General features: G+C 39.4%; 58 protein-coding genes (1 of these 58 running past the window's edge). 12 read left to right on the top strand and 46 right to left on the bottom strand.

Features of this window, described 5'->3' with window-relative positions; genetic code table 11:
- The 6 genes from CSV76_RS00290 to CSV76_RS00265 form a co-directional block, all read right to left on the bottom strand.
- A protein-coding gene (locus CSV76_RS00290; RefSeq protein WP_085428519.1) for an NAD(P)H-dependent flavin oxidoreductase crosses the window boundary here: on the bottom strand, positions 1-859 show its 5' portion. The gene continues 101 nt to the left of window position 1, outside the view; only the first 859 of its 960 coding nucleotides appear in the window; its start codon is at positions 857-859; its stop codon lies off the left edge, out of view.
- An 81-nt stretch (positions 860-940) separates the two neighbouring features.
- Positions 941-2,353, bottom strand: coding sequence for a dihydrolipoyl dehydrogenase (lpdA, locus tag CSV76_RS00285; protein ID WP_099624454.1), 1,413 nt, complete (start codon positions 2,351-2,353; stop codon positions 941-943).
- 5 nt (positions 2,354-2,358) lie between these two features.
- Complete coding sequence (locus CSV76_RS00280) at positions 2,359-3,735, bottom strand: dihydrolipoamide acetyltransferase family protein (protein ID WP_099624453.1); 1,377 nt, start codon at positions 3,733-3,735, stop codon at positions 2,359-2,361.
- A 34-nt stretch (positions 3,736-3,769) separates the two neighbouring features.
- Positions 3,770-4,747, bottom strand: a complete 978-nt coding sequence (locus CSV76_RS00275; protein ID WP_085428516.1) for an alpha-ketoacid dehydrogenase subunit beta — start codon at positions 4,745-4,747, stop codon at positions 3,770-3,772.
- A 3-nt stretch (positions 4,748-4,750) separates the two neighbouring features.
- The gene (pdhA, locus tag CSV76_RS00270; RefSeq protein ID WP_085428515.1) at positions 4,751-5,866 is read right to left on the bottom strand and encodes a pyruvate dehydrogenase (acetyl-transferring) E1 component subunit alpha; all 1,116 of its coding nucleotides are present in this window, start codon (positions 5,864-5,866) and stop codon (positions 4,751-4,753) included.
- Between the two features lie 373 nt (positions 5,867-6,239).
- Entirely contained in the window at positions 6,240-6,869 is a 630-nt protein-coding gene (locus tag CSV76_RS00265; RefSeq protein ID WP_085428514.1) for a YkyA family protein, read from the bottom strand.
- A 180-nt stretch (positions 6,870-7,049) separates the two neighbouring features.
- On the opposite strand from CSV76_RS00265, the gene def reads away from it, so the two are divergent.
- The 3 genes from def (at position 7,050) to rnjA (ending at position 9,727) form a co-directional block, all read left to right on the top strand.
- A complete protein-coding gene (def, locus tag CSV76_RS00260) occupies positions 7,050-7,607 on the top strand; it encodes a peptide deformylase (protein WP_085428513.1) in 558 nt (185 codons plus the stop codon).
- 239 nt (positions 7,608-7,846) lie between these two features.
- Positions 7,847-8,056: a DNA-dependent RNA polymerase subunit epsilon gene (locus CSV76_RS00255; protein WP_085428512.1), complete on the top strand. Its 210-nt coding sequence runs from the start codon at positions 7,847-7,849 to the stop codon at positions 8,054-8,056.
- A gap of 3 nt (positions 8,057-8,059) precedes the next feature.
- Positions 8,060-9,727 (top strand): ribonuclease J1, encoded by a 1,668-nt coding sequence (gene rnjA, locus CSV76_RS00250; RefSeq protein ID WP_085428511.1) that lies wholly within the window; start codon positions 8,060-8,062, stop codon positions 9,725-9,727.
- A gap of 164 nt (positions 9,728-9,891) precedes the next feature.
- On the opposite strand, the gene CSV76_RS00245 is transcribed toward rnjA, so the two are convergent.
- Genes CSV76_RS00245 through CSV76_RS00225 form a run of 5 tightly spaced genes read right to left on the bottom strand, consistent with a single transcriptional unit; the run spans position 9,892 to position 14,360 of the window.
- A complete protein-coding gene (locus CSV76_RS00245) occupies positions 9,892-10,551 on the bottom strand; it encodes a potassium channel family protein (RefSeq protein ID WP_085428510.1) in 660 nt (219 codons plus the stop codon).
- 36 nt (positions 10,552-10,587) lie between these two features.
- Positions 10,588-11,661, bottom strand: coding sequence for an ABC transporter substrate-binding protein (locus tag CSV76_RS00240; RefSeq protein ID WP_085428509.1), 1,074 nt, complete (start codon positions 11,659-11,661; stop codon positions 10,588-10,590).
- Complete coding sequence (locus CSV76_RS00235) at positions 11,658-12,455, bottom strand: ABC transporter permease (protein WP_099624452.1); 798 nt, start codon at positions 12,453-12,455, stop codon at positions 11,658-11,660. Before CSV76_RS00235 ends, CSV76_RS00240 begins: the two co-directional genes overlap by 4 nt.
- On the bottom strand, positions 12,452-13,264 hold the full coding sequence (locus tag CSV76_RS00230) for an ABC transporter permease (protein WP_085428507.1): 813 nt from the start codon (positions 13,262-13,264) through the stop codon (positions 12,452-12,454). The genes CSV76_RS00235 and CSV76_RS00230 overlap by 4 nt, the downstream gene beginning before the upstream one ends.
- Complete coding sequence (locus tag CSV76_RS00225) at positions 13,254-14,360, bottom strand: ABC transporter ATP-binding protein (protein ID WP_085428506.1); 1,107 nt, start codon at positions 14,358-14,360, stop codon at positions 13,254-13,256. Before CSV76_RS00225 ends, CSV76_RS00230 begins: the two co-directional genes overlap by 11 nt.
- 200 nt (positions 14,361-14,560) lie before the next feature.
- Between CSV76_RS00225 and CSV76_RS00220 the strand changes: the two genes are divergently transcribed.
- The 4 genes from CSV76_RS00220 (at position 14,561) to CSV76_RS00205 (ending at position 17,447) form a co-directional block, all read left to right on the top strand.
- Positions 14,561-14,863 carry a hypothetical protein gene (locus tag CSV76_RS00220; protein WP_085428505.1) on the top strand — a complete coding sequence of 101 codons (303 nt, stop codon included), beginning with the start codon at positions 14,561-14,563 and terminating at the stop codon, positions 14,861-14,863.
- A gap of 166 nt (positions 14,864-15,029) precedes the next feature.
- Positions 15,030-15,572, top strand: a complete 543-nt coding sequence (locus CSV76_RS00215; protein WP_085428504.1) for a peroxiredoxin — start codon at positions 15,030-15,032, stop codon at positions 15,570-15,572.
- A gap of 90 nt (positions 15,573-15,662) precedes the next feature.
- On the top strand, positions 15,663-16,118 hold the full coding sequence (locus CSV76_RS00210; protein WP_099624451.1) for a TlpA family protein disulfide reductase: 456 nt from the start codon (positions 15,663-15,665) through the stop codon (positions 16,116-16,118).
- 138 nt (positions 16,119-16,256) lie between these two features.
- Positions 16,257-17,447, top strand: a complete 1,191-nt coding sequence (locus tag CSV76_RS00205; protein WP_085429100.1) for an MFS transporter — start codon at positions 16,257-16,259, stop codon at positions 17,445-17,447.
- 152 nt (positions 17,448-17,599) lie between these two features.
- Here the strand turns inward: CSV76_RS00205 and CSV76_RS00200 are convergent, their stop codons facing one another.
- The 6 genes from CSV76_RS00200 to CSV76_RS00175 all read right to left on the bottom strand — a co-directional run bounded on the left by CSV76_RS00200 (position 17,600) and on the right by CSV76_RS00175 (position 22,235).
- Positions 17,600-18,487 carry a transcriptional regulator CcpC gene (locus tag CSV76_RS00200; RefSeq protein WP_085428502.1) on the bottom strand — a complete coding sequence of 296 codons (888 nt, stop codon included), beginning with the start codon at positions 18,485-18,487 and terminating at the stop codon, positions 17,600-17,602.
- Positions 18,474-19,913, bottom strand: a complete 1,440-nt coding sequence (locus CSV76_RS00195; protein ID WP_199170390.1) for an MDR family MFS transporter — start codon at positions 19,911-19,913, stop codon at positions 18,474-18,476. The genes CSV76_RS00200 and CSV76_RS00195 overlap by 14 nt, the downstream gene beginning before the upstream one ends.
- Positions 19,914-20,053: 140 nt before the next feature.
- Positions 20,054-20,491 (bottom strand): cyclic-di-AMP-binding protein CbpB, encoded by a 438-nt coding sequence (cbpB, locus tag CSV76_RS00190; protein WP_085428500.1) that lies wholly within the window; start codon positions 20,489-20,491, stop codon positions 20,054-20,056.
- 136 nt (positions 20,492-20,627) lie between these two features.
- Entirely contained in the window at positions 20,628-20,834 is a 207-nt protein-coding gene (locus CSV76_RS00185) for a hypothetical protein (protein ID WP_158232719.1), read from the bottom strand.
- 202 nt (positions 20,835-21,036) lie between these two features.
- On the bottom strand, positions 21,037-21,906 hold the full coding sequence (locus CSV76_RS00180; RefSeq protein ID WP_099624449.1) for an NAD(P)-dependent oxidoreductase: 870 nt from the start codon (positions 21,904-21,906) through the stop codon (positions 21,037-21,039).
- A gap of 185 nt (positions 21,907-22,091) precedes the next feature.
- On the bottom strand, positions 22,092-22,235 hold the full coding sequence (locus tag CSV76_RS00175) for an aspartyl-phosphate phosphatase Spo0E family protein (protein WP_099624595.1): 144 nt from the start codon (positions 22,233-22,235) through the stop codon (positions 22,092-22,094).
- A 252-nt stretch (positions 22,236-22,487) separates the two neighbouring features.
- Here CSV76_RS00175 and CSV76_RS00170 point away from each other — a divergent pair, with 252 nt between their 5' ends.
- On the top strand, positions 22,488-22,676 hold the full coding sequence (locus CSV76_RS00170) for a YkvS family protein (RefSeq protein WP_085428496.1): 189 nt from the start codon (positions 22,488-22,490) through the stop codon (positions 22,674-22,676).
- A gap of 59 nt (positions 22,677-22,735) precedes the next feature.
- The gene (locus CSV76_RS00165; RefSeq protein WP_099624448.1) at positions 22,736-23,383 is read left to right on the top strand and encodes a hypothetical protein; all 648 of its coding nucleotides are present in this window, start codon (positions 22,736-22,738) and stop codon (positions 23,381-23,383) included.
- Positions 23,384-23,456: 73 nt separating this feature from the next.
- On the opposite strand, the gene CSV76_RS00160 is transcribed toward CSV76_RS00165, so the two are convergent.
- Positions 23,457-24,836, bottom strand: a complete 1,380-nt coding sequence (locus CSV76_RS00160; protein WP_233204382.1) for an ATP-binding protein — start codon at positions 24,834-24,836, stop codon at positions 23,457-23,459.
- A 183-nt stretch (positions 24,837-25,019) separates the two neighbouring features.
- Between CSV76_RS00160 and CSV76_RS00155 the strand changes: the two genes are divergently transcribed.
- The gene (locus CSV76_RS00155) at positions 25,020-26,774 is read left to right on the top strand and encodes a B12-binding domain-containing radical SAM protein (protein ID WP_099624446.1); all 1,755 of its coding nucleotides are present in this window, start codon (positions 25,020-25,022) and stop codon (positions 26,772-26,774) included.
- 724 nt (positions 26,775-27,498) lie between these two features.
- On the opposite strand, the gene CSV76_RS00145 is transcribed toward CSV76_RS00155, so the two are convergent.
- The 28 genes from CSV76_RS00145 to CSV76_RS00015 all read right to left on the bottom strand — a co-directional run bounded on the left by CSV76_RS00145 (position 27,499) and on the right by CSV76_RS00015 (position 55,378).
- Complete coding sequence (locus tag CSV76_RS00145) at positions 27,499-28,848, bottom strand: TrkH family potassium uptake protein (protein ID WP_085428492.1); 1,350 nt, start codon at positions 28,846-28,848, stop codon at positions 27,499-27,501.
- Positions 28,849-29,011: 163 nt separating this feature from the next.
- Entirely contained in the window at positions 29,012-29,776 is a 765-nt protein-coding gene (locus CSV76_RS00140) for a TerC family protein (protein ID WP_085428491.1), read from the bottom strand.
- 396 nt (positions 29,777-30,172) lie between these two features.
- Entirely contained in the window at positions 30,173-33,349 is a 3,177-nt protein-coding gene (locus tag CSV76_RS00135) for an efflux RND transporter permease subunit (protein ID WP_099624444.1), read from the bottom strand.
- Positions 33,350-33,541: 192 nt separating this feature from the next.
- Positions 33,542-35,119, bottom strand: a complete 1,578-nt coding sequence (locus tag CSV76_RS00130) for a peptide chain release factor 3 (protein WP_099624443.1) — start codon at positions 35,117-35,119, stop codon at positions 33,542-33,544.
- 114 nt (positions 35,120-35,233) lie between these two features.
- Positions 35,234-36,724, bottom strand: a complete 1,491-nt coding sequence (locus CSV76_RS00125) for a UDP-N-acetylmuramoyl-L-alanyl-D-glutamate--2,6-diaminopimelate ligase (RefSeq protein ID WP_085428488.1) — start codon at positions 36,722-36,724, stop codon at positions 35,234-35,236.
- A gap of 413 nt (positions 36,725-37,137) precedes the next feature.
- Positions 37,138-38,526 (bottom strand): aldehyde dehydrogenase, encoded by a 1,389-nt coding sequence (locus tag CSV76_RS00120; RefSeq protein WP_369823257.1) that lies wholly within the window; start codon positions 38,524-38,526, stop codon positions 37,138-37,140.
- 101 nt (positions 38,527-38,627) lie between these two features.
- On the bottom strand, positions 38,628-40,730 hold the full coding sequence (locus CSV76_RS00115) for a heavy metal translocating P-type ATPase (RefSeq protein WP_099624442.1): 2,103 nt from the start codon (positions 40,728-40,730) through the stop codon (positions 38,628-38,630).
- 191 nt (positions 40,731-40,921) lie between these two features.
- Positions 40,922-41,815, bottom strand: a complete 894-nt coding sequence (locus CSV76_RS00110) for an RluA family pseudouridine synthase (RefSeq protein ID WP_085428486.1) — start codon at positions 41,813-41,815, stop codon at positions 40,922-40,924.
- A gap of 435 nt (positions 41,816-42,250) precedes the next feature.
- Positions 42,251-42,799, bottom strand: coding sequence for a GNAT family N-acetyltransferase (locus CSV76_RS00105; RefSeq protein WP_099624441.1), 549 nt, complete (start codon positions 42,797-42,799; stop codon positions 42,251-42,253).
- A complete protein-coding gene (locus CSV76_RS00100; protein ID WP_099624440.1) occupies positions 42,786-42,974 on the bottom strand; it encodes a hypothetical protein in 189 nt (62 codons plus the stop codon). The genes CSV76_RS00105 and CSV76_RS00100 overlap by 14 nt, the downstream gene beginning before the upstream one ends.
- 653 nt (positions 42,975-43,627) lie before the next feature.
- Entirely contained in the window at positions 43,628-45,955 is a 2,328-nt protein-coding gene (locus CSV76_RS00095) for a phage tail tape measure protein (protein WP_099624439.1), read from the bottom strand.
- Entirely contained in the window at positions 45,942-46,280 is a 339-nt protein-coding gene (locus CSV76_RS00090) for a hypothetical protein (RefSeq protein ID WP_099624438.1), read from the bottom strand. The genes CSV76_RS00095 and CSV76_RS00090 overlap by 14 nt, the downstream gene beginning before the upstream one ends.
- Before the next feature lie 4 nt (positions 46,281-46,284).
- On the bottom strand, positions 46,285-46,446 hold the full coding sequence (locus CSV76_RS17175; protein WP_158232718.1) for a hypothetical protein: 162 nt from the start codon (positions 46,444-46,446) through the stop codon (positions 46,285-46,287).
- A gap of 73 nt (positions 46,447-46,519) precedes the next feature.
- On the bottom strand, positions 46,520-47,095 hold the full coding sequence (locus CSV76_RS00085; protein WP_158232717.1) for a hypothetical protein: 576 nt from the start codon (positions 47,093-47,095) through the stop codon (positions 46,520-46,522).
- An 11-nt stretch (positions 47,096-47,106) separates the two neighbouring features.
- Entirely contained in the window at positions 47,107-47,400 is a 294-nt protein-coding gene (locus CSV76_RS00080; RefSeq protein ID WP_099624436.1) for a hypothetical protein, read from the bottom strand.
- 2 nt (positions 47,401-47,402) lie between these two features.
- On the bottom strand, positions 47,403-48,125 hold the full coding sequence (locus tag CSV76_RS00075) for a head maturation protease, ClpP-related (protein WP_099624435.1): 723 nt from the start codon (positions 48,123-48,125) through the stop codon (positions 47,403-47,405).
- Positions 48,126-48,147: 22 nt separating this feature from the next.
- Complete coding sequence (locus tag CSV76_RS00070) at positions 48,148-48,474, bottom strand: P27 family phage terminase small subunit (protein ID WP_233204374.1); 327 nt, start codon at positions 48,472-48,474, stop codon at positions 48,148-48,150.
- A 145-nt stretch (positions 48,475-48,619) separates the two neighbouring features.
- A complete protein-coding gene (locus CSV76_RS00065; protein WP_099624433.1) occupies positions 48,620-48,970 on the bottom strand; it encodes an HNH endonuclease in 351 nt (116 codons plus the stop codon).
- 47 nt (positions 48,971-49,017) lie between these two features.
- On the bottom strand, positions 49,018-49,710 hold the full coding sequence (locus tag CSV76_RS00060; protein ID WP_099624432.1) for a hypothetical protein: 693 nt from the start codon (positions 49,708-49,710) through the stop codon (positions 49,018-49,020).
- Positions 49,711-49,725: 15 nt separating this feature from the next.
- Complete coding sequence (locus CSV76_RS00055) at positions 49,726-50,094, bottom strand: sigma factor-like helix-turn-helix DNA-binding protein (protein ID WP_099624431.1); 369 nt, start codon at positions 50,092-50,094, stop codon at positions 49,726-49,728.
- Positions 50,054-50,377: a BAR domain-containing protein gene (locus tag CSV76_RS00050; RefSeq protein WP_143560338.1), complete on the bottom strand. Its 324-nt coding sequence runs from the start codon at positions 50,375-50,377 to the stop codon at positions 50,054-50,056. The genes CSV76_RS00055 and CSV76_RS00050 overlap by 41 nt, the downstream gene beginning before the upstream one ends.
- A gap of 41 nt (positions 50,378-50,418) precedes the next feature.
- Positions 50,419-50,655 carry a hypothetical protein gene (locus CSV76_RS00045; protein WP_099624429.1) on the bottom strand — a complete coding sequence of 79 codons (237 nt, stop codon included), beginning with the start codon at positions 50,653-50,655 and terminating at the stop codon, positions 50,419-50,421.
- Between the two features lie 24 nt (positions 50,656-50,679).
- Complete coding sequence (locus CSV76_RS00040) at positions 50,680-50,988, bottom strand: hypothetical protein (RefSeq protein WP_099624428.1); 309 nt, start codon at positions 50,986-50,988, stop codon at positions 50,680-50,682.
- Between the two features lie 321 nt (positions 50,989-51,309).
- A complete protein-coding gene (locus tag CSV76_RS00035) occupies positions 51,310-53,016 on the bottom strand; it encodes a DUF927 domain-containing protein (protein WP_158232716.1) in 1,707 nt (568 codons plus the stop codon).
- Complete coding sequence (locus CSV76_RS00030; protein ID WP_099624426.1) at positions 53,016-54,005, bottom strand: bifunctional DNA primase/polymerase; 990 nt, start codon at positions 54,003-54,005, stop codon at positions 53,016-53,018. Before CSV76_RS00030 ends, CSV76_RS00035 begins: the two co-directional genes overlap by 1 nt.
- A gap of 82 nt (positions 54,006-54,087) precedes the next feature.
- Positions 54,088-54,543 carry a hypothetical protein gene (locus CSV76_RS00025; protein ID WP_099624425.1) on the bottom strand — a complete coding sequence of 152 codons (456 nt, stop codon included), beginning with the start codon at positions 54,541-54,543 and terminating at the stop codon, positions 54,088-54,090.
- On the bottom strand, positions 54,540-54,947 hold the full coding sequence (locus CSV76_RS00020; RefSeq protein WP_099624424.1) for a hypothetical protein: 408 nt from the start codon (positions 54,945-54,947) through the stop codon (positions 54,540-54,542). Before CSV76_RS00020 ends, CSV76_RS00025 begins: the two co-directional genes overlap by 4 nt.
- 242 nt (positions 54,948-55,189) lie before the next feature.
- Positions 55,190-55,378 (bottom strand): helix-turn-helix domain-containing protein, encoded by a 189-nt coding sequence (locus CSV76_RS00015; protein WP_099624423.1) that lies wholly within the window; start codon positions 55,376-55,378, stop codon positions 55,190-55,192.
- Between the two features lie 144 nt (positions 55,379-55,522).
- On the opposite strand from CSV76_RS00015, the gene CSV76_RS00010 reads away from it, so the two are divergent.
- Together CSV76_RS00010 and CSV76_RS00005 are read left to right on the top strand one after the other, a co-directional pair.
- Positions 55,523-56,245, top strand: a complete 723-nt coding sequence (locus CSV76_RS00010) for a helix-turn-helix domain-containing protein (RefSeq protein ID WP_158232715.1) — start codon at positions 55,523-55,525, stop codon at positions 56,243-56,245.
- A 6-nt stretch (positions 56,246-56,251) separates the two neighbouring features.
- Complete coding sequence (locus tag CSV76_RS00005; RefSeq protein ID WP_099624421.1) at positions 56,252-57,448, top strand: site-specific integrase; 1,197 nt, start codon at positions 56,252-56,254, stop codon at positions 57,446-57,448.
- The last annotated feature ends 223 nt before the right edge of the window (positions 57,449-57,671 follow it).

The raw sequence follows: 57,671 nt of genomic DNA, 5'->3' as shown, positions 1-57,671 counted from the left end.
GGCCACCCCAGCCGAAACCTTGATCTTCCGAACCTTCGTGAATAAACTTACAATTGGCTTCACCGCTAATATATGTTTTTAATCCTTCATAACCAGCGTTTTCTGCTTCTAGCTGCAGAATCTTTTTAGTCCATTCATTCGATAATGCACGTGCAGGCGCACCGATTGTACGTTTAATGATCGTTGTATCTTGCTCGCTACTCGCTAAAAGGGATTCTATATAAGCAGGTGACGCGTCGACACATTCTTTCGTCGCAATAAAACGTGTACCCATCTCTATTCCCTCTGCTCCGAGTGCTTGAGCTGCCATCCAGCCTCGCCCATCACCAATGCCGCCTGACCCTATTACTGGTATACTGACTGAATCTACAATCCTCGGAATTAATACCATCGTGCCAATATCATCACGACCTAAATGTCCCCCGCCTTCTTGCCCAACTGCTATGACAGCGTCAGCTCCAATTTCTTCAGCCTTTTGCGCTTGTCTTCTGGCTGCTACTAGCACTAGTTTCTTGACGTCAGTTCCTTTTAACATTTCAAATAAAGGTGCGGGATTCCCACCCGTAACCGAGATAATATTAATATCTTCTTCTAGTGCCGCTTCCACCATCGCTTCATATGATCTTCCATGATTACCAATGGCAAAATTCACACTGAATGGTTTAGTTGTTTTTTGACGTACACGGCGGATTTCTTCTTTCAATGCTTCGGGAGATGGCAAACTCATTGCTGTTATTTGACCAAGACCTCCTGCTTCAGAAACCGCAGCTGCAAGATCTGCATACGCTAAATACGCAAGACCACCTTGCACAATCGGGTATTGAATTCCAAATAGTTCTGTCACTCTAGTTTTCCACATGACAACACCTCCATTTAATCCAAAATATGAAAATAGCCCATGAGAAAAAATATTCCCATGGGCTGTTAAATTCTAGTTGTTTTATTTCGTCATCATATGAATCGGCTTACCAAGAGCTACTTCTGCTGCTTCCATGGAAATCTCACCTAAAGTAGGGTGAGCATGGATCGTCATAGAAATATCTTCAAGAGTCATACCCGCTTCAATCGCTAGTCCTAGCTCTGCAATCATATCAGAAGCATTTTCACCAACGATTTGTGCACCAAGTAATAAGCCATCTTCTTTACGGCCAACAAGCTTCACGAAACCTTCTGTAGCATCCAAAGAAAGAGCACGTCCGTTTGCTGCAAACGGGAATTTACCAGTCACAACATCGTATCCTTCGTCTTTTGCTTGCTTTTCGTTTAAGCCAACCGTAGCAAGTTCTGGATCTGTGAAGCATACAGCTGGAATAGCCATATAATCAACTTCAGATTTTTCTCCAGAAATAGCTTCTGCTGCAATTTTCGCCTCATAAGATGCTTTGTGTGCAAGCTGTGGTCCAGCTACGATATCACCGATTGCGTATACATTCGGGATGTTTGTGCGGCACTGCTTGTCCACTTCGATCAAACCACGGTCAGTCATGTTCAAGCCAAGACCTTCCAAACCGATTTCATCTGTATTTGGACGACGACCTACAGTTACTAAAACGTAGTCCGCTTCAACTTTCACTTCTTCACCTTTAGCTTCGTATGTTACTACGACGCCATCTTTTGTTTCTTCAACGCCCTTAGCAGATGCTTTAACAACTACTTCAACGCCTTTTTTCTTTAAGCCTTTTTTGACGATTTGAGTCATTTGTTTCTCGAAACCTGCAAGAATATCGTCTGCACCTTCAAGAATGGTTACTTCAGAACCTAGATTCGCATAAGCTGACCCTAGTTCTGTACCGATATAACCGCCACCAACAACGACAAGCTTTTTCGGCAATTCTTTTAAATTTAAAGCGCCAGTAGAATTGATTACGCGATCAGTAAATTTGAAAGAAGGAATTTCAACTGGACGTGCACCAGTTGCGATAATGACATTGTTGAATTTATACGTTTGTGCAGATTTATCTGTCATGACACGTACAGTGTTAGCATCTACGAAATATGCTTCCCCTTCAACTGTCTCTACATTATTACCTTTTAACAATCCTGATACGCCACCTGTTAATTTGGAAACAACGCTCTCTTTAAACTTCTGAGCTTTCGAGAAATCTAATTCGACAGATTGTGCAGTAATTCCCATAGAATCAGAGTTCTTAGCAGCCACAAAACGATGTCCAACAGAAATCATAGCTTTAGAAGGAATACAACCAACGTTTAAACATACGCCACCGATTGTATTTTTTTCTACAATTGTTACTTTTTGACCGAGTTGTGCTGCGCGAATTGCTGCAACATAACCTCCGGGACCTGAACCAACTACGAGCGTGTCTACTTCAATTGGAAAATCTCCTACTACCATTTGCTTTACGCCTCCATTAATAAAAGTGATGGGTTACTTAGTAATTCCTTAAGATAGTTTAACGCTAACTGCCCCGTTACGCCATCAATCACTCTGTGATCAAACACTAAAGATAATGCTAACATAGGTGCAGGTACAATTTCACCATTTTTTACTACAGGTTTTTCAGAAATTCTTCCGATACCTAAAATAGCTACTTCTGGGTGGTTAATAATTGGTGTAAACCACAATCCACCTGCTGAACCAATATTCGTGATCGTACATGATGCGCCTTTCATTTCTGCTGCTTGAAGTTTTCCATCACGCGCTTTACCAGCGAGTTCATTCACTTCATCCGAAATAGCGAACACGGATTTACGATCTGCATTTTTTACAACCGGTACCATTAAGCCACGGTCTGTATCTGCTGCAATTCCAATATTATAATAATGTTTTTGAATTAACTCTTCAGTTTCATCATCTAACGACGTATTTAATTGCGGGAATTTACGCAAAGTAGCAACAAGTGCTTTCACTACATAAGGAAGATACGTTAATTTAATATCTCTTTCCGCTGCAATTGCTTTAAATTCTTTTCTGTGTGCCACGAGCGCTGTAACATCCACTTCATCCAGCAATGTAACGTGTGCTGCTGTATGTTTGGAGTTCGACATAGCTTTTGAGATTGCCTTTCGCATAGGTGACAATTTCTCGCGTGTTTCCGGGAATTCACCTTCAAAGACAGGTGCTTGTTTTTCAGATGATGCTTGTGTCTGTGCATCTTGTGGTAATTCTGTTGATTCAGTCGCAGGTTGTTGTTGACCACCTGATTTAAATGAATCTATATCTTCTTTTAAAACACGACCATTTTTGCCACTGCCTGCTACTTGTGCAATCGTGACATCATTTTCACGTGCATATTTACGTACAGATGGCATTGCAATGACACGGCGATTTTCATCCACATCACCACGAGATGCATTAGAAGGTTGCGCTTGTTCCAGTTCAGCAGATGGCTGTTGCTCAGTTGTCTGTTCCGGTTTTTTGGAATCTACGCTTCCCAAAGCTTCCCCGACTTGCTCATGGGATTTTTCCGCACTTGCTTCTTCTTTTGAGGAGTCTACGCTTTCCTCATCCTCATCATCATGATCCGGTATGTCATGATCTGGCGCGTCAAAACGCACCAATTTATCTCCAACCACTGCTACGGTACCTTCAGAAACATAAATTTCTTCTACAGTACCCGATACAGGTGATGGAATTTCTACTACTGATTTATCATTTTGCACTTCTAGTAATGTATCATCTTCCTGGATTACATCGCCTGGTTTAACGAACCACTTGACGATCTCCCCTTCGTGTATACCTTCACCAATATCTGGTAATCGAAATTCATAAGTCACGTAATTCACCCTTCCTGGATTGTCCAATAAGTATTTAGAATGTCAGAACTTCTTTTGCTTTCGCTGCAATATCTTTCGCGTTAGGCAACCATGTATTCTCGCCTGCTGCGAATGGATACACTGTATCTGGCGCTGTCACACGTAGCACAGGAGCTTCTAGGCTCAAGATTGCACGTTCCGTAATTTCAGCTACTACGTTAGCAGCAATTCCGGCTTGACGTTGCGCTTCTTGTACAACAATTGCACGATTTGTTTTTTCAACTGATTTGATAATTGTTTCTACGTCAAGTGGCTGAATTGTGCGCAAGTCGATTACTTCCACTGAGTAATTTTCTTTTTCAAGTGCTTCAGCAGCTTTCAGGCTTTCTTGAACCATCGCGCCGTATGTGACAATTGTTAAATCTGTACCTTCACGCTTCACATCTGCTTTTCCTAAAGGAATAGAATATTCTTCTTCAGGAACTTCTTGTCTGAATGAACGATACAATTTCATATGCTCCAAGAAAATGACTGGATCGTCACTCTTAATTGCAGAGATCAGCAGACCTTTTGCATCGTAAGGAGTCGAAGGAATAACGACAGTTAAACCAGGTTGTGATGCTACAAGACCTTCTAGGCTGTCCGCATGCATTTCAGGTGTTGCTACACCGCCGCCAAATGGTGCGCGAATCGTAATAGGTGCATTGAAGTGTCCACCTGTTCTAAAGTTCATCCTTGCGATTTGACCACTTACAGAATCCATCACTTCAAATAGAAAACCGAAGAATTGAATTTCCATGATAGGACGGAAACCAGTAAGCGCTAGACCAATTGCTAATCCGCCAATACCAGACTCAGCCAGCGGCGTATCAAATACTCGCTCTTCGCCAAATTCTTTATGGAGGCCTTCCGTGGCACGGAAGACACCTCCGTTAGCCCCAACGTCTTCACCGAATAGCAATACATTTTCATCTGCTTTCAGCTCAGTACGGAGTGCTTCTGTAATTGCTTGAATCATTGTTAATTCTGCCATGGGTTATTTCGACTCCTTTCCAACATACGCATCTAATTGCTCTTGTAGGTTAAACGGTATTTCGCCTTTATACATAATCTTCATAAAGTCTGAAGCCTTTTGTTTAGGCTCACCGTCTGCTTTTTTGATTGCTTCTTTAATTTCTTCTTTCGCACGTTCAATCACTTTTTCCTCTTGCTCTTTAGACCAAATACCTTTCGCTTCTAGGTATGTTCTGAATCGAACGATTGGGTCACGCTTTTCCCACTCAGTGTCAACATCGGATGTGCGGTAGCGTGTTGGATCATCGCCTGCCATCGTATGTGGCCCATAACGGTAACACATTGTTTCAATAAGTGTCGGTCCATCTCCATTAACTGCACGCTCTCTAGCATCACGTGTTGCAACGTATACTGCTAACGGATCCATTCCATCAACCAATACACTTGGCACGCCTGCCGCTACACCTTTTTGGGCAAGTGTTTTAGCTGCAGTTTGTACATCACGGTGTGTAGAAATCGCATACTGGTTATTCTGAATGATGAAGATAGCAGGCACTTGATATGCTCCTGCGAAGTTCAATCCTTCATAGAAGTCCCCTTGAGATGTTCCGCCGTCACCCGTGTACGTAATAACAACTGATTTCTTTCCTTTTTTCTTAAAGCCTAGACCTACTCCTGCTGCTTGAACGTATTGTGCACCAATAATGATTTGTGGTGGGAAGATATTAAGTCCATCAGGAATGACACTGCCCGCATAATGTCCTCTTGACCATAAGAAAGCCATATGCAACGGCCAACCGTGGAATAACAACTGAGGAACGTCACGATATCCAGGTAAAATGAAATCATCTTTTTCCAGCACATACTGTGATGCTAACTGGGAAGCTTCTTGTCCTGCAGTCGGAGCATAAAATCCAAGACGGCCCTGTCTATTTAATGAAATAGAACGCTGATCAAGGATACGTGTATATACCATGCGATTCATTAATTCCACTAATTCTTCATCAGAAAGTTTAGGATCCAAGTCCTTATTCACGATCTTTCCTTCTTCATCCAGAATTTGTACCATGTCAAATTGGCTTTCAATCAGTTGAAGCGCTTTCACTGGATCATACTGATTTCCTTTTTTAGCTACCATATCTCGATCTCTCCTTCTTATCTGTATTATATTGTTTTCAAATAAAGTTAATACAACTTCTTATATTTTTCAGTATACGCAAAACTGAGCGCTTGGTCAACCATTGTAATCAAAGACTTTCACTCGTTTGGCATATATCATTTCAAACAATCTGTACTATTACAATATCGATTCTGTATTGGTACAGAAGAGTTTTTCACTAGCATTCTATACGCCGAACTTTATCTGCAAAATGCTTGTTTAGACTACATATGAACAATCTCTGTTTCAGGCTTGTTAACACGCTTTAAAATTTCTATCGCAGATATTTAATGTGTAAGCTTTTGCATGCAAAAATTCTCTATTCCATTCTTGCCGTCTACTATATACTTCCTTATTTTTGCTGTTCTAAACTTTTTGATGTACGACTCGCTAATCGATTTACTTCCCGAGTCGTCTCATTAAACTCTATTAGAGTTTGCTGACTAGCAGCAATTAGATCATTTACTTCACTTACTTGTTTTTGAAGTCCTAGTTCACGCACCGATTGATCTTCAAGCTGCGTATATAATTGCATTTGACTATCTAAAAGTTTTTTATACTGCAAAATGAAAGCTTCATGTATTCCTGAACGTTCAGTAAGTGCATCCACTACATCTTCTACTTGGCTAGTGAATCCCTTTTGATTCATACTTTCAGCTAATTGCCCTATAGTTTCCTTCGACTCGCGAACAGCACTCTCCTCTTTTTCAAGCAACATGGACCGTTCACGTACAGATCTTTTCAATGCAACTACTCGCTGCTTCACTTCTGGATATTGCTGTTGAGTTAATTCCATTAGTTGAATAAATAACTCCTGTTCTTTGTGCTCTTTTTCGTATAACTTCCTTCCAAAGTTGTTCCCCTTATTTTCTTTTTCATTCACAGCGATTAGGAAATCCCTGAATTGCTGCGCTATGGTAGGCTCTTTTGAACAACCACTTAACAGAATCAGTATGAACATTGTGCAAACTACTTTCTTCATCTACAATCCTCCTCGCTCTTTATATACTTTTTTCTTTCACCATTTTTCTCATTCGTTTATACTGTATTAAAGGAAATTAGTTTTTACGATTATATAACTTTAATCCACATGTTCTACAAGCAAATTGTAGATTATGCTATATACTAACTATACCTAATATATCCGAGAGGAAGAGTAGAAATGATTTTAATGAAAGACATCATTCGTGAAGGTCATCCGACGTTGCGCTTGAAAGCAAAAGAGGTAGACTTTCCTTTAAGTAATGAAGATCGTCAATTATGCGATAATTTATTGGAGTATGTCGTCAATAGCCAAGACGACGAACTGTGTGAAAAGTACGGCTTACGTTCGGGTATTGGCTTGGCTGCTCCCCAAACAAATGCGTCAAAAAGAATTTTCGCCCTGCATATACCTGACGGCGAGAATTTACTGGAAAACTTCATCGCAATTAATCCTAAGATTATTAGTCACTCTGTCGAAAAGACCTATATAGAAACTGGCGAAGGCTGTTTATCAGTAGATCGCGAAGTTCCGGGATATGTTCCCCGTTACGCGAGAATTACTGTGAAAGCATTTGATAAGGAAGGAAATGTTATTAAGAAGCGTTTGAAAGGATTGCCAGCAATTGCTTTCCAGCATGAATTGGATCACTTAAACGGCATCATGTTCTATGATCACATTGATGAAAGTTCTCCTTACAAGGAAATACCTGGTGCTACAGCTTTCGACAGAGAGTAAAGCGTTTATACTTGACAGGATAAGAAATTTCTGTTACTGTCTTGTCAAGGAGTGATGATGCCATGTATAAACGTCTAAAACGCAAACTGCTAAGACGACTTAATGGCCTGCTCGGTAAAAAGACGATTGCCTAGACTTTTACGCCCGCCAAGTAATTGGTGGGCTTTTCTTTATTTTAGGGAAATTGCATGCTATTATTGATGATATGTATTATTACGAACGTAAAAGGAGAGTTTAACATGATTTTCAAAGTATATTACCATTTAAACGTACATGAAGTTCCAGTCCGCGAGAACACACTTAGCTTGTACGTAGAAGCTGAAAACGAAAGAGAAGTTCGGAATCGATTAAAAGACCGTGATCTAATGATTGAATTCGTGCAAAAGTTGGAAGGCGAACATTTAACTTATGAACAAGCTTCCCCAGCCTTCCACATTGAGCAGGTTTAATTTATGAAATCTATTAAAAATAATGAAACAGCTGTTTTTGCCCTAGGCGGACTAGGTGAAATCGGTAAAAATACGTATTGTATCCAATTCCAAGATGAAATTATTATTATCGACGCCGGAATCAAATTTCCAGAAGATGAATTACTAGGTATTGACTATGTAATTCCAGATTATACTTATCTCGAACGCAATATCGATAAGATCAAAGGACTTTTCATCACACACGGTCATGAAGACCATATTGGTGGCATCCCTTATCTATTGCGCAAAGTGAATGTTCCCGTCTATGGCGGTAAACTCGCGATTGGATTACTTCGCAATAAGTTGGAAGAGCATGGATTATTGCGCACAACGGAAATTCATGAAATTGAAGAAGATGATTTTATTAAATTCCGTAAAACAGCAGTGTCATTCTTCAGAACTACGCACAGTATTCCTGACGCATTCGGAGTAGTAGTGAAAACTCCTTCCGGTAATATCGTCCATACAGGAGACTTTAAATTCGACTTCACGCCAGTCGGTGAACCTGCTAACTTGCATAAGATGGCGAAAATCGGTAGCGAAGGCGTACTTTGTCTATTATCAGACAGTACGAATGCAGAAGTGCCTAACTTTACAATGTCTGAACGTAAAGTAGGAGAAAGCTTAAACGATATTTTCCGTACAGTAGATGGTCGAATTATTTTTGCTACATTCGCTTCGAATATCCACAGATTACAACAAGTCATCGAATCAGCACAGATCTTCGGTCGTAAAATCGCTGTCTTTGGTCGCAGTATGGATAATGCCATCACAATCGGTCGCGAACTAGGTTATATTGACGCTCCAAAAGATTTATTCGTGGATGCTCAATCGCTTAATCGTCTTCCTGCCAACAAAGTAATGATTTTATGTACGGGTAGCCAAGGTGAACCGATGGCAGCTTTATCACGTATCGCAAACGGTACACATAGACAAGTACAAATTCAACCTGGTGATACAGTAATCTTCTCATCTTCACCTATCCCAGGAAACACACTAAGTGTCAACAAAGCGATTAACTCACTGTTCCGTGCAGGTGCAGAAGTTATTCATGGTCCATTGAACAACATCCACACATCCGGACACGGATCACAGGAAGAGCAAAAGCTTATGTTACGTTTAATTAAGCCTAAATACTTCATGCCGATTCACGGTGAGTACCGTATGATGAATATGCACTCTCAACTAGCGATAGACTGTGACGTCGAGCCTGATAATATCTTTATTATGGGAAACGGTGACGTCCTCGCACTTACTGATTCAACAGCAAGACTAGCAGGACGCGTACCGTCAGGCGATGTCTATATTGATGGAAGTGGTATAGGCGACATCGGTAACGTCGTGCTACGTGACCGCCGAATCCTCTCTGAAGATGGTCTAGTTATTGTAGTCGCTACAATCGACACGAAAAAGAATCGCTTAGTATCCGGTCCTGACCTGATCTCACGTGGATTCGTCTACATGCGCGAATCAGGCGCAATGATCAACGAAGCACAGTATATGCTTTCGAAGACATTACAGCGCAAACTAGCTGCTAAACCTGATTCTATCAACAATTTAAAGGGCGACATCATCGATACACTCGTTCCATATTTATATGAAAAAACGAAGCGTAAACCAATGATTCTTCCTGTCATCATGGAACTTTAAAAATTCATAAAAAAAGCAAGTGCATAGTAGCACTTGCTTCAGACTGAAGGCAACTCCTATAAACTAGGAGTCTGTCTTCAGTTTTTTGTTTATTGCTTCCAGTAAAGGATAGTAGTTGTTCTAGAGCGAAAGGTGGCAATTCCACGCTATCCCCTATCTATTCGTTAGTGCAATGCTTTCCGTTCAAAGCGGTGGATATCTAAATCTGATCCTATCACGATGAGAACGTCGTTTACTTCGATCTGCTCAATCGCCTGAGGAGAAACTAGGATATGGGTCCCCCGTTTAATAGCCACAATATTGACGCCATACTTCGCGCGAATATCTAAATCGATCAACGAAGAGCCGGCGATGTGGTTATTGGCTTGAATTTCCACGATGGAATATTCATCGGACAACTCTAGATAATCCAAAATATTATTCGAAACCAAGTTATTCGCGATTCGCTTCCCCATATCACGCTCAGGGTGAACGACTTGATCCGCACCGATTTTACGTAATACTTTTTCATGGTAATCATTTTGCGCTTTTACAGTAATACGTTGTACACCGATTTCTTTTAAAATCAACGTAGTCAGAATACTAGCTTGAATATTTTCCCCGATCGCGATTACAACATGTTCGAAATTTCGTATACCTAACGAACGCAATGCCGCTTCATCTGTCGTATCGACCGCCACTGCCTGGGTTGCGATATTCGCAAACTCTTCCACGCGTTCCTGTGACTTATCAATCGCCATAACGTCTGCTTCGAGCTCAATCAGTTCTTTAACGATACTACCGCCAAAACGACCCAAACCAATCACTACAAATTCCTTTTTCATCTCATTACTCCTCGCTATTGCGAATAGTTATTCGTTTTATCGCAATCCCATTTTGAATTTCAGGAATAACTCATTATACACCCCAAGTGTTTCTAAGCCTAAATTTTCATACACTTCTAGATTCTCTCTCGCTTCTTCGTCAGGATAAAACCGTTCATCTTCCGTAGTTTCTTTATCCATAAACGATAAGGCTGAAATGTTCGGCGTAGAATAGCCTACGTAATCTGCATTTTGCGCCGCCACTTCAGGATCCAGCATGAAGTTTATAAATTTATAGGCACCTTCGATATTTGTTGAAGTTCTCGGGATGACAATATTATCGAACCATAGATTTGAACCTTCTTCCGGCACAATGTAATCAATGTCTTCATTCTCCGAAATCATATCTGCTGCTTGCCCTGACCAAGTCAGCGCTACGGATGCTTCATTATTAATCATTAACTGCGTGACTTCATCGCCAATGACGGCTTTGACATTCGGGCCCATCGTTTCCAACTTGTCGGTTGCTTCTTTAAGTTCTTGGAGACTGGTGGAGTTCAATGAGTAACCGAGTGAATTTAACGACACGCCAATTACTTCGCGCGCACTATCTACTATAATAAGTTTTTGACGCAATGACGCATCCCATAAACTTTCCCAGCTTTCAAACGTCTGACCATTTAATAATGATGCGTTATACGCGATACCTACAGTTCCCCAGAAGTACGGAATTGAATACTGATTATCTGGATCAAAAGCTAAATTCATAAAATACGGATCGATATGTTTAATGTTCGGAATTTTAGAGAAATCCAGTGGAAGTAATAAATCCTTTTCTTCCATCATCTGCACTGCGTATTCAGACGGAACTGTAACATCATAAGCGGTTCCACCTTGTTCGATTTTCCCCATCATTCCTTCATTTGAATCAAATGTTTCATAAATGACTTTGATCCCTTCCTCTTCTTCAAACTGCTTCAGAAGATCTGGATCAATATATTCGCCCCAGTTGTAAACTGTGATCGTATCTTTGCCTGCACGTCCCGCTTTATGTTCAAGCTGATAGTTCGTAAATAATAGAACACCAGAAACGAGTAGGATCGCGATTGCACTGCTGACTAATCCTTTCATTTCTTCACCCCCTGAGGTGACTTTGCTTTATTTCCAACAATATAATAACCAATCACCAACACGATCGTGATCAAGAAGATTAATCCCGATAGAGCATTAATTGTCAATGTGATTCCTGTTCGCGCCATAGAATAAATCTCTACGGATAATGTCGAGAAGCCATTTCCTGTGACGAAAAAGGTAACCGCAAAGTCATCAAGTGAGTAGGTTAAAGCAAGGAAAAATCCTGCAAAAATACCCGGCTTAATATATGGCAATATAACACGTGTCAGTACATCTTTACGTGACGCACCTAAATCGAGTGCTGCATCTATTAACGTAGTACTCATTTCCAGCAATTTCGGTAATACCATGATGACAACTATAGGTATACTGAAGGCAATATGGGAAATCAGCACCGAAGCAAAACCTAATCTCACTCCAATTAGCGTGAATAATATTAAGAATGAGGCACCGATAATGACATCCGGGCTAACAATTAAAATATTATTCAGCGACAATACCGTTTTACGTGCAGACTTATTTTTCATGAAATAGATGGCAAGCGCACCTATTACACCTATAGTTGTAGAAAGTAAGGCAGACAATAATGCAATAATTACGGTATTCATCACAATAATTAAAAGCCGTGTATCTTGAAACACCGCTTGATAATGCTCCAATGTGAATGATTCGAAATGCGACATCCCGCCTCCTGAGTTGAAGGAGTAATAAATGAGATAAAAAATAGGAGCATATAAAATTATAAAGACTGCCGCCAAATAAATTCTCGGCAAACTACCCAGTTTCTTCATTTAGTTATGCCCCTCTCTTTGCCTGACGTCAGCACCATAATTAAGAACATGAAGATAATAAGGAATACGGCAATTGTCGAACCCATCCCCCAGTTTTGCGTCACGAGGAATTGCTGTTCAATCGCAGTACCCAGTGTGATTACTTTATTACCTGCAATTAAGCGAGTAATCATAAATAAAGACAGAGCCGGAATGAACACGACTTGTACACCCGATTTCACACCATCTGTTGTCAATGGCCAAATCACCCGTTTAAAGGTTACCCATGCATTCGCCCCTAAATCCTTCGATGCGTCAAGAAGTGCTGGATTGATTTTATCTAAGGAGTTAAAAATCGGTAAAATCATAAATGGAATAAAGATATATACAGAAACAAACACAAAACTAAAATCCGTGAATAATATTTGCTGACTACCTATGCCAATCGTTTCCAAAAAGGCATTAATCGGTCCATAAATCCCCATCAACCCAATAAAGGCATATGTTTTTAACAACAGATTAATCCACGAAGGTATGATAATGAGCAATAACCATAATTGCTTATGCTTCGTCTTAGTTAAGAAATAAGCTGTCGGATAGGAGATCAATAAAGCAAAAAAGGTAATAAGAAAGGCATACCAAAATGAGCTCATCGTTAATTTGAAATAAATCGATGTAAAGAAATTCCGATAGTTAGCCAACGTTAAATGGCCGGATAAATCGAAAAATGAGTAATACACGATAACAACGATCGGCGCTAGTACGAATAATAATAACCAAGCTGCATACGGTGTGGCATATATAAAACGTAACGGTTTTTTATTCCTCATCTTCCGCCACTCCAAACGATTCCAGACGTGCATCAAAGTCTGCTTCAGATTCATTCAGTCGCATAACATGAATGTCTGCAGGTTCAAAATCCAAACCGATTAACATCCCTACATCCGCTGGTTTCGTTGAATGGACTAGCCACTCATTACCATCAGAGTCATACGTTGAAAGCTCATAGTGTACACCTCGGAATAATTGCGTATCTACTGTGACACTGAATCTTCCTTTTTCAACAGTAGTCATTTCCAAATCTTCAGGACGAATGACGATATCCACTTTTTCATTAGGATAAAAGCCACCATCTACACACGGGAATTGTTTACCTGTGAATTCCACTAGATAATCTTCAATAATTCTCCCACTTACTATATTAGATTCTCCAATAAAGTCTGCCACGAACCGGTTAATTGGCTCATCGTAAATGTCGATCGGTGTCCCAGATTGTTGAATTTCTCCGTTATTCATGACGAAAATCTCATCGGACATCGCAAGTGCTTCTTCCTGGTCATGCGTAACAAAAACAAATGTTTTACCAAGACGCTGTTGGAGCTCTCGTAATTCATACTGCATTTCAGAACGCAACTTCAAATCGAGTGCAGACAATGGTTCGTCTAGTAAAATCACTTCAGGGTCATTGACGATCGCTCTAGCAATTGCAACGCGTTGACGCTGCCCACCCGACATTTCAGTAATTTCCCGAGATTCGTACCCTTCTAGATTGACGAACTTCAACGCTTCTTTTACCCGTCGATCCACTTCATTCTTTTTCACTTTCTTTATACGTAAACCGAATGCTACATTTTCATATACATTTAAATGAGGAAACAATGCATAATCTTGAAATACTGTGTTCACTTGACGTTCATTTGCAGGTACAGCGTTAATCTTCTTACCATTAAATAAGATTGTTCCATCTGTAGCTTCCGTAAAGCCGGCGATCAAACGTAAAATAGTCGTTTTTCCACAGCCAGAAGGCCCAAGCAATGTATAAAATTTCCCGCGTTCCATTTCAAATGAAACTCGGTTGAGTACAGTTGTAGATTCATCATAGCGTTTTGTAACATTCTCAAAACGAATAATCGGTTCAGTAGTCAATAGATTTCCTCCTTGCGTAACGTATTATTTCTTGTGATTAATGAACAGTTGTAAACCTACTCATTATACACAAAATGATAGTGAAATCAACCATCTATATAATGTAAAATAGGAATACAGCATACAGGAAAATGGTCATGAAAATTGTTTTTTCGCAGATGACATAGTAGAATGAAACCATATGTTAAGGAGGGATTCAGTTGGAAGACCATTTATTTTTTTATCTGGACTCTGATGCCAAGCGGAATCGAAAAGCCGAGCCCGCTACAAAAGAAAATCATCTAGAAGGGATTTTCCTAGTAAACAATAAGAAAATCCGAACGTGGAAAGAGATGGCTTCTCATTGCGTAGAGTGCATGGAACCATTACATTATAGCGACGAATTTGACGCGCGTTATTGCAAAGATTGCGATGAATGGCGAGAAATGATTTGTGATCCAAATTGCAAAACATGCCAAACACGCCCTGTAAAACCTTCTGACTGTACACAAGACTTTGAGTAATTATCTACTCAAATCCTAAATATATAAGGTTTACCGCTCTTTATAATAATTATTATCATCTTCGAGTCATTCTAATTGAATTCGACTCGGGATCTTGTTATTCTAGATAAGAATTGTACAGCGCAGTCATGTGGTTGTACAAAAGATTAATTGGAGGTTTTATATAATGGCTGAACGTATGGTAGGTAAACAAGCTCCAGATTTTACAATGGAGGCAGTACTAGCTGACAAATCTTTTGGTAAAGTTAGTTTACAAGAAAACATTAAAAACGACAAATGGACAGTTCTTTTCTTCTATCCAATGGACTTCACTTTTGTATGTCCAACAGAAATCACTGCCATGTCGGATCGTTACGATGAGTTCGAAGACTTGGATGCAGAAGTAATCGGTGTTTCTACTGATACTATCCACACTCACCTTGCTTGGATCAACACTGATCGTAAAGACAATGGTCTTGAACAACTAAAATACCCACTTGCAGCAGATACTAACCATTTCGTTTCACGCGAATACGGTGTATTGATCGAAGAAGAAGGTATTGCATTGCGCGGCCTTTACATCATCAATCCTGAAGGTGAACTTCAGTATCAGACAGTATTCCACAACAATATCGGTCGTGACGTAGATGAAACTCTCCGTGTACTACAAGCACTACAAACTGGCGGTCTTTGCCCAGCAAACTGGCGTCCAGGTGAAAAAACTCTTTAATTTTTGGACAAGAATCCCCACGCGTTACGATAATCGTGGGGATTTTTTTATCACAAAATATACTACACTCTTAGCTAGGGGGAATTCTTGATGAAATTACGTCAACAAATGCCTGAACTTCAAGGTGCTACTACTTGGTTGAATGGTGAAACTTCTAAATCAGAACTCATCGGTGAAAAACCTACACTCGTCCACTTCTGGTCTGTAAGTTGTCACATGTGCAAAGAAGCGATGCCGGATGTAAACAATTTCAGAGATCAATACAAAGATGAATTGAATGTTGTAGCAGTCCATATGCCTCGCTCAGAAGATGATGTCGATCTTGAACAAATCAAAACTGTAGCAGCTGAGCATGATATTACACAACCCATTTTCGTTGATAGCGAATTAAAACTTAATGATGCATTTGAAAACCAGTACGTTCCTGCTTATTACGTCTTTGATAAAGACGGTCAGTTACGTCACTTCCAAGCAGGCGGAAGCGGTATGAAAATGCTTGAAAAACGTGTAAACCGCGTACTTGATGAAATGAAAAAAGAAGATTAATTTAAGAAACGACTCCTGATCAAAAAGGAGTCGTTTTTGTTTTCTTTTTTCTTGTCAACACATAGCAAGCACTATACAGACATTCCAGAATTGTTTGTGATACGATTAGGAAAAAGTTTCTGGAAAGTGAGCTACCGAATGAACAAACCACCTACAAATATCGCACTCTATATTCTGATGTTCAATATGTTCATCGCCATGGCAGGTATCGGCCTCATCATCCCCATTATGCCCGAATTTTTAGGTACTTTTGGCGTCGCGGGACGCGCACTCGGACTGCTGATTGCCATCTTCTCTTTCGCGCAGTTTATTTTATCTCCTATTTCAGGAAACCTTTCCGACAAATACGGAAGAAAACGTATCATTATTTTCGGTTTGATAATTTATAGTCTTTCTCAATTAGCTTTCAGTCTATCAACAGAGCTCTGGATGCTCTACGTTGCACGATTCTTTTCAGGCTTTGGCGCTGCCTTTATTATTCCACCGACTATGGCATTTGTAGCGGATATTACTTCTTTAGAAAATCGCGGACGTGGAATGGGATTACTAGGTGCTTCCATGTCGTTAGGTTTTATGGTTGGGCCTGGTATCGGAGGATTTCTATCTAAAATCAGCTTACACTTCCCATTTTATTTTGCTGCATCTGCATCAGTCCTAGCAGCGGTAGTCTCTTTATTCTTTCTGCCTAATCCGAAACCTGTACTACAAGGAGCTGCAACGAATGAAAACATTTTTCAGCAAATGCGTAGATCTACGAAAACCCCCTACTTTATCATGCTGATTGTCATGTTTGTATTTTCATTCGGTTTGGCTAATTTTCAATCGACCATTTCGTTGTATGTAGATCAGAAGTATAATTACACTCCTTCGCAAATCGCAGTCATTATTACCGTTGGAGGTTTTGTGGGTGTCATCATTCAAACGTTCGTCATCGATCGCTTATTCAGGCGGTTTGGAGAAATGCGTGTCATTTTAATTAATTTAGTTATAGCGGCACTCGCTATGCTAGGTATTTTATTCGTCAATACATTCTTCACTATTCTTTTAGTGGCGACAGTTTTCTCAACCGCCACTTCATTACTGCGACCGGCAGTAAACACCTTGGTTTCAAAACTCGCTGGTAAAGAACAGGGTTATGCAGCAGGTATGATGAATGCTTACATGAGTTTAGGTAACATGATCGGCCCTGCTACCGCTGGATACATCTTTGACATCAAAATGGAATCGCCGTATATAGTCGGCACGATCATTTTGTTGTTGTGCTTCACTCTTGCTCTATACTGGTCAAGGAATAACAAGCCGCTTCTTGAGTCTGCTAGAACTCGATAAAAAAGACTTCCACATTTACTGGAAGTCCAACAACTAAAGACAACTTCGTGAAACACGGAGTTCGTCTTTTTTTTGAATTTAACTATTCTTTGTTATAAGAAACAGTAGTTTACCGACTTTGCTTACTCTATTTTAACTATATAGACTTTACTCTATTCACTTTTCCTCAACAACTCTGCGTAGTCCTGCACAATATCGACGAATGCTCTCACTTGCTTCAGTTCAAATGTAGAAGCGTATCCGATCATCCACGTATCACGCGTCAATTCGAACTCTTCTTCGCTATTTAGCAACGGAATTCGATTGACTTTCTCATCTCCCGACAAAGTAATAGATGGCAGGATAGCATAGCCTATACCCTTCAGCGCAAGTTGTTTGCATGTCTCGATCTGATCCACAACAATTTGACGTCCAGGGTCTTGATTAAAATGCTTATGCCACCAGCGTTGGATTTCCATGTAATAGTTCGAATCACTTTTATATTGTATGAAATGACGATTTGTATCTTTTAATTCATCTATAGTTGAAATTTCGGAATCCACCAAATACAGTTGATCACGGAATAGATACACCCGATTACTCTTCCAGTCAGTTTGCCCCCTGACAATACCGATATGGGCTTCTCCTTCATACAGCGCTTTAGAAATTTCTGAACTCCATCCCGTCATCAAAGAAATCTTGGCATCAGGGTACAGTGCGACATAGTCTTTCAATACTTGTGGTAACCACGTCTGACCAATAATCGAAGCACAGGCAATCTTCAAAGTTCCGTGGACCTTATCTTCTAAAGATGCGATCAATTCTATTGTCTCGTCCTTCTTCGCTAACGACTCCTTCGCGTAGCTGATAACGTGTTCACCTGCTGGCGTCGGTTCCAGCCCCTTCTGTGATCGAATGAATAACTGCATACCCCATTCTTTTTCGATCGTCTGGAGGCGTTGTGACAAGGCTGGTTGTGATAAATGAAGACGTTCTGACGCTTTGCGCATATTCCCCTCTTCTGCCAACGCTTTAATTATATCTAGTTCAGTTGTTGACATAATCTTGCACCTTCCCCCGCGGAATTCGTAAAATCAATAATAAGCTGATCACAGCAAATATAGCAATTGCTATATACACCCAGTGCAATGAACTATCTAAACCGCTCTGCAAACTGACAAGCTCCTGTGACGAAATCATTGAACGTCCATCTTTGGTGAGCAGTGTATTGACATCATCAATTGTGTAAGCCAACTTTTCTTTTGCAAAATAGGCAATGAGTGTACTGTTCAAAATCGCACCAAACACAGAGGCACCAATTGTGTTTCCAAAGTTTTTCATGAACATATTCGCTGCAGTAGCCGACCCTCTTTGTACGCGCGGCACAGCTCCTTGAATCGTTACAATGAATGAAGTATTAGTCAGACCCATACCAACACCTATGAAGAAACTAGAACAACCTGCCCAGATCGGTCCTAGTGTAGCATTCATGAACACAAACATGGTCGTCCCGATCACGAGTGACACACCACCGGCAAACGATACAAGAAAAGGACCAAACCGTATGAGTAGGTGTCCTGCCAGTGAAGAAGCTAAAGGCCAGCCGATCGACATAGCCGTCAGTGTAAAGCCCGCTATAATTGCTGGTTGCTCCATAACTCCCGACACATATGTAGGTAAATAAGAAGAGACCCCTATTAAAATAACGCCAGTGGTCAATGAAACTAGATTCGCATATAAGATGACTGGATTTCTCCAAATACTAAATGAAATAAGCGGATCTTTCGCACGTTTTTCTTGCCTGAAAAATAACCAAAATAAAATCCCTGAAAGTACAATCAATCCTATACCAAGAGCTGATAAACGTCCGAACCCTTGCCCACCTTCTACTAGCCAAATCAAAAGTGTAGACAATGCGAATGTTAGTAAAAATGCACCTTTGTAGTCAACGGACGCTTTTTGTGTTTCTTTCGGTTCATGTAAAAAGAAGTAAATGACACCCATTGATAGTATTCCAAGCGGCACGTTCACCCAGAATACATACTGCCAGCTAACATACTGTACGAGTAACCCACCAATGACAGGACCTGAAACTGCTGAAACACCCCATACACTTGATAAGTATCCTTGTATTTTTGCCCGTTCTTCTGTTGAATAAATATCTCCAATTATTGTGGTCGCGATTGGCATGACAGCACCTGCTCCCAACCCCTGTATAAGACGATAAACAATCAATTGCTCCATCGAGACGGCAAATCCGCAAAGTATGGAACCAATTAAAAAAATGGTCAATCCTATAAAAAATATGGGCTTTCGTCCAAATAAGTCCGCTAATTTTCCATAAATCAATACCGTCACTGTACTCATCAATAAATAAGAGGAGAAGATCCAACTATATCGTGAAAATCCACCTAAGTCGGAAGCAATCGTTGGCATGGCAGTGGTGACAATAGTCGCTTCAACTGCTCCTACAAACATAGCAAGCATCACAGCAGCAAGTACAAGAGGGCGATTTGTTTCTTTTCGCACAAATAGATCAACTCCTTCTATTAGAAAAAGACCCCTTTTATCGGAGCCTTTTAACGTTTTTCTATACTAGCTACTTTACTGATCTTCAAATCGATTTATTAAACATTATAAATATACTTTTTAAATTCTTTCATCACAACGCGTCTAGTAATAATGCCCGCAAATGTGCCATCTTCTTCAGTAACACATAAAAATGGATGATTGATCAATAAATCTAACGCGCGTTGAAAACGATCATTCACTCGAATCGTTGGTAAATCTGTGTCCATAATCTCATCGACTTTTATATCTTCTAATCTCTCATATTCAATACGTTCCATGCCTAAAATAGAGTCTGTAATCATACCAATTCCAAGGAGCCCCTTCAAACGATACTGATTATCCAGTACAGGGATAGCAGAGTATCCGGTCTTCGTTAAAACAAGTAAAGCATGCTCGGCATTATTACCCAGTTGCACATGGGCAACTTTCTCTGAAGAAATAATTTGGTCCGCTATAGGCGCGGTGAGAAAGTCTTTGTTATTTATAGAAACCATAGGTGATCTCTCCTTCTGTTCATCATCTAAATACATATACCTAAAAGTCCGTCCATTGTTTCAATTCCATCATACCACAAATAGCCTTTTTCCACCTAAAAAGAAAGCGCATTCCAAAAACAAAAAACCCCTTTCTTTAATAGAAAGAGGCCCAGTAATAAAAAACGATGATAAAGATAAACGCTGAGGCTATTATGATAATCCACAGTAATGGATTCATGGCATATGGATGTTCAGCTGCTGTATCAGGGATTTTGTTCTTTTCATTTAACTGAAATGAACGACTTGTTTTTCTAACTCCAGCTATTCCGATCCCGAGCATGACAACTGTTACAATAATCATAGGCCATAACCAAATATCCCACACATGACTCACTCCTTTTCACGCATCTTATACTAAAGAGCATGTGCAAGAAGTAAGAATTTATGTGCCCTTATAAATTCAAATAGTCGTTCATGAATAGCTTTTATTGATCTTCATGAAATACTGGAGCTGAAAAGCGAAGTGTTGGAATTACGCTAATGCATTTAACTTCTTAGGTTTTTTAGTCAATATACTTCTTGATCAAGACTTGCGTTCCATTTTCGCCATAGCCTTTTGCGAGCAAATCAGTATACATATCGCGAGCGAGCTGTATTCCAGGCAATTTTAAATTCAGTCTTTCGGTTTCTTCTAGTGCAATATTTAAATCTTTCACAAAGTGTTTTACATAAAATCCTGGCTCATAGTCTTCCTTAATAATTCTAGGGCCGAGATCAGACAAGCTAAAGGAGTTCGCAGCACCCGAAGTGACGGACTGTAACATCGTATCCGGATCAAGTCCCGATTCCATTGCATAAGCAATTGCTTCACATGCTCCAATCATATTTCCTGCAACAGTTATTTGATTGCACATCTTGGCGTGCTGGCCAGCTCCAGCTTCTCCTTGATACACAATTTGCTTACCGAAAACAGACAAGATCGGCAATAGTTTATCAAATAATTCCTTTTGACCTCCACACATTATAGAAAGTGTTCCGTTCCTCGCCCCAATGTCTCCACCTGATACAGGTGCATCAAGTGAATACATTTGTAAAGATGCAGCTTTCTCAGCAATCGTAATAGCTAACTCAGGACTGGAAGTAGTCATATCCACTACGATCTGTGAAGGCTTACTGTTAGCAAATATACCTTGTTCAGATAGATATACCTCTTCTACATCAGACGGCATCCCAATCATCGTAAAAATAATATCTGCGTCCTTAATTGATTCAGCTACATTATCCGTCCATTTGGCTCCTAGTGCTACCAATGGTTCTGCTTTTGATTTCGTTCTAGTGAATACAGTTACGTCATAAGATGCGTCAAGCAAATGTTTGACGATGCTCGATCCCATTACACCTGTTCCAATAAAGGAAATTTTTTCTTTTTGCATATTCCCACTCCTCTTTATGTATGAATATATCCATCGTACAGAAATTCAAATATTTTTACAATTAAGAAAACCAAAAAAGAGGACCAATATGTAATTGGTCCACAAAAGGGGGAAATGAGAATGTTGCTGTGTTCTTTCATATTATGCCCATTATAACAATGAGTTAAACATCTATTCCGATAATTTCAAACTTCTTTTTCAACCTTATTATTTTCGTACTCATTAATTAACACATCTAATTTACAGCTGAGTTTAATGGTATTTTCAGATTGCATACCATATTCTTGGGCAACATGGATTAATTGCTGTCTAAGTTTCTCTATTTCCAATTCACGTTTATGCGCGAACCTGCACACCTTCCATATGTAATTACTCTACTCTTATACATACCAACAACTACATAAGATTAAACAGAAAGATTTTCGACATTTCGCGACAAAACGCTGTTGTATATTTCTCGCGTTATTAAAAATATGCCTTTACGTTTTGTATTTTATAAGGCAAACTATAAAGTAATTCTTTATAGTACATTTTCATCACTCTTGTAAGAGCACATTATGATCGGAGAAAGGATGGATAGTATGACGATAGCTGAAATTGGTGATATCATTGAATTTAAAGAAGGTTTGCAAGGTGTAGTTGAAAAAGTGAACGAAAACTCTGTAATTGTAAATTTAACGTATATGGAAGATTTCGATGAATTGGCAATGGAAGAGAAAACTGTCATCAATCACAAACGGTATAGTATATTAAAACGTACACAAGAATGAAACTTTCTTTGCAGTTATCCGTCCAATGATTAGAATAGTATATGAAGGAGTGGAACGATTTGAACAACAAATGGCGTATTATTTTCACCTCACTAACAGCTTCCGTCATGCTTGCCGCATGCGGAACATCTGATGCTGATGCAGAAAAAGATGCAACAGATCCTGCGATCGAAGAACCTGCTACTCCCGAAACAGATGTAGAAGAAAGCACTTCTACTGAAAATGAAGCAGAAATAGAAACGGATGCTGAGGAAGAGACAAGTGAAGTTTCAATGGAAGATGCTGTGGAAACTGCGAGTGATGAACAAGACTACTCCATGATGGTGCTTCCCGGATACAAACTAACAAGCGAAGAACCAGGCAGAGATACTCTCTATTTTGAAGAAGATAGCGAAACGTTCATGCGTATTGAAACAATGCCTAAAGATGATGAGTCGTATACTTTTGATGAACTTTATACAAATATGGAAGAGTTATTGACAGCTTCAAGTGACGGTGAAACACCTACTGAAATCACAGAGGAAGCAAATCTTCCACAAGCAGATAGTATTACATCTGTAAAAGGCGCAACAGTAGAATCTACTGAAGGATATTTCACAGGCTATGTCATGGAGCATGAAGACAAATTGGTGCGAGTGACAGTGTACGCTAAAGAAGATAACGAACATATGAAAGAATTTAAGCAAATGGCGGCTACAATCAAATAATATTGTCTTATAAATAAAAGGCCAATCCATAGAAATAAAATGGATTGGCCTTTTTCCTTGTATGAACTCTACGTTATTCCGATAATGCTACAGAAACAAGAGGAAATGATAAATGAAAAACAGTTCCCTTATCCAGTTCACTAGTAACAGAAATAGTCCCGCCATACTCAAGTACGGTTTTTTTGACAAACGGAAGTCCTAAACCCGTCCCCCCTGGTTTATCTGATACGAATGGTAAGAATATGGTTTCCATCGTCTTCTCGTCCATCCCAACCCCCGTATCGGATATTAAGATATCAATTTTATGTTGTTCACCTTCATTTACACTGATAGACAATGTATCATTAGGAATCATAGCTTCCATTGCGTTCTTAAGTAGATTAATTAATACTTGTTTAATACGATTGGGGTTCGCCCGAATGAGCATTGGTTCTTTTGAATTAAATTCATTCACTAAATGAATTTGATCCAATAGCGCCTTAGGTCGTAGCAATAATAGTACGTCTTCTATTAGAACAGATAATGAAAATACAGTAATTTCGTCAACCACAGGTTTTGAGAGCGCAAGCATTTCATTCAATATTTCATTCATTCGTTTGACTTCTTCTTGAATAACGCTAACATACATTTGAGCATTACCTGTCACTTCATGTTCAAGTAGTTGAAGAAACCCTTCTAACGTCGTCATAGGGTTACGTACTTCATGTGCGATGCTTGCAGCAATTTCACCTGTTGTACATAACTGATCAGAGTGTGCTAACTGATCTAAAAGACGTTCTCTTTCAGTTATATCTAATATTCTTAAAATGAACATTCTAGTTTTATGGTCCAATGTTAAGCTAACTTCGTAAATATGAGTAAGTCCGTTCGCGGAATACGACATATTGACTTTTGAAGATGCTTGGATAGTTGCTTTTTGAATATAATCTTCATAGGAGAATGTGGAAGTAGGTGTCATTAGTGCAAAATGATCCTGCAAGTGAACAAACTCACTAGATGAATGAGAAGGGAATTCATTAGAAAATTCATTATTAGTTGAAATGATATACCCCGATTCATTCACTAATGCCATAGGTATAGTGGCTGTTAAATAGGCGTTTTCATACAATTGAAGAAGTTTTTCATTCTGTTCACCAATTTTTATTGTTATAATCGCCTTATCTGCATGCTGTTGGTATATAATATAGCATGGTTCCTTTTTTTCATTCGATACAATTAAATGACCTGTCAATACATTATGCCCTGAAATTACTTGGGTTTTGGCTAGATGCAAGCGCGTCTCAATTTGTTCTAATAAAGGTTGATCGAATATATCGGACATATGCTTAGGTGTACCCATATGATCCATCAACAACTTGATTGCCTCAGTCATTTCAAGCGCATTTCCATTTTCATCCAAAATAATTTTAAATAGAGAGTTCTCTAGAAATCTGCTGATATCTAGTGTTTTCATAACCAAATTAGGACCTCCTCAACTCTTTAGAAACCACATAATTAGGATGTCATATAATTTCTACAATTGTAAATATATCCATATTCAATCTTATTATTGCACAGTATCCCGCCTCTTGACATAGGTATTTAGTCTCTTTTATAGTCAATCTTATTATTACAATTTTAGGTTAGGAGTTTTACAATGAATATCGTTTTATCAACATTAAACGCCAAATATATACACACAAATATCGCTATACGTTATTTGAAAGCTTTTGCAGCTCCAGAGTTTGACTGTGAATTGGCTGAATTCACCATCCATGACCCTACCCTTTCCATCGTCTCCGAGCTTTATCAACACTCTCCGGACGTCGTTGGATTCAGTGTGTATATTTGGAACATAGAAGAAACACTAAAGGTAATTCGGTTATTAAAGCTGACTAGTCCGAAGACTGTCATAGTTTGTGGTGGGCCTGAAGTAACATACGATTACGATCAATGGTTAAAAAGAGTACCAGAGATCGATATCATTGCAATCGGTGAAGGTGAAAAAACTTTTAAAGATATATTATGTGCTGTGGATGGACAAACCGATCTTGCTTCCGTACAAGGTATTGCCTATCGCAAAGAAGGTAAACTAAAAATCACAGCGCCGGGACCTAAATTGGATCTTCGGGAACTGCCTTCCCCTTTTCGTTTTGCAGAGGATATTCCCCATCTCTCAAATCGCGTAATGTATATCGAAACGAGTCGCGGCTGCCCATTCTCTTGTCAATTCTGTTTATCGTCTATTGAAGTGGGCGTTCGATATTTCCATCGAGAAGCAATAAAAGATGATATTCGCTATCTGATGGAGCATGGTGCTAAAACGATAAAATTTGTTGATCGGACATTCAATATTAGTAGAAGTTATGCAATGGAAATGTTCCAATTTCTCATAGATGAACATTTGCCTGGAACTGTATTTCAGTTTGAAATCACAGGAGATATTATGCGTCCAGAAGTCATTCAATTTCTAAATGACAACGCACCGAAAGGCCTGTTCCGCTTTGAAATAGGAGTTCAATCTACTAATGATTTGACTAATGAACTTGTGAAGAGACGACAAAACTTCACCAAACTTTCACGCACCGTTACGATGGTCAAAGAAGGTGGAAAAATTGATCAACACCTAGATTTGATTGCTGGATTACCTGAAGAAGATTATGATTCTTTCCGTGATACATTCAACGAAGTATTTGCATTACGACCTGAAGAATTACAATTGGGCTTTTTAAAGCTACTGCGTGGAACGGGCTTACGTATTCAGGCTGAGCAATATGGTTATCAATATATCGACACCGCTCCTTATGAAATTGTATCGAATAATGTTCTGTCCTTTGATGATATGCTGAAAATTAAACAAACAGAAGACATTCTTGAAAAATATTGGAATTCGGGACGTTTTATACACTCTATGGAGTACATCGTCACTGAATTGGTGGATACACCGTTCGACTTCTTCCAATTATTCGGCGCATTCTGGGAGAAACAAGGTTGGTCACGTATTGGCCATCAGTTCGAAGACTTATTCACTCGTCTGGAACGCTTTCTGATTGAAATATTGAAAGTGGACACTTCTATAGTAGTCAGTCTTTTAAAGATGGATTATTTACTTCACCAAAAATTCTTACCAAGGAAGATTTGGTGGCATACTACTTTACCCGAAGAAGAGTTAAAGGATATCTATCAAGTTCTTCTACGTTCTCCTCACTTGCTTGGCGAATCATTTGAGTCGACTGGTTATACTGAGCGAACAATTCGCAAGCAAGTCTTCATCACAAAGACCTTTGCCGAATTGAAAGAGGATCTAACTGTCATAAAAGATCCTGGTTATCTTATTATCCAATACACGCCAGGCGAAAAAGCACAGCATTACCACCTATCTGAACAGGTACTAGAATCCGTTTATCAATAAAAAAGAGCTATCCACGAAGTCATAGATGATATGACTTCGTGCGATAGCTCTTTTGCTTTGTGAAGTATAGCAGTGTAATGGTCTGGTTAGCAGGCGTCTTCGGGTGGGAATTGGCGCTACGGAGGGGACGCTTTCCTAGAGGGCTCGCGGTGAGCCAACCAGTTCGCTTTGCTCTCTTTGGTTGTCTCGCCTGTCGAGCTGATCCTCTGGGAGTCGCCCCTCCTACGCGCCAATCCCTTGCAATGTAAGTGGGTGATACCTTTTGTTGTTCATTAAAGTTAGTGTTGTAACAGATTTTAAACTGTAGAACTTGAATCTAAAGAAGTTAAAACAAATCAATAATTCAAATACTACCTACAGTGAGTGATCTAAGTAACACAACTATCAACGTAGGATGGAAGCGGAAGTTGGCGGCGAAGTGCAAAGATGTGCTCCTAACGCTTCGCTTTTACTCGCAAAAGCCGTTCTTCGTTACGGCTCTTCCCGCAGGATCAGCTCGAAAGGTGAGACAACCAAAAGGGAGCTCGCGACCTGGTTGGCTCACCGAGAGCCCATGGGAAAGCGTCCGCCAACTGGAGCTTCCATCCCGAACCACTCACAAACTCACTCACCACTCTAAAGACTTTGCTCTTGCTCTTGCTCTTAAAATTTTCACCCAAACGTTAATTTAAACAAAAAGAGACACCCCGTCATGATTTCCGGGACATCTCTTTTCCACTTCATCTTAGCCAATAATAACACGCTCTTTTGGATAATGATAAGGCGTTTTATTCGACTTGCCACCTATTGTATAGATGAACGATATCAACCCTACACGTCCAATAAACATCAAAACCATAATAATGATCTTGCCAACGATCGATAAATCTCCTGTTATACCTAAGGACATTCCACAAGTTCCGAAAGCAGATGTAATTTCGAATAACAATGGAACAACAGGAATTCCAGGCTCCGTAAGCAACAACAACAACAACGCGGCCAATACCATAAAACAAGCTACGAGAATGACTGCATACGAACGGAATACATCGATGAGTTTAATTCGACGCTTAAATATATGGATGACGTCATTTCCTCGTGCAAAGTTAATGAGGAATAAAAGCGCAATTGCAAATGTTGTCGTACGTATTCCGCCACCTACTGAACTTGGGGAAGCACCAATGAACATTAGCGCACTAACAAAAATATCTGTAGCTTCACTAAATTGCGTTACATCATATGTTACCAGACCTGCTGATCGTGCAGATACGGAGTGGAATAACGCCGTAAAGAATTGCTGATGCCAACTCATTCCTTTGAATGAATTGAATGATTCCAGCAACCAAATAATCAATGTACCTACAAGCAATAGAACACCGAATGTCGCAGTTGTGATTTTAGTAAAAAGTGAAAAGCGGAAATGTGGGACCTTTTTTGAAAAGAAGCTCTTTACCTCAATCAAAACTGGGAATCCAATAGCACCCAAAATGATCAACGTCATCAGTATGAGCTGTACGAAATAATCATCGTGATAAGGCATCATCGAAGAACCCGTAATATCAAAACCCGCATTCGTAGTTGCAGACACAGACATGAACATTCCATTCAATAGCGCTTCACTAAACGAGTTATAAAAACGATATATATATAAGGTTAGAATGCCACCACCGATAATCTCAATGGCTACGATAATTTGGATGATCTGACGAATTAATTGAACTACGCCTTGTAATGTGTACTGATTGGTATCGACCATAATCAGTTGACGCTCTCTCATGCCGATTTTTTTCTTCACAAGTAGCCAGAAAAACGTACCTAATGACATGATACCGATTCCACCTAGCTGAAGGACGAGCATAATCATGCAAAGGCCAAATACTGAGTACGTTTCACCGATGCTGATAGGAGACAGTCCTGTGACACTTACTGCGCTGACAGCGGTAAACAAACTATCTATAAATGCTACTTTCACACCCGGTTTATATACTCCTGGTAAATTCAACAACAGAAAAGAAGATGCAATCGCTAAAAAATAATAAAAGGCAATGATCTGCGCTGGAGTAAACTTATGAAAAAATTCCCTGGAAAGCCTCATTTTTTTCAAATTCCTTTCATAACGGAAACTTCATTTTTCTACTTTATCAAATCCCATGATGAAAAGATAGCTATACATATAACTTTGCACTCTTTCCTATCTTCCAAACCCCAGTTAAAAAACGCAGCCCCTCCTATTTTACACGGGAGGGACTGCTTTCGTTTTACCTATTCGATTTTACTTTAAACTTCGCAACTGCTAGTAAATAACCGCCAACTGCTAAGATCAATAACACAGCCCAGAACGTTGTTTTCCACAATGTAGAGTGTGGGAATGATTCTGGAATGATGAGAAGTGCTGGATGCGCAAGAGTTAACACAACCAACTTCACACCTACCCAGCCGACGATTAGGAAAGCCGCTGTTTCAAGTGTAGGATACTTTTCAAGCATAATAACAAATTGTTTCGCTGCAAAACGGATCATGATTAAACCGATCATTCCACCTAATAACATCACAATGAACTGTCCACCGTTGATGCCGCCGACATGGAAGTTACCCAACTCTGGCAACGTAACTGCAAGCGCAACTGCCGCAAGCATAGAGTCCAGTGCGAACGCAATATCTGCAAGCTCTACTTTCAAAACGGTCATCCAGAAACCAGATTGTTTTTTAGGTTTCTTATTGGGATGCCCTTCTGGCTTATGGGTAATTTTATCGTATATATTTTTACCAGCAATAAATAACAAATAAGCGGCACCGATTGCTTGTATTTCCCAGAACTTCACTAAGAATGTAATCATGAAGAGTGCTGTAAATCGGAAGACGAATGCTCCTAGTAAACCATAAAATAAAGCTTTCTGTTGTTGAACTTTCGGTAAATGTTTCACCATTACGGCCATTACGACGGCATTGTCTGTTGCTAATAGGCCCTCTAGTACGATCAATACTACGAGTACCCATGCGTATTCTAATAAAATCGGATCCAACATAATTCCTCCTTGTTTTTTACAATATAAAAAGACCCTCACCTAATAAATAGGCAAAGGTCTCGCTAAGTCGGAATTTCACGTACAAATCCAGCTATCATAACCGATGACCGTTGAGTCAGTCACGTATTGACGATTATGAAATAGGTTTCCCTATAGCTACTCCCCTTTGACAGTGCGTCAAAGTTATTAAGTTATTGGATACTTTTAAAGTATTATAACATGATAACTTTACTTTGCAAATAGTTTAGGCGATGTCTATTGTGCTATTTAATTCGAAGTGAAGATTTGTATGATAGTATGCTGCACACTTTTCTATTACTACTATACTTTTCTTTCACAAAATTTATTCTGCAAAAAAACCGGCAAATGGAAGATTCCATTTGCCAGCAACACTTATTGTTTAATTTCTCTAACCGTTACAGTTTCAGTTACTGTCTCCGTTACGGTTACAGTTTCTGTTTCTTTCACTGTACCAGGTTGATCTACTATCACAGATTGCGCTTTTTTAGGTGTCTTCATTCCACGACGTGTCTCCCGATCAAACAAGCTATAAATAATAGGAACAATATACAACGTCAGGAATGTAGAACTGATCAATCCACCAATTACTGCTATCCCCATCGGCTGGTTTAACTCCGAACCTTCACCAAGGCCCAGTGCTAACGGTAGCAAGCCTAATATAGTTGTGAGTGCAGTCATTAGGATTGGACGGACACGGTCGCGTACAGATGACATGATAGCGTCGTAGGAGCTGAGTCCTGCTTCTTTACGCTGATTGATATAATCAACCAATACAATACCATTGTTGACGACTATCCCGACCAATATGAGAAGACCTATAACTGCTGTGATACTAACAGGTGTGTTCGTAAAGAATAAAGCAAGTGAGACACCGATTAGCATAAGTGGCACAGAGAACATGATAACAAATGGATATTTGAACGACTCGAACTGTGCTGCCATTACGATATACACTAATACGACAGCCAATACTAAAGCTAATAGCATATCGTCAATCGCACTTTCGAATAACTCACGATCACCACCGTATGAAAGTTCCACTTCACTTGGCAAGTCAAGATCATCAACAATATCATTTACTTTTTTCGTCATATCCCCTAGTGATTCACTGGATAGATATTTTACTGTAAATGTGATCGAATGTGCTTGATCCACACGAATTATTGCCGCAGGGCCTTCTGCGATTTCTACATCTGCTACATCTTTCAATTTCACAAACGTATTTTGTGGTGTTTTTAATTCCAGTTCTTTTAATTTATCTATACTATTGCGGAAACGCTCGTCATAGCCAACGTTTACTCCAACTACTTCGCCTGTTTTTTCAAAGACGATTTGTGAAGCAAAGACGCCACGTGTAACGTCACTAACCGTTTGCGCTATCTGATACGGAGCTAATCCAACATCTGAAGCTTTTTCACGATCTACTTCAATTTTAATTTCCTCTACTGTATCTATTAAATCATTTTCCACTTCAGTTACGGTATCCATGTCACGCAACTTCTTATCTAACTTGGAAACTGCTTTTCCTAACCGTTCTTCATTTGTATCATTTAGAGAGAATGTTAGAGTATTTGGACTTGAGCCAGCGGCAGTCTGTAGATTGAAACTAATGTCTGCATCATCACCAATTTCTTCTTCTACAATTGGTTGCACTTTGTCTACGAATTCAAAGACAGAGCGATCACGTTCATCAAGTGGTATTAGCTTCACATACACTTCCGCCATATTACTTTCTGATCCGCCTTGCGCCATACTTTGTTGTGTTCCGCCGACTAAACTGACGTACACCTCCACATCATCTTGCTTCTTCATTTCTTCTTCGATTCGTTTTACTACATCATCTGTCGCATCGAGTGAAGCGCCATTTGGTAAATTAACATTAATACTGAACGATCCTTCATCAGTAGCAGGCAGGAATTCTGTTCCTACTTTTATAATTCCGAATACACTGGCTGCAAGCAATACACTCGTTAATAATAGTACAAGTAAACGATGACTCAATGCCCACTTGACAGACTTTTCGAATCTATGGTTTTTCTTCACACGAGACTTTTTCTCTAGTGTTTCTTCAGTAGGTGTCTTTAACAAACGACTCGCAAGCATCGGTACGACAGTCAACGCAACGACTAACGATGCAAATAAGCTGAATGAAATCGTCAACGCGAACTCTGTGAAGATTTGACCAATGATACCCGTAATGAAGATCACCGGCACAAATACAGCTAGAGTAGTTAACGTAGAAGCCGTTATAGCTCCGCCGACTTCCTTCGAACCATCTTTTGCGGCTTCTGTCGGTGTTTTACCCATTGCCAAATGCCGCTCGATGTTTTCAATAACTACAATGGCATTATCGACTAACATACCAATACCTAAAGCAAGTGCACCGAGTGTCATAATATTTAATGAGAAGTCGGCGAAATACATAAGAACGAACGTCACAATAACCGAATATGGAATAGCTACTCCAATGATGATTGGACTCTTAATTCCACGTAAGAAGACAAATAATACGATCATCGCGAACAAGCCACCAAGAATTAGTGACTGGCCGATATTGCCGATCGCCAGCTGTACATAGTCCCCTTGGTCAAAAATGACGTCCGATTCAATATCTTTGTATGCATCTTTCTCCAATAACTTATCTAATGACTTTTGAAACTCTTTAGAGACAGTTGCGGTATTTGCTCCCGATTCTTGAAGTACAGACAATAATACTGCCTGATTATCATTAGCTCGTGTTTCTGTTTGTACTTTCGGTTCCAATAATGCTACATCCGCCACGTCAGAGACTTTGATTTTATCACCTGTCTGAGGATTGGCACCTATTTGGATCCCTCGAACATCCGAGATATTTTGAACTGTACTTAAGATTCTGGTCGTTAACTTTCTTCCGTCACTCGTATCAATCGGATCACCTGGCATGGATACATTACTAGCCTGTATCGCCTGCACGACATCTGATTGAGCCAAGCCAAGCTCTTTTAATTTTTCAGGATCTAAAATAACCTGAACATCTTCAATGATTTTCCCTGAAACGTTAACACTTGCTACGCCATCAATACGGCGTAATTCTTTTTCTAGCTCCTCTGCGATTTTCCGTATATTTGCATCTTTATCTACTGAACGTAAAGATAATTGAATAACCGGAAATTGAGAAGGATCAAATTTCATGAAACGTGGTTTATTGGCACCATCGGGCACTTCCACTTGATCAATCCGTTGAAGAATATCCATTTGTACATCATCAATAGAAGAATCCCAATCAAATTGAAGAAATACTAAGTTAGCACCTTCCTGCGAAGAAGATTGCATGGACTTTAAGCCCGGCGCTGTCGACAAACTTTCTTCTAACGGTTTGGTGATTTTCTCACTCACTTCTGTTGGCGAAGCGCCCGGATAATTCGTGACTACTACCGCAACAGGCGGATTTAAATCAGGAATTAGTGTAACCGGAATTTTAAAGAAAGACACGGCTCCTAATATAATGACAAGAAACATCGTAACTAGCGTAAAAACAGGTCGTTTGACCGAGAAACTACTAATCTTCATTTATTTATTCCTCTCTATTCTCAGCACAATAGCCGAGGTAACCTTTTAATATTTTCACCATACCACTTGAATGCAGTACTTTCCTCATATTTTGCTCTAATTTCGACAAATTGACACATCAAGTTTTCACAATTTTAACAAATAACCCGATCGGATTACAATTAATCCGACCGGGCGTGTATGTTATAAGTATTATAATTGATTGTACAACTTGATATCAGGGAACTTATCTTGGAACCAGCGCATCGCGAAATTATTTTCAAACAAGAACACTTTACGCTCATAACGGTCTTTTACGAGCAATGCACGTTGTCCTGCCATCGTTTCTTTTACATCTTCTTCGTTTTCAATCCAGCGTGCTACTTTAGAACCCATTGTTTCCATTTGCACTTCCACATGGTACTCTGCTCTCATTCGGTGTTCAAAGACTTCGAATTGAAGCTGACCTACTGCACCTAAAATAACTTCTTCCGTATGCAGTGTTTTGTAATATTGAATAGCTCCCTCTTGAACGAGTTGTAAAATGCCTTTATGGAACTGTTTAGATTTCATAACATTTTTAGCACTTACTCTAACGAATAGCTCAGGGGTAAATTGCGGTAGAGCTTCAAATTGGAAGTTGGCTTTTCCACCAACGACTGTATCACCAATTTGATAATTACCTGTATCATATAATCCAATAATATCACCCGCTACTGCTTGATCAACAGTTTCACGATCATCCGCTAGAAATTGAGTCGTTTGTGACAACTTGAAGTTCTTGGAAAGTCTCGGAACATTTACAGACATGCCACGTTCAAACTCTCCCGACACGATTCGAACAAAAGCAATACGATCCCGGTGTGCAGGATTCATATTAGCTTGAATCTTGAAGATGAAGCCAGAGAAAATATCCGAAATGGGATCTACGTATTCAGCATCCTTTGTCAGCCTTGGTTGTGGTTCAGGTGCGAATTGCAAAAATGTTTCCAAAAATGTTTGGACACCGAAATTAGTCAACGCACTTCCGAAGAATACAGGAGTTAAATCTCCTTTAGCAATACGTTCTTCATCAAAGTCGTTTCCTGCTTCATTCAATAGCATGACATCTTCTAACGCCTGCTTATAATAAGAAGTTTCCTGCATGGAGTGTTCTACTGCAAGCTCGCCTTCTTCATCAATCGGAAGGAAACGATCTTCACCATTAGTAGGACGTGCCAATTCTATACGTTTATTAAAACGATCATAAATACCAAGGAACTCTTTCCCCATACCGATCGGCCAATTCATTGCGTACGATTGGATTTCTAAAACTTCTTCTAAATCTTCCAGTAGTTCCAATGGCTCTTTACCTTGTCGGTCCATCTTATTAATGAATCTAAAAATAGGAATCCCACGCATTTTACAAACTTTGAACAATTTAATCGTCTGTGGCTCAATACCTTTTGCAGAATCGACCATCATAACGGCTGCATCGACTGCCATTAAAGTTCTATACGTGTCCTCACTAAAATCTTCGTGTCCAGGTGTATCTAAAATATTGACACGCTTACCATCATAGTCAAATTGCAAAACGGAAGAAGTTACAGAAATCCCACGTTGCTTTTCAATTTCCATCCAGTCAGATGTTGCGAATTTTCCTGACTTCTTTCCTTTAACTGTTCCAGCATCGCGAATTGCACCGCCAAAATACAGTAGTTTTTCAGTTATTGTCGTTTTACCGGCATCCGGGTGAGAAATAATCGCAAACGTTCGTCGCGAAGAAATTTCATCTTGTATATTCTTTTGCATCAATCGTACTCTCCTTTTACTTACGTTTTCTATCATAGAGAGAATAGGGATGCATTTCAATGATTTTCATTGAATTGACTAAAAAACTATACGCTCTCAAATCTTCTCTGTTCTTCATTTATTGATAGTTGTATCGCCAAACTTTTTAGTTGCTTCCTCAAGTGCAATCTTTGCATCGGAATGTGCATATTTTGTATTGCCGATAATTTGGAAGTCTTCATGACCTTTTCCTGCAAATATGATGATATCCCCTGCATTTGCTTGCTCAATTGTATGCCGTACTGCCTCTTCCCTATCCCCTATACAAATGTACTGATCATGTGGCATCGTGGCACTCAGTTCCGATAGGATGGACTCATACGGTTCGTCTCGCGGATCATCCGTCGTAAACACGACATAATCAGCAGCTGCTGCTTTTTCTCCCATAATTGGGCGCTTAAGACGATCCCGGTTACCTCCTGTTCCAATCAAAAAGAGAAGACGACTTCCTTCCTGTTTTAAAGGGTGTACAGTAGCGATGGCTTTTTCAATTGCATCTGGTGAATGTGCGTAATCGATAAAAATCGTCAATGGTAAAGAAGTTTCCACCTTTTCCAAGCGACCTTTCACTGTCGATACATTCGCGATGAGTGGTAAAATATCTTCCGTCTTCAATCCTTTTGCATATAACGCCGCAATGGCAGCTAATGAATTATATACGTTAAACTCTCCAATCAATGGCATCGTGACAGAGAATATCCCATCTGGGGCTTGTAATTGAAATTTCGTACGGTTAGACTGCATCTCGATTGCTGTCGCTTGAAATGAAGATTTTACGTGAATCCCATATGTAAAAATCGGGAAAGAAGTCATTTCGATCATTTTACTACTCCACGGATCATCTGCATTAATAATGGCAAACTTTTGCTGATCCAGTTGCTGACCGAGTTGTGCAAACAATAATCCTTTTGCCGCACTATAATTTTCCATCGTTTTGTGATAATCCAAATGATCATGCGTCAAGTTAGTGAAAATCGCGATATCAAATTCTGTTCCCGCCAGTCGACCTTCAACCAAGCCGTGTGAAGAGACTTCCATGATCATCGATTCACAGCCTTCATTTGCTGCTTGTGCGATCATTTGCTGAGTAGTTAAAACGTCAGTCGTTGTATTTTCTGTTTCATAAAGAATATCATTTAATTTAAAACCAATCGTGCCCGACACAGCAGTCTTTTCATCTACCTGTCGCAGCATGTCATGAATGATGTTGCCGACACTTGTCTTGCCGTTAGTACCTGTCACGCCAATCATCTTCATGCGCTTTGAAGGATACTGATAGTACTTAGATGCCAATAACTCGATCGCTTTTGCTGTGTTTTCTACGTATACAACCGCTGTACGCTCTTCATCAATTAAAATAGGTTCAGACGCCACAATAACGCGGGCGCCGCTCAATAGGGCTTTCTGTGCGAATTGATGGCCATTTACAGTGTAGCCTTTTAGACAGACAAATACCCCTCCATCTTGAACAGCTCTAGAGTCTACCGCCACATCCGTGATATTCTCAGGCAATGTCCCTTTTATTGTTTTTACAGGCAGTACGGATAGCAATTCTTTCGTATTCATGTGATTTCCTCCAGTGAGTTGGTGAATAGCCTTAATCATTATAACAAATAAATGAATTTCACTAAAAAGGCTTTATTTATTGAAAAAATGAAGTACTAATTAATTAATCAATTACTAGTATCATACGCGTATTTTCTTATCACATCCACCTAAAACCTCATACATTGAATATTGAATGAAGAGTATTAAACATGTCAAAAGAACAGACTACTGCTGTCCGCCATTCTACATATCTACTTTTTTGAACAGCCGCAGGATCTCATCCCAGTATTTGATCTAAACAATAAAGTCATAGATTACATGATACTTCTCTTCTTCCTATAGTAGAAGTCATTAAAAAGATATTTATTGACCACAAAGGCACTCTACTGGTCGAAAGTCAGCAGAGTGCCTAGACAATAATTCGCTTTCTGTTAGCGAAGGAAACGCTTCACTAATTGCAGTTTCCCTTTGTATGGTGGAAATGCTAGGGGCACCGAAACGACGGTGCTCTTTTTCATCATCGATTTAGAATGGGTGAACGTTTCAAAACTCGCTTTGCCATGGTATTGATTCATTCCGGAAGGCCCTACTCCACCAAACGGTAAATGAATGTTGGCAACATGCGAGACCGTATCATTGATGCAGCCCCCACCAAACGGTAGTGCTTCTATAAAGTGATTAGCTGCTTCATCGTTTTCTGTGAAAAAGTAGGCAGCTAACGGTTTAGGCAACGTACTAATTTGTTGTATCGCCATCCCTAAATTATCATACGGAAGTACAGGCAAGATCGGACCGAATAATTCATCTTGCATACTTGCGCTATTCCAATCGGATAATACCAAAATCGTCGGTTCAATATATTTATCTGCGGCGTCTGTATGGCCGCCTTCTACGATATATGCTTGATCTTGTTCTAATATTTTTGCCAAACGATCGAAATGACGATCTGCAATTATACGACCGTAGTCCGTACTCTTCTGCGCATCTTTTCCGTAAAAACGATGAATAGCGTTCTTCATTTCTTCTACTAATTCATCGTGAATCAATACATCAGCCAGTACATAATCTGGAGCTACACACGTTTGACCTGCATTCATAAACTTACCCCAAACAATTTTCTCCGCAGCTTTTTTAATATCTGCCGTATGGTCGACAACCGCTGGGCTTTTCCCACCCAACTCCAGTGTAAATGGAGTTAATCTTTCCGCACAAGCCCTCATGACGATTTTCCCTACGTTTGCACTTCCCGTAAAGAATACATAATCAAATGGTGCTTGTAACAACAGTTGCGTCTCTTCTTTGTAACCATGGACAACTGATACATACTCGGCAGGAAAAATACTTGACATGATTTTGTCCACGACAGCTGCCGTATGTAGTGCATCCTCTGACGGCTTCAATACTGTACAATTTCCTCCTGCTATGGATCCTACAAGCGGATCAAGCAATAGTTGGAATGGATAGTTGAATGGTCCAATAATCAAAGCCGTTCCATACGGTTCCTTCACGATAAAACTCGTTGCAGGCTGCAGATGGAGAGGTGTCTTCACTTTTTCAGGCGTTGCCCATTCATCCAAGTGATCTATCATGTGTGTAATACTGGACAAGACGAAACCTATTTCTGATACATACGCTTCAAGTGGATGTTTGTGCAAGTCTTTATGCAAAGCTTCCAAAATTTCTTTTTCATGCTTTTGAATTGCTTTGTATAGTTTTTCCAGCATCATGATTCGGAATGAAATACTACGCGTCACACCCGACACATAATATTGTTTCTGTTTGTTCATAATCATTTCAAGTTCTAAGTTCGTCATTGCCAAATTATCCACACTCCTCATAATTGTTGTTATTATCAGTCTATCATCTTATGCACCAGAAAAAACTTCAGACGAATTATTCGTCTGAAGTTTCTACTTAATTATTATATTTTACTTCTCATGAGTCGCAATGAATTTAATACCACTATGACAGTCGCACCCATATCCGCCATGACCGCCATCCATAATGTTAGCCAGCCTGGAATAATGAGCAACAACGCAATCACTTTTAATCCAAGCGCGATTGAGATGTTCTGTACTATAATTTGTTTCGTGCGCGAACTCAATTTGATTGTATACGGAAGCTTTTCCAAGTCGTCCGCCATCAATGCAATATCCGCTGTTTCCAGTGCCGTATCTGTTCCCGCACCGCCCATCGCAATTCCAACATTCGCTGTAGCTAACGCTGGAGCATCATTCACTCCGTCTCCTACCATGGCTACTTTACCGTACTGCCCCAATGATTTGATCATCTCAACCTTTTGATCAGGTAACAATTCCGCTTTGACTTCAGTTAAGCCAAGTTGCGCACCGATCGCTGAAGCCGTTGATTGATTGTCACCAGTAAGCATTACCGTCCGCTTACCCATTTCATGTAGCTTTTGAATAACTTTTAGACTACTTTTACGAACTTGATCTGCAACTGCAATGATTCCTTCTAGGCCAGCTTCAGACCAAACGAGCATCACGGTCTTACCTTGTTTTTGTAATGTTAGAATCTGCTGTTCAATCGCCTCATCCATAGCATGTAGTTCTTTGAATAGATTTGGACTTCCCACGTGTACCAAATGCTCTCCAATCTTGGCTTTTGCACCTTTACCGGTAATAGACTGGAATTGATCCACCGCAAGCAACCCAACCGGTAATTTCTCTGCTGCCCGCATAATAGAGGATGCCAATGGGTGTTGGGAGAATTTCTCGATAGAAGCAGCTTGTTGCAATACTTCATCTTCCGTTAATGACGAAACCGTCAAAACATCTGTTACTTCCGGACGTCCTTCAGTCAACGTACCCGTTTTATCGAAAGCCACGACTTTGATTTGGCCCGTTTCTTCTAAATGAATGCCACCTTTTATTAACACACCATTACGCGCTGCATTTCCTATTGCGGTCACGATTGCAATCGGTGTCGAAATGACTAATGCACAAGGACAGCCTACTACTAGTACGACAAGTCCTTTATAAAACCATTCGCCCCATATTCCACCCATTAAAAGTGGAGGTATAATCATGATCAATAAGGAAATAATTAAAATAGCTGGTGTATAATATCTCGCAAAACGATCGACAAATTGTTGTGTCGGTGCCTTTTCCGCTTGTGCTTCTTCGACTAAATGAATGATCTTGGCAATCGTCGTATCTTCAGCAAGCTTTGTCACACGTACTTGCATTGCACCTTCTTCATTCAACGTACCTGCAAACACTTCGTCTCCAAGGACTTTGTGGACAGGTACAGACTCGCCTGTAATAGCAGCCTGGTTAACCGAAGAATCACCTTGGATCACTTCACCATCCATCGCAATCTTTTGTCCTGGTTTAATTAAAATAACATCATCAATACGTAAATCTTCTACATCTACTTCAAATTCATTACTTCCACGGAGCACAATTGCTGTAGTGGGTGCAATTTCAATTAATGATGTAATGGAATTTCTCGCCTTATCGATGGAGTAACTTTCCAACGCTTCACTAACCGAGAAAAGGAACACTACTACCGCACCTTCAGCCCAGTCACCGATCAGTGCGGCTCCAATCACTGCAATCGTCATCAATGTGGACATATCGAATTCAAGTTTAAAAAGATTCGTTAATCCTTCTTTCATCAAACTGAATCCACCAATTAGAATGGCGGCTAAAAACAATCCGACGGACAGCCAATTATTATCACCATTTGCGGTAGACACTGCATACCCTGCCAATAGTAGAATTAAGGAAGCAATTGTCGTTTGATTTTCACGTTTTTTCCAAAAAGGCATATGCTGTTTAATGATCCGTTGCTTTTCAGGGAACACTTTAATACCGTCAAACGCTCCTGCTTCTTCCAGTTGTAAGATCGAGGCATCACCCGCGACCGTTAATTTAGAAGCGCCGAAGTTCAGTTGAACATCTTCTACAGTAGAAATTTGACGAACATTCTTCTCAAACTTCGCAGCACAACTTGTGCACGACAGATTCTGTAAGCGATAGACATTTTTCTCAGAAGCCATGTAACCAGTCCTCTCAAAAAATTCATCATTTTTCAGGTTTTCTTCATTCAACCGTTCATTTGATTGATTAGTTTTAGTATATGCAATGAATGACTTTCTGTCAATTCATACATTCAAATATCAGTTTGAATGTCAAGTTATAAAAAAGCAGCCCCTTGGATGAGCTAAGGGACTGCAAATGACATGATTCATTATTTAGAACGCGCAACAAAGATCTGTGGTACTTCTGCTTCAAATCGAACCAATTCGCCCGTACGTGGATGCAGGAAGGCCAATGCCGTCGCATGAAGCCCTACTCTGCGTATAGGATTGCCAGTAGCACCGTACTTTTTGTCTCCTATCACAGGATGACCCAATTCTTCCATATGTACTCGAATTTGATTTTTTCGACCCGTTTCCAAAAGAACCTCCAACAATGAAAAGTTTTTGTTTGCCTGAATTCTTCTATAATGTGTAATCGCATGCTGCCCGCCATTGTCAGTCGGGCTTGAATAGACTCGAAATGCACTATTTTCAGTTAACCATGAATTGATAGTACCCGATTGTGTACGTACTTTTCCTTCTACAAGTGCCGTATACAAACGTTCCTTTACGGATTCATTCCACGTGCTTTGTAAAGCTTGCTGAGTTTCTTCATTTTTAGCAAACATCATGACGCCGGATGTATCTCGATCCAGTCGATGCACAACAAAAATCCGATTCTCGGGATGACTTCTTTTAACATATTTCGTAATTTCACGATATGCTGTCTGATCTTTTTCTTTTTCCGACGCAACAGAAAGAACACCTGCGTCTTTATTGATTACGATAAGATCCTCATCTTCATGCAGAATAGCTACACCTACTAATTGAGACACATTTATAGCGGCTTTGTTACTTTGTATTTCAACCGTTTGTCCAGGTTCTAATGACTGATTATGCTTTGTTGTCATGTGACCATCCACCATAACTTGTCCACGTGTAAGAACTGATTTAACGGAATTCCGACTACTTTTTGACATGATCTTCAATAAATATGGCAATAATTCTATTTGTTCTTCCACTATATATTCTTTTACATTGGATGTTTCTTGTTTTCTTTTCATCAAAACGTATCCCTCCTGCTTACCTACATGCTTATTTGTACTTTAAGTATACACCGTGCGACCTATGTGTGTATTGTAATTATATTTTGCCGAAAATAGTAAAGACTATCTGAAATCAAGACATAAAAAAACAGCCCCTAGACATTCGGTCTAATAGGACTGTTTATTGTTATAAACCGTGTTCCGACGGTAAATAACTTAGGTTTGGCACCTATGACCCCGACTGGGCTCGAACCAGCGACCTCCACCCTGTCAATGTATCTGTCATCATTATGCCTATCTATAAGAAACCCTATATAATGCCCTTAATTGCAACTTTCATTTTTAAGTGTATCAATTTTTTCAAGCTATTTATAGCCTTTTATCAGAATTTTAACCCCAAATTAACCCCAAAAGCATGCAGCGCCTAAAAACCTTAAGTACGATTATTTGTAATTAAGTTTGAATATCTTCAATTTTCATAACCATATTAACAATTCTTGAACCACCTGGTCCTTGCTTCGTTTCAACCTTTTTAAAATGATATTTGTTAAAAAATGATTCAGATGTTGGTAAAGATTCCAACCAGACAAAATTCACACCTATCATTTCTGCCACTTCCCTACATAAATCCAAAGCGAATAATAGCAAAGTGATTCCCAAACCTTGCTTTTCAAACTTTTCATCTATTCCTATGTAATGAATTCTGATTGCTGGATAAGAGGAACCTTTATGTATTGCAAAAGCTTGGGCATCCAGGCTTCTTTTAGCTGTTTTTGTAACGATAACCTGGTCTGCAAATAATGTGAAAAAACCTATTAATTGATCTTCGAAATAGAATAAATGGGTATGTGCGGAGTTCACTCTTTGAAGTTTTAATGCATCATTTATTAAAAATTCTTCCACTTGCTTTTCGGAACATCGAAAAAGGCCAATATCCGATACATTCTCATCTGAAAGGGATACTGACCTTATTCTTTCTAATTCTATTTCAGTGCTTTTCATTAAACTTATCCTTCATTCTTCTTATTCGTCTAATTGTATCTAATTGAGAGCGTAATTCTGACATTTCAGGAGAGTTATCTTTTTTTTCACTCTCCGCCCAATTTATAAATTCTTCTCTTTTTTTCAAGTCATCGAATGAAATTCTCACTGGTTTGGTTTGTGTAGCTGTAGCCATTTCATCCTTCCCCTTTCATTGAGCATACGACCGTCACCCGCCTTTCAGGTAAAACAGTATATGCCATCGCTTACCTTTATTATACTTGGTTTATTCCTGTTTACAATGGTAACGAAACATTTTAACTAGATTTCTATTTTCTTTCTTCATAATTTAGAACATTATTAGATACTATCCATCTGTTTTTAGGACGTATATCTCTCTTGTATTAAAAACTTGGACAGTCCCATGGTCCGATATTGAACCGCATGAATACATCACTTCAATTTTGGAGACATCTCTCACTCCTGGATCTTCAGTAATGAGATTGGTCCAAAATTGGACCAACTGAAAAAAAGAACTATCTCAAGGTCCAATTTTGGACTGTGCAAATATGCGTTCACCTATACGGAATTTCCGTATTGCTCCATTATCGGAACAATCTTCATTTCAACAAGCATGAATTTCAAGGCGTCACATATCATGGGCTGCTATCCTTTCTTATCTTGTAGATGAAATAAAAGTAGGTGCGGAAAAACTGCAAGATACCGTACAGGATTTTGTTATTAGTAGATGGGATAAATGAAGATGTATGAAAAAAGCACGTCAAACTTTGCATAAAATCAATTAAGCACCCCTCCTATTAATAACTGGAGTAGGTGCTTAATAATATTTTACATATTTGCTAATCGTAATTTTAACATCGGTACAAATTCATTAATCATTTCAGTAGTAGTCACTCCACGAGAGTTAAAGTTCTCAATAACCACTGTAACTCCACCATTCCCCATACGCTTGCTGTTTTGGTTATTATGCACTCGACTGTTAGCAGGTAGATCAACAATCTCTGGACCCGCTTCTCCAACTAAATAACGACCCGACGAACCAATACGTCCGCCTTGTTCTCTACCACCCTTTAATGAAATATGCGTGTGATCCAAGTGTCCACCGTATGGATAAGGCTTCCACGGTCCACCACCATAACTAATCATATTACGAGCGATAACATACTTTACTTGCGGGTTTTTTTGCGCTTCGAGACCTGCCTGCCACATACCTTGTGGACTACCGGCAATATCATATGCATTACCTGTTGCGTGGTCACTTGGATTCCCGTAGGCTGTAACAGCGCCAGGACGGAAACCGCTTGTAATACGCAAATTATGCTTTTTAGCCAGTTGATTTACTAAACCTTTACCACCCATATTGATAGTGTCGCTAGCGTCACCTGAAAACCCACCTGTGAAGAAACCTTTGATTGATTCGAGAGTGTTAAGCGCTCCTCCTGCAAAACCCTTAAATACGCTTTTTCCTAATGCCAATAAATTATCGGCATTAAGACCATTCACTAAGCCTTCTACAATCCATATACCCATTTGCTTAAAGTCTTTTGAAGGTGAACCCATATTAAGTGCTTCCATAAAACTTTTCTTTAAATTGTTACCTAGCTCCTTCATGCCGTCTAAAGCTTTTGAAGCATAGTCTGCAATCCCTTTACCAATTAGACCAGGTAAATCTTTAGCTGTTTGTACAATGCTCCCGAACTTCTCGACTACCTTATCCTTCATTTCAGTGGCGAATGTGACTACTTTCTCTTTCGCTTCACCAAACTTCGTCTTTAATGTGGCAGACAATTCTTTTGTTTTCGCTGTTATAGTATCCCAGTTCTTCCACAGGACGATACCAATCGCAACTACTGCACCTATGGCAATAGCTACCCAACCTAATGGAGTAACTGCCATTGCGGCACTCATTAACTTTGTCGCAGCTGTAACTCCTACGGTAGCAAGAGTCCATAATTTTTTAGCAGTCGTAACCGTTGTAACAGCCAATTTATATGCTCCGATTGCAGTAGCTATACCAACAACAATAGGCATAATCAAAGGCCATTTTTCAGCTACAAAGTTATACATGCTTGTAGCTTTATCCAATACGCCTACAACGGCATCAGTAACTAATGGTAAGCCGTTTTCGCCAAGCCAACTAATAGCGGGTTTTGCTAATTCGAAAGCACCTTTGATTTTATCACCTACATCCACAGCGATACCTTTAAGGTTTTCTAGTGTAGGTGCATTATCGGAAACTGCTTGCTTAATTGCATCTAAAGCAACTTTTCCTTTTTCTTTCATTGAAGTCATTACGCTGCCTATCGTGTCAAACCCACTGGATACAAATTTCTGTATTGCGGGTAGCTTGTTTATTCCCCATTCCATTAATGTTTGGAAGAAAGGCATCATACCAGCTACACCTTTTTTACCTAATGCTTGTACACCTCTGGTCAAGTTATCCCATGTGTCGTTAAACTTTTCAGCCGCACCTAACGTATCTTCTCCGATGACGAAGCCTAATTCTTTTGCGTTCTTTTGAGCGTCTTCCATTGAGAGTGATCCGTCTTGTATTGCTGGCATTAACTCTTGTGCAAGTTTAGTACCAAACAACTCGGATGCAAGCGCTGCTTTATCTTGTTCGTTTGTCATCTTAGATAAAGCGGTGATTGATTGAGACATGGCATCTTCTGTGGATAGTGTGCCTTTTTTCACAGCGGTCATATCAATACCGAGCGCTTTTAAAGCTCCAGTGTACTTCTCATTACCGCCCCTAGCTTCACCGACACGCTGATTCAGTCGTTTCATTGACTTTTCCATGTTGTCTGTAGATACACCGTTTTGACCTGCCCAGTAATCCATCTCTTGATAGAAGTCAGATGTTACACCCATTTTTCTAGATGTCTTCGCCACATTGTCAAAACCATCAGTTAGCTTTTTAGTTGCGGCAAAAGCTACACCAAGACCAGCAACGATAGCAGCACCACCAACAGCGGCACCTTTAGCCACATTCTTCATTGCTTTACCTGCGTTTTTACCGAATTCTTTGACCGTGTTTTTAGAATGCTTTATTTGTCGCTCCATATCCTTTGTGGAGGATGTGGCTTTTTTAGCATTAGCGGAGAAATCTCTATCTTTCAGCGTTAAAACAGCGGATATAACTCTATTTCCAGCCATTATTCATCACCTCTTTCGTAAATATATCTTCTACTTGCTGAAATATGTCGTGTAGTGAATTATCGTCAAACTGTTTGATCCACGTCTTAGGTCGTTTTATTGTGTGGTCTGCTGTTTTCGCGAATGCCCATATAATTTGCAATGCCTTCTTATTATTTTTACCGTTTTTGAACATTCCATCATCAGCGAGTTTTTCATAAAGATCTAAATCCTTTTCTAAGTTGCGTTTAAATGTTTTTTGGTATACTTCCAATGTTTCTTTTCCGATAGCTAATGGAAATGATTTTTCTTTTAATTCAACTACACCAAGTTCCTTGATATCCATTTTCTCACCACCTTTCAAAAGAAGCAGAAGAGGTTGCTTGTTCTTCTTTCTTTCGCTTCCTTCTGTCTCGCTTTAACCTTTCAAACATCCAGTAGACTTCGTACCTGTTGTTTTCTGCAAGACTTGCTTGATGAGCACCTGATCTAGTGTTTTTGATTCTAGCCATCTATACACATCCTTTAGTAAAGTTAAAGGGTCATGCATTTATCACATGACCCTAAACGTCTGTTTTTACAAGGTTATTTGCAGTTTCTTTCGATTGCATTGATGACTTCATATACTTTTCCTGCTAGAGAGTGTTGCATAGGAGTTGTAAACCTCTGAATAGCTTTTAAGCTTCCACTATCAACAGGTAGTTTTAACAACTCTTTTCGATCTTCAATACTCGCTTTTAGCGTAACGTGATGGAAGTTGGATTCCATTTGCTCAATTTCCAACATTTCTTTTACCATCGGACGTACTGATTTCTCAAATTTGATTAATTCTTCTTTTAGCTTTTTATCGAGTTTTTTATATTTATCGTGATATGGTTTGAACTCTTTGTTATACGCACCTATGATTTTCGGTGTTTCGCTTTTCAGAACTATTTCCTCCATCTTTGGACGTAATTCAAATTCCGTTTCCACCGATTGCTTTTCATTTTGAAGAGTTGAAATCTCACGAGTAATCTTTTCGTGTTCATCCATAGTTTCAACTGTTTTTAATCGCTCTTTTGCATTTTCTAGTTTCTTGTTGATTTCATATTGCTTTTTAAGCAATCTACTTACGTCCGATACTTCATTAATCTTCCTTGAAATTTCTAAAGTTTCCTGCATTCCCTTTGTCATTACTTAGCACCTGCTTTCATTTTGGCGATCTCTTGAGATACCATAGATAATAATGAATTAATATGATGTACATCTGACATAGCGGATTTATACCATTCTTTTCTTTTTTCTTCAGTGAAGTCGTTACTCATCGGCTTCTTATCAGCATGGTATTTCACAACATCCACAAGTTGTTTCCCGATTCGCTCATGGATCACTTCTGTTTCATTAGTCAAATCGAGTAACGGACTATAACCGTTCTCCTCCAAATATTCTTTAGCTTGTTTTTGATTTTCAGTTAGTTGTTTTGTCATGATTAATTTTCCCCTTTCATATTTAAGAATGCTTTTACAAGCGGATTAGCAACAAGGTTATTTTGTTTTTTATCTACTGGATTTTCACTTGCTAATTTACGTTCTAGATCATCCGGAACATTTTGATATTGATTTAATAGGTTACGGTCAATACTTGCAGCCGCATTAACTGGACGTATCATTTCATCGGCAAAACCAAAACCGATAGCTGTCCGGCAATCTAACCACGTTTCTTCATCCATTAATCTAGTCAACTCTTCTTTTGAAATGTTTAGACCCTTTTCGATATAAGCTACTTTCAAAATTTCCGTGAGTTGTCTCAATACATCAGCCTGTTTTGTCATTTCTCTATGATCTCCACTTGCGGCAGACCAAGCGTTATGAATCATAATGAAACCATTTTCAGGCATGTACACTTTTGACGCGGCCATAACTATCATGCTTGCGGCTGAAGCGGCTAAACCGTCAATGTATGCAGTAATAGTTGCTGGATGACGTTTGAGCATGTTGTAGATTGCGGCTGCCTCGAATACCATCCCCCCTCCCGAATTAACATGAAGCTCGATTTCTTTTACATTACCTAGACCATCCAATTCTTTTTTGAAAGATATAGCGCTGGTGTCCTGATCGTCTCGAAAATCTTCACTCATGATATAACCGTAAATGTAGATCTCGGCTTTGTTAGAGTTCTTCTTAACAAAATTAAAATACTTTTCTTTTTCCATGGTCAATCAACTCCTTTTATTTTCACACTAAATCATCTGCTGAATATCGCGGAAGACCGTCGATTTCCTTATCTATGAAATTAAATGTCTTTTCGATATTCATGATAGATGAATTCACCTTATTCATTTCAGCCAGCAAAGGATGAGATTTCAGGAATGACTGACTTCCATTCTTCACCAGGATAGACACACCATCTTTTTTCACAGTTCGTTCCATACGTCTGTATATCTCAATGTGCTTCAAGTACCTACCGACTTTTTCAGTTTCCACAGGGTTACTCTGATCTATGCGAGATAGCAGATAAACCTTGATACTATTGAGTCCAACGTCAATCCGGAACGGCTTCATTATTACACCACCCCCTATACGCGATATTTTGGCAATAAATCTGGTTAAAAGACTCCCCTACCGGTGTAGGGATAAAAAAATAAAATCTCGTTTTTTTTTGACGGGGGGAGTGTTTTCGTTTGCTGTTTCATTCAGCAAAAACTATTTACCATTTTTCATCAGCTGCCCATTTGTTTTCTCTTTTCACAAATTCTTTTCCGTGAATAGCGTTGTGACAGGCCAAGCAAACTGTTAAAGTGTTGTCCAAGTTCAAAGCTAACTCTGGATGCGTTTCAATCTCTTTAATGTGATGGACGTTGAGCGCTATCTTCTTCCGCTCACCTTCAACCTTCACTGAATCCAGATGCACTCTGCCTTGCCGTCTGCACTCCTGGCATTCATAACGGTCACGCTTCAATGCTTGATTGCGTATGCCGTTCACACCTCGCCAAGCTGTTGACTGATAGAACTTCATCTGTTGTTCCTTGGTTGTGTATGTGTCGTGTGTAGTGGTCATAAGTACACCTCCGATTACTTACATATTTACTATTTACTTTTGCCGCCTCACTTCAATCCAAGTCTTGTCATGAGGTCTTCACTCAACGCTCTCTGCTCTTCGATGTGTCGCTGATGTTCTTCCTTGGACATGAATACCTTCACACGTCCTACCATGACAGGAACGCGACCTAGTGCCGCCTGCTCTTCTTCCTCTTCTCGGTCTGCTCTATCTTCCTTCCTTTGTTCATCGCTCTTGAATACTTTCTCTATCTTGTTCAGATTCTTCTTCAATGCTTGCCGTAACGTTTCATAGTCCACCTTGTTATGGTGCATGAAGTACTGGGTGAGTATCCTTCTGGATGGTTCATCTAGACTGGCCATGATAGATCGGAAGGTATCATGTTCTGCATATAGATTGGCAATGCGCTTAGCGAACGCTCTCTTCTCATCAATGATCATGAGTGCAATGTTCTCCGTACCTTTCACCATGCGGTCCTCTGGATCATAGCTAACCACTCCATAGCTGAACTCATACAGCTGTTCATAGTGTGCAGCCTGTCTATCCTTCATTCTCTTGGCTAGATGCTTTGACTGTGCGCCCATCCACAGGTTATACATCACACTCCTAATCCTCGCTTCTTCCTGGTCCATTGTTTTATCTGGACTGTCAATCTCATCCGGCTGAACTTCATATATAGTTCCGGCTGTTAAATCTTTTATTTGCTGACCAAATGATTCAGATAAGGTTGATTGATTCATGCTGCACACCTCGCTTTACTTTTTACGTTGAAGGGGAAAGTTCTTTTCAAATTGTTTTAATTCTGTATGTAACCTTTCGAAAGTTGATATAGTTTCTAAAATCTTTGCATGTTTGTTGTAAATATACTGAACGGTATATCCTAGATTTTCCGCTACTTTATTTAGTGTGAGTCCTTCTGCATACCGCATTATTAAAATCTGATTCTCTAAGTCATCGAAAGACTTTAAAATTACTTTGAACTGTCCTTCTCGATATAACCGTTCGTCCAATTTCTTTCGTACATCAACGATTTCTTTCTTAGGTAGCTCTGGATCAGTCAGTTTGAATTCCAAATAATAAATATCATTGCGTAATTTTAGATAATCGCCAATCCACAAATTCACTTAGCTCACCCCTGTATTTATTTTTCATTGCACCGATTAGATCCGCATGAACTTTTTGAATGTAACCACTCCCACAGTTCAATGAGTGAGCAACTTGCTCTAAACTCAATCCATCAATATATTTCAGTTTAAGAACTCTACTTTCAATACCTTTGAATTTACTTATCAATTCCAGGAAGTCTGCTTCATCATTCTTTTTAGCAGCTATATATTTTTCAAGTTTTCTGATGTCCGGATTGTCTATTGAATTTAATCGCATTTGCTTTAAATCAATTTCTAACACAGTGATCTCTTCTTGCAGCTCCCAATAATCAATAAGGAAGTTCATAATTGAATACCGTACTTTTTAGCTAAACGGATATTTTCAGCATTCTCTCGATCTATCACCAAATCATAAGTAGTTCCTTTTAGCAGATCGAGACAATGAGCAGATCTATTACCTTCCGATGCTGAATGGATATGTCGCTTTTTGCAAATCACGCATTTTTCTACCACAGAATACAAACTAGTAGGCTTTTCATATCTCGTTTCTTTGAGTGTTACGATGTTTTGTTTTGTCAATTCAATCACTCTTTTCTTAGTTATTTATAAGAAGTCTTTATAATCTAGTTCTTTCATCCTTTCTTCTAAGGATTGGTGCCAGCCGCGACGGTTATGCATTGAGCGTATTCTCTTTATTTGCTTAGCTGAAATGTTGTGAACCCACCGATCACCCTTTATTCCTGTTTCTTTCATCACCATGTTCATATCATTACCGCTGATGTAAAAAAACAAATACTCAACCATTAGCTTTAGATTCTCACTCGAACGCGGTTTTTGAATACGCTGCAAGCCATTACACCAATTTACTAAGAAATCAAACTGGTCTTTCGTTAAATTTGTATTTTTGTACATTTATACGGCTCCTCATCTCTTGTTTGGGTACCTTTAGAGGTTGTTTTGGTACTTTGGGTACTCGTTGGGTACCTACTGAACCTTGCCATACCAATGCTTCAACCTATCCGGTACCCAAAGTACCCTGTTTCTCCAAGAACATAGGATATATATTTATTAAGTGATATAAATGAAGTTACTGTCATGAACATATTAAATAATTGGGTACTTTGGGTACTTTGGGTACTTATATAGTAAAGACGTTGATATAAAGCTGTTTCCAGAGGTACCCAAAATGAATTTTATTACCTTACTGTTGTGTACTTTGGGTACCTTTAAGAATTAATCCTCTTCCTCAAAATCAAATCCCATTTTTTCTATAATTTCAGGATTAAAAGCTACAGGTCTGTATTTTTTCCGCAAATGTTTAAGCTGTCTAGTGTCAGTTTTCTTACCATCACGATCAGCACTTAACGTGATTCCTCTTCTCAGCCATTCACTCCTGATCGCGTTCGTTTCAACTCCCAAGAATTCTTTTAGATAAGCTGGCAACAAAAACAGTGTTCCGTCTTTATAAATTGCTTTCATTTCCATTTTCGACTCATACTTTCCCGAAATGCACTCTCTGGAAGCGTCTAAATCAGTTAATAATGCTTCTAACATTTGCATAGGCTTGTCTATCGACTTGTTTTCTTCCATAATTTCATCAAATAATATTTCCAACCAACCTAGATCCAGTGGTGCATCGAAGAATTTCATTAACAATCCTGCTGTGAAATAAATAGCTGAATAATGTCTGGCTATTCTGGACACTACTTCATTTCCATTACTTTTCTTCTGGAACATGGCATTATGTTCATAATAAAGAGGGAGTAACTCTTTCTTGTTTTGATTCCAATGTTCGAGAAATTCCAAGCCGACAGTTCCGTGATTATTCTCTATCCCTTTATAAAGTTCGCTGAAGAAGGTATGATCCGAGTCCTTAAACGGCAATCCTTTTATAGGTAACACACGTGCAGCCGCTCCACCTGCTCTTTCTGCGTAATCCAATAGGGATGTTTCTCCAGTAGAAAGCATTAGATTATTCCATGAAAACTCTTTCTGACTGCCTGATACACTACCTCGCCCCTTAGAACGTCCACCACTAAAGTTGTATATAAACCTTTGCAACTGCCTTTCATCTGCTTTCATGCTGTCATCTAAAATCATTGGAAAACTGTTCAGGAACGCTGATTTGCGCTCAAAAGAAACTGCTGTACCATTCCATTCGGAAACAAGATGTTCAGTTCCCCACACACTTGCGGCCGCCTTCAATACAGTTGTTTTACCTTTTGAAGTAGGTCCGGATAAGTCAATAATGAATGGTCCTAACTTCAAATCTTTCAAAATAACCGATGTAAACGAAGAGACAAGCATTAATAAAGCTTTTGGATGCGGCTCAATCAACTTCAATACATTTTCAATCCACCCTGCACTACTTCCTAATGACTGGAACGCTTCAAATATTTGTTTCTCTCCTACGTCACCAGGTAGAACTTCCAACCCATCTGTCTGCAATGGATGGACAAATGAATTATCAATATGCCCTAATCTTTCAACCATTTCAGTAGATGGCACATTATTCAGTAGCAGAAACTTATCAAAAAAACTAATCAAGTTTTTTGCGTTGTTATCATTTACAGCTAGTGACATATTGGATATTTTCTTTAGTTCAACCGCTGTTGATATGGTCAAAGCAGGAACAATTTCTTTATATAAACGGCCTTCATTCTGCCAACATAGTTCATAGTAATATTCAGATCGTTCAATATTTGTTAATGATCGCGTGATGATCGGGAACGTTCTAATTAGATGGACAGGAAAAGTTATCTTGTTTTCTCCTTTACCTTCAGAAACAATAATATATAGTCTGCCATCCCTTACTTCAAAGCCCTCGGGTATTTTCACACTAATACCGGAGGGGTGGTCTACAGCTTCAATTTCAGTTCTCTGTATCTTCTTTCGTTGTCTTTCAGCCAAGTCAATGATTTCGACAGGTGGTTTTGTCACTATTTACCCCTCCTTTCTATTTCTTTTCTTGCAATACTTGTAATAACACCGTCTAATTCTTCCCGATTCATTGGTGGATCGTTTCGCTCATTCCATAAATGAAGCATCTCGTAAACTAGCAATAGGTCCACTCGTTTAGAAAGTAAATGGCCAACAATAGAAGTAGCCGCTGGATTACGTCCTTCACCTTCCGATAGACCCTGCATGAGCTTTTGCCAGTGCGATGATGGTTGTGCAATGGTGTCTCCATCAGATAGCCGTATAGGCTTCTTTAATAGATTAGTAAGCCATTCTGGTGCATCAGCAATAGGTACATCCAGTGGGCGGCTAGACAATTCCCACTCATAGCATGAACCTGACTCATGAACAGATGGCGCAACCACTACATACCCACCATCTCCGCGAATGTCTAAGCCAGGACGAAAGTTCACTTTGTTTCCTATACCACTCTGATAGTTGAATAAGTAATGATTGCCACCAGATCCAGTAATCGATTGAATGGTTTCAGGTAGTTGATCGTGCTGTTCTTCTAACTCTTTCAGCGTTTCTCGACCATCTACTTTGTGAATATCCACATCAAGAACAAATATGCCAGATTCAAGACCTGTCCGAACTCCAATATTTGCTCCTGGATAATCAACTGTCCACCACTGTTTGATTGTTTCAGGATCATTAGTAGCAGATTTCAAACCATTGTGCGGAATAGGATGCTTTGCTATCTGCTTGCAATCAGGATTGCTACAAGTACACTTCCCTGCATTCAAACTATGCACAGGGAATACATGCCAATTAAATAGTTTTGCGTAAGCTAACGATGATTTGAGCATCTTTGCGTTACGCATATTTATATTGATTTCATGGATTGGTTTTGTTATGATTGTTGACATTAGCTTCAGTCCTTTTCTCAAAAGATGCACTCTGTCCCAGATGGCCGATTCAGACGTTAAGACATTTTTCGCGATGACGTCCAAGAATAATCGTCCTATCATCAAGACACAACGTGCAATTTCTTGATGACTGCGCTACAATAACCCTTGTAAAATGCTTGCTTAAATTCCATTGCAGTGGATTTTAAGCTTTTTTTATTTGCTCTGATTCGTCAATTTTCGCAATTACTCCAGCGATCCACGTTTTTACTTCTTCATCTGATTCAGGATCTCTGCCAAATTCAGAAACAAACGCCTTACGGTTATAGCGCATAGCAATCTCATTGTCTTTTTCTGGTGACATAGTTTGTAATTCTGAGTAAGGGTAAGAATGACTTGCTTGATCATCAAGAGTTGCGGTTACTTCTTGCATTTTTTTGTGAATCTCGGTCAGCTCTTTCTCCAAGCGGTAAAGCAAAGCGTCAGCCACTTTAAGAGTGCTGTGATTATCCCAAAGGAAATACTCCTGTAACCCTTTGTATAATTTGGCATCTGCGTCTTGTGTCATTTGACTGATTTCAGATTGAGTGTGTTGAAACGTCTCCAAGAAAAGTCCTAAGTCTGTGATATGGTCGTGTAGTTCTTCAATTTTGTATTTCATGCTCTTTCCTCCTCGTTTATAATAAAATTACCTTCATCATCCACAAAACTTCCCAATACTTCGTATAACCCTTCCACTGCGCTGTTCATTATAAAGTCGAGATAATATTCCCTGGAGACCTGATACGGACGATTTGAACCGTCTTTCTGAATTTCGTAAAGCGTATATTCTCCATCTTTCAAAATTGCATTTTTAAGCATATCAGCGATGTCAAAGATGTTAAAAACACCATGTTCCCCTATTAATTTTTTCGTGCCGCTGTTTTGAGTAACAGATTTCTGACCTATTTCAAATGCTTTTAATAAAGAAATCGCTTTTCCTTCCCCATTGTCCAGGATGCCACCTAGTGCTGTATAATCTGAATCAGAAAGTTCTACACCGTTAAAAAGTTCTGTTTTTGTCATCGTTATTTCCCCCTATTCGTTTTTAAAATCCCTCAAAGGCTTTGTGTTTCTATTCGATTCATCACTTGGCATTGAATCTAACCCAGTACCCATCTATAAAGTAATCGCTAGAATAAAAGTGATAACCGTCAAGCTACCGTAAAAAATATTAATTGCCAGCGTGTTCGCTTCTGGTGAATCGGTTCCAGTTAGTACGTTTACGAAATCTTTCATTGTGGATCACCCCCTTTTCCGAAAAGAGATCATTTGGCTATTTGCTCCATCTGGTATTCTCCGCGTGTCCAAGATTCCAATATGTCTCGATTGAAGAGAATTTTTCCCCTCACACGAAAATGTGGCAATTCATTTTCACGGCAAGCTGTGTAAATAGTCGTAATAGATGTACCAAGAAACTCCGCCGTCTGTTTGACCGTCATGATTTTGTTTTGCATTTTCATCTCTCCTCCTTTCATGTTTTTACTATCTGTAAGTAATGTAACATCAATTCTTACTAACTGCAAGTAAAATTAGTAATTTAACAAACAATTTACTAATTGTAAGCAAAAGACTATACTGTTGATTAAGGAGTGATAATGATGAACATAATGGAATTTGGCGCGTACTTAAAGTCGTTAAGAGAACAGAAAAGCTTAACTTTGACCGAGCTCGGCGATTTAATTGGCTATTCAAATCCCTACCTTTCTCAGATAGAGAACGGAAAGAGAAAAGCCATGCCATCACCGGAATTACTTGGAAAGTTATCCGAAGCCTTGGGGGTTTCTTACTTTGACTTAATGTCGAAGGCCGGTCACTGGCAGCCCATGGATGTTGAAAACTTAATCGAAGAACGTAATGAAAAAACCACTTTTCATCGTATGGAATTGAACATGTTAGAAAAACACACCCTTGATTACTTAGAGTTAAAGAAAAACTTACAAAGAATTAATGAGAAGATTTCTAACAAAGAGACGTCTTCAGAAGAAATTAACAAATTAAAACATGGTTTAGAGGACTTTTTTTACCAAGAAAAAATATTAAATGAAAGAATAGAAGAGAGAATGAGTAAAATTAACAACCTCACTATTGAGATTCAACAACTGAATTCAGCAATAGAAGATGCGATAGATTACGAAGGCGCCTCCGAAATGCATCATTTAATAGAAGATTTTGTAATAAATAAGGAAAAAATACTTTTAGATACACTTTTAAAAGACAGTCAAAACATTTACTTCAACGAGAAAAAAATATCTAATCATCAACGTATACAGTTACTTAGAATAGCCGAAATACTTTTTAGCGAAGAATTAGAACAGGAGTGATCCACCATGGCAAACATTGAAAAGCGCGGTGATAACTCGTACCGCTTCACTGTCACCGCTGGAAAGGATGCAAATGGTAAGTACATTCGTAAAAGGATGACTTATACTGTCACGGAAAAGTTCACACCCAAAAAGTTAGAAGAACATTTGAAACATGAGTATTTAAAATTCAAGGAAGAAGTGCTTTCAGAATCATACATCGCTCCCGAAAGGATGACTTTTGGAGCATTCGTGGAAGAGTGGAAGAAGAACTTCGCAGATAAAGAATTATCAGAAACGACTTATATTAACAGAATGACTGTTTTAAACAGCCACATACTCCCCGTGATCTCGCATGTTAGAATGGATCAATTTAAACCTTTGCTATTGGCTGACCTATTGAACGGATTAACCAGGAAAGATGGAAAAGAAGGTGATTTGTCTGTTGCTTCAAAAGTGGAAGTGTACAAAACGTTGAGTAGCGTCTTTAAATACGCTGTGAAGTGGAAAGTAATCGCGCTAAATCCAATGGATGGTGTTAATAAACCATCGGATAAACAAGCACCGCAATCAGACGAATTAAATGTATACGAACCGCATGAGATTAAAGCCTTATTTGTAGCTGCTGAAAACGAACCTATTTACTGGCAAGTATTTCTCACTCTCGCTTTAACCGCAGGACTGCGCAGGGGCGAATTGTTGGGGCTAGAATGGGGCAAAGTGGACAAGCTGAATAAATGTATAGATGTATCAACAACCATTGTAAAAGGAAAAGCCGGGGCGCTTATTAAGCATCCGAAAACTAGAAAGTCTAATCGCATTATTACATTGCCTGATTCCACAATGGATGAACTGGATCGCTTTCGAAAACATTGGATAAAAGAAAAGTTGCGAATGGGATCAGGATGGATTGAAAACGAAAGAGAATGGTTATTCTGCAATGAAAACGGAACACATTTCTACCCCGATACACCAAGTACCTGGTGGAAACGATTCACTGAACGCGCTGAACTGCGCTATATACGGTTGCACGATCTCCGGCATACATTCGCTACACTTCAGATAGCAAGGGGCGTACATGCGAAGGTGATAGCTGAAAGGCTTGGACATTCTAAAATCAGTACCACAATGGATGTGTATGGTCATTTGTTACGTTCGGCAGATCAAGACGCTGCATCCACACTTGAAGGTATAGGACCAGTTAGAAATAAACAGGTTGAATAATAAAAAGGTTAATTCAAAACGGCAAACACATACTACATTTGCCCGAAATGGATTAACCTTTTTTTATGTTCATATCATGATTTACAATGCTTTATAACAATTTTTAGCCCCAATTTAGCCCCAAGACATAAAAAAACAGCCCCTAGACATTCGGTCTAATAGGACTGTTTATTGTTATAAACCGTGTTCCGACGGTAAATAACTTAGGTTTGGCACCTATGAC

Source organism: Sporosarcina sp. P17b (assembly GCF_002743115.1).
Taxonomy (GTDB): Bacteria; Bacillota; Bacilli; order Bacillales_A; family Planococcaceae; genus Sporosarcina; species Sporosarcina ureae_C.
The sequence above is the reverse complement of the archived record's forward strand: the minus strand, read 5'-3'. Positions and strand labels throughout refer to the sequence as shown.

What these genes read in the sequence shown, in the direction of transcription:
- CSV76_RS00235 (WP_099624452.1), bottom strand. Translation starts at nt 12,455, where the DNA reads ATGAAGAAACTGGGTAGTTTGCCGAGAATTTATTTGGCGGCAGTCTTT.
- CSV76_RS00155 (WP_099624446.1), top strand. Translation starts at nt 25,020, where the DNA reads ATGAATATCGTTTTATCAACATTAAACGCCAAATATATACACACAAAT.
- CSV76_RS00005 (WP_099624421.1), top strand. Translation starts at nt 56,252, where the DNA reads ATGGCAAACATTGAAAAGCGCGGTGATAACTCGTACCGCTTCACTGTC.
- pdhA (WP_085428515.1), bottom strand. Translation starts at nt 5,866, where the DNA reads ATGGTAGCTAAAAAAGGAAATCAGTATGATCCAGTGAAAGCGCTTCAA.
- CSV76_RS00265 (WP_085428514.1), bottom strand. Translation starts at nt 6,869, where the DNA reads ATGAAGAAAGTAGTTTGCACAATGTTCATACTGATTCTGTTAAGTGGT.
- CSV76_RS00040 (WP_099624428.1), bottom strand. Translation starts at nt 50,988, where the DNA reads ATGTACAAAAATACAAATTTAACGAAAGACCAGTTTGATTTCTTAGTA.
- CSV76_RS00065 (WP_099624433.1), bottom strand. Translation starts at nt 48,970, where the DNA reads ATGACCACTACACACGACACATACACAACCAAGGAACAACAGATGAAG.
- CSV76_RS00230 (WP_085428507.1), bottom strand. Translation starts at nt 13,264, where the DNA reads ATGAGGAATAAAAAACCGTTACGTTTTATATATGCCACACCGTATGCA.
- CSV76_RS00085 (WP_158232717.1), bottom strand. Translation starts at nt 47,095, where the DNA reads ATGCAGGAAACTTTAGAAATTTCAAGGAAGATTAATGAAGTATCGGAC.
- CSV76_RS00095 (WP_099624439.1), bottom strand. Translation starts at nt 45,955, where the DNA reads ATGGCTGGAAATAGAGTTATATCCGCTGTTTTAACGCTGAAAGATAGA.
- CSV76_RS00075 (WP_099624435.1), bottom strand. Translation starts at nt 48,125, where the DNA reads ATGGAAAAAGAAAAGTATTTTAATTTTGTTAAGAAGAACTCTAACAAA.
- CSV76_RS00070 (WP_233204374.1), bottom strand. Translation starts at nt 48,474, where the DNA reads ATGAAGCCGTTCCGGATTGACGTTGGACTCAATAGTATCAAGGTTTAT.
- CSV76_RS00275 (WP_085428516.1), bottom strand. Translation starts at nt 4,747, where the DNA reads ATGGCAGAATTAACAATGATTCAAGCAATTACAGAAGCACTCCGTACT.
- CSV76_RS17175 (WP_158232718.1), bottom strand. Translation starts at nt 46,446, where the DNA reads ATGGCTAGAATCAAAAACACTAGATCAGGTGCTCATCAAGCAAGTCTT.
- CSV76_RS00030 (WP_099624426.1), bottom strand. Translation starts at nt 54,005, where the DNA reads ATGATAGGACGATTATTCTTGGACGTCATCGCGAAAAATGTCTTAACG.
- CSV76_RS00170 (WP_085428496.1), top strand. Translation starts at nt 22,488, where the DNA reads ATGACGATAGCTGAAATTGGTGATATCATTGAATTTAAAGAAGGTTTG.
- CSV76_RS00210 (WP_099624451.1), top strand. Translation starts at nt 15,663, where the DNA reads ATGAAATTACGTCAACAAATGCCTGAACTTCAAGGTGCTACTACTTGG.
- CSV76_RS00205 (WP_085429100.1), top strand. Translation starts at nt 16,257, where the DNA reads ATGAACAAACCACCTACAAATATCGCACTCTATATTCTGATGTTCAAT.
- CSV76_RS00245 (WP_085428510.1), bottom strand. Translation starts at nt 10,551, where the DNA reads ATGAAAAAGGAATTTGTAGTGATTGGTTTGGGTCGTTTTGGCGGTAGT.
- CSV76_RS00080 (WP_099624436.1), bottom strand. Translation starts at nt 47,400, where the DNA reads ATGACAAAACAACTAACTGAAAATCAAAAACAAGCTAAAGAATATTTG.
- CSV76_RS00125 (WP_085428488.1), bottom strand. Translation starts at nt 36,724, where the DNA reads ATGAATACGAAAGAATTGCTATCCGTACTGCCTGTAAAAACAATAAAA.
- CSV76_RS00135 (WP_099624444.1), bottom strand. Translation starts at nt 33,349, where the DNA reads ATGAAGATTAGTAGTTTCTCGGTCAAACGACCTGTTTTTACGCTAGTT.
- CSV76_RS00240 (WP_085428509.1), bottom strand. Translation starts at nt 11,661, where the DNA reads ATGAAAGGATTAGTCAGCAGTGCAATCGCGATCCTACTCGTTTCTGGT.
- CSV76_RS00215 (WP_085428504.1), top strand. Translation starts at nt 15,030, where the DNA reads ATGGCTGAACGTATGGTAGGTAAACAAGCTCCAGATTTTACAATGGAG.
- CSV76_RS00015 (WP_099624423.1), bottom strand. Translation starts at nt 55,378, where the DNA reads ATGCAAAACAAAATCATGACGGTCAAACAGACGGCGGAGTTTCTTGGT.
- CSV76_RS00100 (WP_099624440.1), bottom strand. Translation starts at nt 42,974, where the DNA reads ATGGCTACAGCTACACAAACCAAACCAGTGAGAATTTCATTCGATGAC.
- CSV76_RS00185 (WP_158232719.1), bottom strand. Translation starts at nt 20,834, where the DNA reads ATGATTATTGTAACAGTTGTCATGCTCGGGATCGGAATAGCTGGAGTT.
- CSV76_RS00180 (WP_099624449.1), bottom strand. Translation starts at nt 21,906, where the DNA reads ATGCAAAAAGAAAAAATTTCCTTTATTGGAACAGGTGTAATGGGATCG.
- CSV76_RS00090 (WP_099624438.1), bottom strand. Translation starts at nt 46,280, where the DNA reads ATGGATATCAAGGAACTTGGTGTAGTTGAATTAAAAGAAAAATCATTT.
- def (WP_085428513.1), top strand. Translation starts at nt 7,050, where the DNA reads ATGATTTTAATGAAAGACATCATTCGTGAAGGTCATCCGACGTTGCGC.
- CSV76_RS00160 (WP_233204382.1), bottom strand. Translation starts at nt 24,836, where the DNA reads ATGAAAACACTAGATATCAGCAGATTTCTAGAGAACTCTCTATTTAAA.
- CSV76_RS00145 (WP_085428492.1), bottom strand. Translation starts at nt 28,848, where the DNA reads ATGAGGCTTTCCAGGGAATTTTTTCATAAGTTTACTCCAGCGCAGATC.
- rnjA (WP_085428511.1), top strand. Translation starts at nt 8,060, where the DNA reads ATGAAATCTATTAAAAATAATGAAACAGCTGTTTTTGCCCTAGGCGGA.
- CSV76_RS00025 (WP_099624425.1), bottom strand. Translation starts at nt 54,543, where the DNA reads ATGAAATACAAAATTGAAGAACTACACGACCATATCACAGACTTAGGA.
- CSV76_RS00130 (WP_099624443.1), bottom strand. Translation starts at nt 35,119, where the DNA reads ATGCAAAAGAATATACAAGATGAAATTTCTTCGCGACGAACGTTTGCG.
- CSV76_RS00010 (WP_158232715.1), top strand. Translation starts at nt 55,523, where the DNA reads ATGAACATAATGGAATTTGGCGCGTACTTAAAGTCGTTAAGAGAACAG.
- CSV76_RS00115 (WP_099624442.1), bottom strand. Translation starts at nt 40,730, where the DNA reads ATGGCTTCTGAGAAAAATGTCTATCGCTTACAGAATCTGTCGTGCACA.
- CSV76_RS00195 (WP_199170390.1), bottom strand. Translation starts at nt 19,913, where the DNA reads ATGCTTGCTATGTTTGTAGGAGCAGTTGAAGCGACTATTGTCACCACT.
- CSV76_RS00200 (WP_085428502.1), bottom strand. Translation starts at nt 18,487, where the DNA reads ATGTCAACAACTGAACTAGATATAATTAAAGCGTTGGCAGAAGAGGGG.
- CSV76_RS00105 (WP_099624441.1), bottom strand. Translation starts at nt 42,799, where the DNA reads ATGAAAAGCACTGAAATAGAATTAGAAAGAATAAGGTCAGTATCCCTT.
- CSV76_RS00110 (WP_085428486.1), bottom strand. Translation starts at nt 41,815, where the DNA reads ATGAAAAGAAAACAAGAAACATCCAATGTAAAAGAATATATAGTGGAA.
- CSV76_RS00255 (WP_085428512.1), top strand. Translation starts at nt 7,847, where the DNA reads ATGATTTTCAAAGTATATTACCATTTAAACGTACATGAAGTTCCAGTC.
- CSV76_RS00020 (WP_099624424.1), bottom strand. Translation starts at nt 54,947, where the DNA reads ATGACAAAAACAGAACTTTTTAACGGTGTAGAACTTTCTGATTCAGAT.
- cbpB (WP_085428500.1), bottom strand. Translation starts at nt 20,491, where the DNA reads ATGGTTTCTATAAATAACAAAGACTTTCTCACCGCGCCTATAGCGGAC.
- lpdA (WP_099624454.1), bottom strand. Translation starts at nt 2,353, where the DNA reads ATGGTAGTAGGAGATTTTCCAATTGAAGTAGACACGCTCGTAGTTGGT.
- CSV76_RS00060 (WP_099624432.1), bottom strand. Translation starts at nt 49,710, where the DNA reads ATGAATCAATCAACCTTATCTGAATCATTTGGTCAGCAAATAAAAGAT.